Genomic DNA, 57,671 nt, shown 5'->3' with positions numbered 1-57,671 from the left:
TAAGTAGATCATCCCAGTAGATTCAACAAAAAAAACCGTTCAGATGAACGGTTTTTTTGTACTATAAAGTAATGATTAATCATTATTAAATTCACTGATAAAATGCAGTTTTACATTCGGAAATTTTTCCTGGGTCATATGAATTGTGAATGATGAGTCTGCAAGGAATACAAGCTGGTTGTATTTATCTCTTGCAAGGAATCGCTGCTTCAGCCTTGCAAATTCTTTAAATTCTTCAGATTTTTCATCAGCTTCTATCCAGCATGCCTTATGCATCGAAAGGGGTTCGTAGGTACACTTTGCACCATATTCATGCTCCAGACGGTATTGGATGACCTCATACTGAAGCGCCCCCACAGTTCCGATGATCTTTCTGTTATTCATTTCCATGGTAAAGAGCTGCGCAACCCCTTCATCCATCAGCTGATCAATACCTTTTGCCAATTGCTTGGCTTTAAGCGGATCACTGTTGTTGATATAACGGAAATGCTCAGGAGAGAAACTAGGAACTCCTTTGAAGCTTAATTTCTCACCACCGGTCAATGTATCTCCGATTCTGAAACTTCCCGTGTCATGAAGACCTACGATATCTCCGGGGAAACTTTCATCTACCACCTCTTTTTTATCAGCAAAGAATGCATTGGGAGAAGAGAATTTCATCTTTTTGTTTTCTCTTACCAACAGATAATTTTCATTTCTTTTGAATGTTCCTGAAACAATTTTCACGAACGCAAGCCGGTCTCTGTGTTTAGGATCCATATTCGCGTGGATCTTGAAAACGAATCCCGTAAAATTATTTTCTTCAGGTTTTACAAGACGGGTATCGCTTTCTTTAGGCTGAGGCATCGGTGCAATTTCGATGAACGCATCCAGTAACTCACGGACTCCAAAATTATTTAAAGCCGAACCAAAGAAAACGGGTTGTAGATCACCCGCCATATATTCTTCACGGCTGAATTCAGGATATACAGACTGTACAAGTTCAAGCTCGTCTCTAAGATTTTGAGCCGCTTTTTCCCCGATCACCTCATCTATTGAAGGATCATTGATGTCGTCAAACTTAACGGTTTCACCTACTTTCTGCTTCTTTTCTTCCAGGAAAAGCTGAATATTGTTTTCCCAGATATTATAGATTCCCTGGAAGTCACTTCCCATACCGATAGGAATAGACAAAGGAACTACTCTTAATCCCAATTTCTGTTCTACCTCATCCAAAAGGTCAAAAGCATCTTTACCTTCACGGTCAAGTTTATTGATGAAAACCAGCATAGGAATGTTTCTCATTCTGCAGACCTTCACCAGTTTTTCAGTCTGTTCCTCAACCCCTTTTGCAACGTCAATTACCACGATTACAGAGTCTACAGCAGTCAAAGTTCTATAGGTATCTTCAGCAAAATCTTTGTGACCCGGTGTATCAAGGATGTTAATTTTGTGATCTTTATATTCAAAAGCCAATACAGAAGTCGCTACAGAGATTCCTCTCTGTCTTTCGATTTCCATAAAGTCGGAGGTAGCTCCTTTTTTTATTTTATTGGACTTTACCGCACCGGCTTCCTGAATCGCACCCCCGAAAAGAAGTAATTTTTCTGTAAGGGTTGTTTTTCCGGCATCCGGGTGGGAAATAATCCCGAAAGTCTTTCTTTTTTGTATTTCTTTGATTAAGTCTGACATAGTGTATTTTGAAGTTGCAAAAATCGGGATTTTTTATGAGGTTTCAAATAATTTACAGGAATAAATGGTTGAGAGTTTTGAATAAAAGCTGCAAGATTATGGATAAGGGGATTCTTCGGTAAAAGGATTGGAGTTTTAAAAGAAGTACTTATCGTATGAATAAAGAAATTTTGGTAATTTAAGAATGTGGTTTAGAAACAATAAGTGTGAAGCTTATTAATACAAACGTTCATGGTCTAACCTCTAATTTCTAACCTCTAAATTCTATTTCAAAAAAAGCACCAACAGATATAATAACCCAAAAAGAACAGCCATGAAAAGAAGGGTGGCAAGCCATTCAAAGCCTTTCCGTTTTTTAACATAACTTGTTTCGTCTGTCAGATTATATTCTTCAAGGGTATATTGTTTAATGGTAATGTCCGGTCTGAATATTTGTATTCCCTGCAGAAAATGTCTGTAGAGTTCAGGCTTGTTTTTAAATTGGTAATAGCTGTAATTAAAATCAATAAAAGTTGTGTCAATTTGATTTGACTTATTCTTCCTGAAGATTCTTAATGATTTGGTAAAGGAGGGCTGTGTACTGGTGTTGTCACTGACATCAGGGAGAAAAGGATCATCAGATTTACATAAATCGGAATATAATGTGTTGTCAATGAGTTCTTTTTTATAATTGTAAGTGTGAGCTCCTTTTGCATCAACCACAATTCTTTTGAAATATTTATTCTTTGCATCAATGATATGGATGATCAGAAACAGACAACAGGAAATAAGGATAGCTTCGGCAATAAGAATAACAAAAAAATGACCGCGATCAGACGAAAAATCATTGAAGCCATGATCAAAAAGTTTATAAAAAAGCAAAACGATGACAGCGATTATGATGGTGATCGTCAGCCATACCAAACCAAGCGCAACATAAGTTAGAGGCCAGTTGATCTCCGATTCCATTATTTTAAATTTCTCCTTCATATCTGTTATTTAACCAAAAGAAAATACCAACCAAACAATAAGCCCGCAGAGAAGGAGCGCGGCTAAAAGGATGATTAAAAATAAATATTTTCCCCCTTTTTTATTCACTTGCCAGGTTTCAGGATCAATAAAATAATTATTAAAAACCTGTGGGGCGATTTTCAGGTCCGGTCGGAAAACACTGATTCCTCTCAAAAGATGGGCATATAATGTATAACGGTCTTTGACCACATGCAACGGAAGATTCATTTCGATACGCAAAGGTTTCGCGGCTTCTTTTTCAGATCCGGTAAAGACTTCAAGCAGAGGCATAATTCCGCTGCTTCCGGTACTTACTGATAAAACATCATACTCTTTGCCGGAAAAAACAAGATCACTGTAAAGAATTTGATGGACAACTTCACGTTTTGAATTACAATACAGGATTCCGGTTTCATCAACGATGATTGTGCTTGCGATAAGATTCCTTTTGAGTATATATTCTTTTACTGTAGGAATCAGAATACCCAATCCTACGGGAAAACAGATTAATGCAGGAAAAAGCATGACTTCAATACCTCTCTTGTAAATTCCATAAGCAGGAAGAGCAATAAGAAAGGCAAAGCCTAAAAGTAACATACCGTAAACCAATGTCTGAAGCATGAATGTAGGAAACAGACTGATTTTAGATTCTATCCTCGGAAAAGGCTTTTCGGGGTTCATTTTTTAATGTGATTGGGATGAGTAGGCGAAAATAAGTATTTCCTTTTTTAGTTGCTTAAGGCTTTCAAAAAAATTATCTTTGTTTTTACAAAATTTTACAGAAAAAGCATGGAAAATAGCAGATATCCGAAGTTTACTTTCACATGGATCGGAGGTCTTGTCTTGTTGGCGGGATTATTCATAGGAACAATGGCTGTATCTTTTTTCGGCAGTTTCTGGAAAATAGCTTTCAGAGAAAATCTCGAACTTAAAGACTGGTTTTTAATGTTGACCAATGCAGCCGGATTTTTGACTGCGATCGCCTTTTTTGATTTTTTTATCGTGAGGCCTTCAACAGGAAAAAAACTGAATTTTAATTTTTCTCCAACGAATTTTTATACCTATCTCCTTATATTTCCTATGATGATCGGGATGATGTTTATTTCAGAATTCATCACCTCTCTTATTCCCATCACAGGACCATTCTGGGGGAAATACTATGAATATTTCTCACAGCTGATGGAGCAGCTGACCTTTGAACCAGTCATTATGATCATCATGACCGTGATCATGGCGCCTATTTTCGAGGAAATTATTTTCAGAGGAATTATTCAGAAAGGACTGGTGAATAAAGGCGTAGATCCCCGAAGAGCGATTTTGTATGCATCCATCATCTTCGGACTGGTTCATGGAAATCCATGGCAGTTTGTAGGCGCGGTATTGCTGGGTTGCGTGCTGGGACTAGTGTATCAGAAAACAAAGTCTCTGTTGCTGCCGATGTTGCTTCACGGATTTAACAACCTGTGTTCTTCAATGCTCGTCACTTATACGAAAAGCGAAAGTTTCGCAGACGCTTTCAAAATTTCCGAATGGATTATTCTGGTAATAGGAATTGTACTTTTTTCTTTATTCTATTATTTGTTTATGAAAAAGTATAAAGTACATTATTCTGAAATTTAGGACAAAGAAGAAATAAAATTAACCGTAATATGAAATACGGACAAAAATGAATTGAGCAAAAATGAATATAGATATGGAATTATTAGTTGCCACTCACAACATACACAAGAAAGAAGAGATCCAGCAGATCCTTGGAAATGATTTTACAGTAAAAAGCCTCACAGATTATAATATTCATGAAGAAATTGTAGAGGATGGTGATTCTTTTAATGCCAATGCTCTGATCAAAGCGAAATATTGCTTTGAGAAAACGGGAATTCCAAGTTTGGGAGATGACAGCGGCCTTGCTGTAGAAGCTTTGGATGGCAGACCCGGAATTTTTTCGGCACGTTATGCAGGAGACCATGATTTTGCGAAAAACATGGAAAAGGTTTTAGGTGAATTGGAAGGGGAAGACAACAGAAAAGCTTATTTCATTACAGTTTTATGTTATTATGACGAAAATGGAGCCCGATATTTCGAAGGAAGAGTTCATGGAAATATATTAACAGAAAATAAGGGACATAAAGGTTTTGGCTATGATCCTATATTCGTTCCTCAAGGGTATGACAGAACTTTCGCAGAAATGAATCCGGATGATAAAAACAAAATAAGTCACCGCAAGCAGGCGTTGGATCTGTTTCTGGACTTCCTGAAAGTAAAAGATTAATCAATCGAACGCAAAACCGTAGATTTTTATCCAACTTAAGCTATTCTTTGCAGTTTTATACGCGCTTTAATGCTTGCAGTATTCAAACTCTTCTACAGCTTATGTATTTTTAGAAATCCTATGCTTTTTAGTATTTAAAATTAAATCTAAAATATATGTTTAGATTTTCTGTCGTACATTTGTTATAATAAACTATTGATTTGAGTACTTATTTAACGATATTAGGCTTTAATTCAGCTATTCCGACAATTAATTCTTCGCCCACGGCCCAGTTGCTGGAAATAGAAGAAAGACACTTTCTGATCGACTGTGGAGAAGGAACACAGGTACAGCTGAGAAAAGCAAAAGCAAGATTTTCAAAGATCAATCATATCTTTATTTCTCATCTTCACGGGGATCATTGTTTTGGTCTTCCGGGGCTTATTGCCTCTTTCCGTCTTCTTGGAAGAGATATCCCCCTGCACGTTTACGGTCCCAAGGGAATCAAAAAAATGCTGGAAACCATTTTTCAGATCACAGAAACACACCGCGGCTTTGAAGTGGTTTATCATGAGCTGGATAAGGATTATTCTGAAAAGATCTATGAAGACAGCAGGGTAGAGGTGTATACCATTCCATTGGATCACAGAATATACTGTAACGGTTATCTTTTTAAAGAAAAACCAAAAGACAGGCATCTGAATATGAAGGAAATTGCCAAATACAGTGAAATAGAATCCTGTGATTACCACAATATAAAAGCAGGAAAAGATTTCGTATTAAGCGATGGTTATGTTCTTAAAAATGACGTGCTGACTCTCGATCCGACACCTCCTGTTTCATATGCTTTCTGCAGTGATACCCGCTACCTCGAAAGTGTACTTCCGATCATTAAAAATGTAACGGTTCTTTATCATGAATCAACATTTCTGCATGACCTGAAAGAGATGGCAGATTATACCGGGCATTCAACGGCTTTGGAAGCTGCAACAATTGCCCAGAAAGCTGGAGTAGGAAAACTGATCCTCGGGCATTTTTCCAACAGGTACGCAGACCTTACCGTATTCACCGATGAAGCGCGAAATGTTTTTCCCAATAGCTACCTCCCAAAAGCTCTGGAAAGCGTAAAAATTTAAAACCTGTATGCTTAATTTTGAAGAATTAAAAAGCTTTTTGAACGAAAAGGCAGATCAATACAACAGTCCCGATTTCATTGAAGATGATCCCATACAGATTCCACACCGATTTACTTTAAAACAGGATATAGAAATTGCCGGTTTTCTGGCCGCTACGATTTCATGGGGAAACCGAAAATCAATTATTAAATCTGCGGATAAAATGCTTGAGGTCATGGGGAATTCACCTTATGATTTTGTGTTAAACCATTCAGAAAAAGATTTGGAAATCCTTCACAACCAAAGTATCCACAGAACCTTTAACGGCGAGGATTTTGCTTATTTCATCAGACAATTCAGTAAGATCTATAAAGACAATGAAAGTCTTGAAAATTTATTTATCGTCAATCACCCGGAGACCAATTTTCTTCATGCTATTGAAAGATTCAGAAAAAGCTTTCTCGAAACAGAAAAACACAGAAGTCATAAACACGTCAGCTCACCTTACAAAAACTCGTCTTCCAAAAGAATTATTATGTTTCTCCGCTGGATGGTCCGAAAAGATAAACATGGCGTAGATTTTGGTATTTGGGAAAACATAGATCAGAAACACCTGTCGATTCCTTTGGATGTACATACAGGAAATATTTCAAGGAAACTTGGTCTTGTTTCCAGAACCCAGAACGACTGGAAAACAGTGGAAGAACTGGATGCAGCCATCAGACAATTTGATGAGACCGATCCTGCCAAGTATGATTTTGCCCTATTTGGACTCGGAGTGACGAAAGAACTTTTATAACATAGGAAGGATGAAAAAAGAAACAGAAAAAAAAGAAGTGTTAGAAAAAATAGCGAATGGGATTACCTGGTGGGTAGGTTCTATACCCTCACTCATCGTTCATACTTTATTCTTTATCACTTCATTTCTCTTGCCGGTGCTCAATCTTGTTGAGTTCGACAAAATGCTTTTGATCCTTACCACCGTGGTCTCCCTGGAAGCAATATATCTCGCCATTTTTATTCAGATGTCTGTTAATAAAAGCCATGAGAAAATTGAAGATATCCAGGAAGATATTGAGGAAATTAGTGAAGATATTGAAGATATTCAGGAAGATATTGAAGAGATCAGTGAAGACATTGAGGAGATCAGCGAAGATATTGAAGAGATCAATGAAGATATTGAAGATATCCAGGAGGATATAGAGGAGATCAATGAGGATGAAGATGATGAAGATCACAACGAAAGAGCCAAAAATGTTATACTTAAAAGCAATGTGAATTCCAATAAGAATGAAATCAAAGCTTTAAAGGATGTCATCAGCCAGCTTCAAAATGAAATTGATCAGTTGAAGAAATAGCAAGCAATAAAATAAGATATTAGGATAGTGAAAATATAAAAAAGCAGACTGGTTCATGTACAGTCTGCTTTTTTTAGGGTATTTTTTAGTTAAAATTGAACTCTACCATTTTTGTGGATTATATAAGTATAAAATGTATTTATTGTGAATATGTGTGGTGAATTATTTGAAAATGCTTAATTAGAATGGTTTTTAATGATATTTTTGCTACATTTGAACAAACAATAATAAAATGTTCAATTATAGACTGAATAATTACTTTTTAATTACAATGTTTCTATTGGCTTCTGTTTCTGCTTTTTCACAGAGAATGGAAAGAAAATCAAAGCCTGAAAAGTTTAGTGCGCAGAGTAAAAAGGCAGGTGCATTTATAGATGTCAATGTGCCCACTTATGTACCATCAAGCTATACTATAGAACAGCTTGTAAAAAATGTACTGATCTCGGGTGGATCTGTCTGCGCGGCTCCTAATGTCAGCAATGTGACCATATCTCCGAATCAACTGCCAACAGATACAGATAGAGCCTGGGGGTATTTTCATAAAGGAACTACCAATTTTCCTTTTAATGACGGATTGCTTCTTGTGACCGGTAAGGCCAGAAGAGCGGGAAATGCTCTAGAGGGACCGGCTGCATTAGGAGATGTTGTCCCCGGAGCCGGAATGAATGATCCGGATCTGGTAGCAGCGATCAACCCTCCGGGTAATCTGAAAGACGTGGTCTCCTTAGAGTTCGATTTCGTCCCGAACAGCAACCAGGTGAAATTTAATTACTTATTTGCTTCAGAAGAATACACAAGTGGGTATCCATGTGGTGATTTTGCGGACGGTTTTGCGCTCCTTCTTAAAAAAGTTGGTGATCCAACTTATACCAATTTAGCAATTCTACCCAACGGAGATGGACCGGTAAGTGTTCTTAATATTGTACCTCCCGGCGTAGGATGTGATGGAGAAACGATTAATGAACAGTACTTCGGAGGACTGAATACTTTGAATGTCGAAACTAATTTTATAGGAAGAACCATTCCTCTTAAAGCCACTGCCACTGTAATTCCCGGCCAGACCTATCATTTTAAAATGGTTCTGGCAGATGCAATTGATAATGGCTATGATTCTGCGGTATTTCTGCAGGGAGGATCTTTTGATATCGGGATGACGATCGTCGACGGCAACGGAAATCCTCTCGGAGACACTTTGAATATGTGTGATAACACCCCACAGACTTTAAAAGCTCAGGTGTCTGCCGTTCCCGGAATGACCTATAAATGGTATAAAGATGGGGTACTTATTCCTTTTGCAACCAATGCAGTGTATGTAGCCAATTCACCGGGAGTATACGAAGTGAAAACTTTTGTAGGTGGGACAGAATGTCAGAAAGCCACCATTACCATTATAGGCGGAACTTCTCCTGCTGCTCAAAATGCAACGCTGAAGCTCTGTGCAACTCCAACGCTCAGTACTTTTAATTTAGACTCTGCAAAGCCACAGATCAGCACAACACCGGGAGCTGTATTCCGATTTTATGCTACTCAGGCTGATGCACAGGCACAGAATAACAGTTTCATTACCAATACCACAAATTATAATGGTACAGACGGACAAGTGATCTACGTATTGGTTTCAAATGGCGCTTTCTGTAGTAAGATCGTCACATTAACCTTAAGAAGAGAAGAGACTCCTGTCGCTACGCTTAACGCACCGAGATTGAGAATCTGTGAAGGAGAATCTCTCATTATAACGGCTTCCGGCGGAGTAACCTATCAGTGGGGAGATACATCCAGTACAGGAGGAGTAAGAACAGTAAGTCCAACTCAGACGACTACCTATACCGTATATGCTATTGGTGCACAGGGATGTAAATCTCTGCAACCGGCAACCATTACCATTGACGTAGTGCCGGCTATTGTATCTTCTCTGAAAGGAGGACAAATTTGTGAAGGAGATATGATCCTTTTAGATGCAGGATCAGGACCTGGATATATTTATGAATGGAATACAGGTGAAACGACTCAGGCTATTACTGTGGGAACTCCGGGAGAATATACCGTCAAAATCAGCAATGGTGTTTGTTCAAAAGAGTTTAAAACCCAGGTGATCCGTGCAGTAGTTCCCCAAATCATAAAAGTGGATTATAATGTTAATGGAACGATGGTTCTCACGGCAAGCAATCCCAGCAACGGTACACTGGAATATTCAGTAGACAATGGTTATACATGGCAGGCTTCCAATGTATTCTCCAATGTTCCTAAAAATACGGTGATATCCATCCGTGTTAAAGTGAAGAATACCAGTTGTGAAGGATTCTTAGAATACTTTACGTTCGTGATGAAGAATGTGATCACGCCAAACGGAGACAACGTTAATGATATCATTGATTTTAGTGGAGTAAGCAGCTATAAAGACTTTAAAGGTTTTGTTTTCGACCGTTACGGAAGAGAAGTGTTCAAGGCTGGTAAAACCAGACCATATTGGGATGGATTTTTCCAGGGGAAACGTTTACCTACTGCCTCTTACTGGTATCAGGTGACCTATCAGGATCCAGCAAGTAAAGAGACCGCCGTGAAAACCGGATGGATTCTTCTTAAAAATTTAGAATAATCACCTAAGTAATATACGGAAGGGCTGGCATAATCGCCAGCCTTTTTTATTATTTTTAAATAAAGTGAATTTATATTGTAGAATAAATAAACTTGTATAGATGACAATGTAAATTGTGTTAAATTAAGTTTCAATCAAAAAAAATAGTATTTTTGTTTAAAATACTATAAAATGTTAAATAGGAGGATTGGAAATTTATTTTTGATGTTATTTTTTGCATTCATCGGCAGTTTTGTTTTTGCTCAAAGCATAGACAGAGCCACGATTCCTGCGAAAAAAGCTAACGCAAATTCTATGAAAGCAGGTCTTTTCATAGATGTAAATACCCCCAATTATCCCGAATCTAACTACAGCGTTACGCAATTGGTCAAAGATGTGCTGATATCCGGAGGAGCCTGCTCTACATCGAATGTAACCAATGTCAACGTTTCCCCTAATTTAGCCGTCAATGATGCCGGAAGAAGCTGGGGTTTTTTTAATAAAGGAACTACTGGTTTTCCATTCGAAAAAGGAATCGTTCTTTCAACGGGCTATGCTGCAAAAGCAGGAAATAACTATCAGGGACTTTTAAATGATGGTTTGAATACCCCGGGAGATGTAGATCTGGCCACTGCTTTAGGCATTAATAATTTAGAATTGAGAGATGCGACCTATATTGAATTTGATTTTGTACCAGCTTCTACAGAAGTTTCATTCAGATACTTATTTGCCTCCAAAGAATATGCACCGGGATTCCAGTTTGCCTGTACCAAATCAGACGGATTTGCATTGCTGTTAAAAAAGGCAAGTGATCCTACTTACACCAATCTCGCAGTGCTTCCCGGAAATGCAGGACCTGTAAGTGTGACCAATATCCACCCGGCAATTCCCGGAGGTTGTGGCGCGGTAAACCCAACTTATTTCGCAGGAATAAATAATCCGTTGGTTGAAACTAATTTTGATGGCCGAACGGTACCTTTAACAGCAAAAGCTACTGTCATTCCAGGTCAGACCTATCACTTCAAAATGGTTTTAGCTGACTTCAGCGATAGAAATTACGACTCAGCCGTATTTCTGGAAGCAGGTTCATTTGATATCGGAGTGAAAATTTTAGATCCTGCCGGAGTGCAGCTTCCTGCTTCTGTCAATATGTGCGACAATGCTCCTCAAACCTTTACCGCTTCAGTACAGGTTCCTAATGTTACATATCAGTGGTTTTTAAATAACAATCCTATTCAGGGCCAGACCGGACCAAGCTACACAGCGACACAGCCCGGAGTATACAGTGTTCAGGTATTCATTCAGGGAAATACATGTCCGGGAACGGGAACCATTACCGTAGTGGGAGGAACTTCTCCTACCGTCCAGAATGCAACCCTTACAGCTTGCTATTCCGCGGGAAATGCTACTTTTAATCTCCCTTCAGCGCAGGCTTCTATAAGTACAACTCCAGGGGCAACATTTGCGTATTATCTTACCCAGGCAGATGCCCTTGCAGGAAATACCAACACCATTCCCAGCCCTGCGACCTACTCAAGTCCGGGAGGACAGACCATATATGTTCTTGTCAAAAATGGCTTCTGTTCCAAAGTTGCTCAGTTACAGCTGGTAAAAGCTCCTCAAATGACTGCTTCGATTTTGCCTCCGCCGGTATTAACCTGCGTAAGCTCACAGGCAACATTAAATGCGTCAGCTTCAGTTTATCCTGCAGGATCTGTTTTTAGCTGGACCACCACAGGAGGGAATATCGTTTCAGGCGCCAATACATTAAATCCGGTGATCAATGCTCCGGGAACTTATACCTTAACCATATCAAATACCTATCAGCCGGGAAGTGTAATCTGTACTGCTGTTGCTAACGTAACAGTTACAGGAGACAGTGCTCCCCCTGTTACAGGACTTACAGCCAGTAAAATACAGATTTGTAACGGTGAATCGGTTGTTTTAACGGCATCAGGAGGTGCTACCTACAACTGGACAGCCCTTCCTGGAACAGGAAATACACAGACAGTATCACCTACTACAACCACTACCTATACCGTAACTGCTGTAGGAGCTAACGGATGTGTATCACAGAATCCGGCAACGATAACTATTGAAGTTTCGCAGCCCATCACAGTACAGAATGCGATATTGCATAAATGCTATGCTCCGGGATTGACCTATGATCTTACAACTGCCCAAAGTCAGATCACTTCTGCCGGGCCTGGTGTTACCTTTACGTACTATATTCTTCAGGCTGATGCGCTTGCAGAAAATAATAATTTTATCATAACACCTACTTCATATGCTCCACCCGCCAATCAGACCATCTATGTTTTGGTGAAAAACGGAGGATGTCACTATGTGGTTTCACTTCAATTGCTGAGAACAGCTGAAACAACGCTTACCATAGCTGCACCGCAGCAAATTACCTGTACAGCACCTCAAACTACATTAAATGCATCCGCTTCCGTAGTACCTGCTGGATCCACCATTGCCTGGACAGCAGCAGGAGGGGGGAATATCGTATCAGGTGCCAATACACTGAATCCTGTCGTTAACGCAGGAGGAGTTTATACCCTTACGGTTTCCAATGTATCGCAGCCAGGAAATTTAACATGTACCTACACCGCTACCGTTACAGTAACTCAAAATACAGCACTGCCAACTGCGACCCTGGTATCATCACAACCTAGAATATGTTTAGGGGAATCAGTAACATTAACAGCTTCAGGAGGGGTAACCTATAACTGGACAGGACTTGCCGGAAATGGTGATACCCAGATCGTTTCTCCAACGACAAACACAGTATACACGGTATATGCAGTAGGTGCCAACGGATGTATTTCTGCAACACCTGCCACCGTTACTGTTTTGGTGGGACCACCTACCGCGGGAATAGCGGCATCAAAAACAAAAATATGTGCAGGAGAATCCGTTACTCTTACGGCTACCGGAGGATTTACCTATAATTGGGTAGGTCTTCCTGGAAATGGAAATACACAGGTAGTTTCGCCTACCGTTACAACAGAATACTCTGTATTTGCATTGGGAGGGAATGGCTGTAGCTCTCTGCAGGCTGCAAAAGTAACCATCGAGGTGGTACCAGCCATTGTATCTACACTACAGGATGTATATGTATGTGCAGGTGATAAAGGTATTCTAGATGCAGGTGCGGGCCCGAGTTATACCTACCTATGGAGTACGGGGGCAACGACACAGACGATATCGACGAGTGTTCTTGGAACCTATACCGTGACCATCAGCAATGGGGTTTGTTCTAAGGTTTTCACCGCAAAATTATTGAATCCTGATCTGCCTCAGTTTACGAATGTAGTATATGATAATCATGTGCTTACCCTCACGACGAGTAATCCTACAGGAGGTGTTTTGGAATACTCTATAGACGGTGGTGTCGTTTGGCAGAGTTCTAATATGTTTTATAATGTTTTAAATAATACGAACTACCATTTGATGGTAAGGGTAAAAGATGCAAACTGCAGTACATCATTAGATTACTTTACATTTGTTATCAGCAACGCCATCACACCTAATATGGATGGAGTCAATGATACAGTAGATTTCTCAGGACTTAGAGGATATAATAATTTTGCAGCATCAGTCTTTGACCGGTACGGAGCAGAGCTCTTCAGAGCAACCAAAACAGACGCTGTCTGGAGAGGATCTTTAAAGGGGATGAATCTGCCTACAGGCACCTACTGGTATAAAGTACAGTGGGAAAACCCGGCCAGTAAAAAACTGGAGCAACGTTCAGGCTGGATATTGCTAAAAAATAGGAACTAACAAACAAACCTTCCATATTTGGAAGGTTTGTTTTTTTTATCTTAAAAAAAAATTAAAAAATGAAGGATTTATTTGAAAATAAATTAAATTTGTTAAAACAAAAGTATTATGCGAAGAAATCTCTTATTTTTTTTATTTTTCTTAGTCATCTCGACTTTTTCATATTCTCAAACTGACGGGCCTAGAAAGCCCCCAAAAAATAAACCTTCAGGGTCCGCTGTTCAAAAAGCAGGTAATTTTATTGATGTCAATACACCGGGCTATACGCAATCTTCATATTCTATAACGCAGCTGGTGAAAGATGTACTCATCTCATCAGGAACAAATACTTGTGTGACTCCTACTGTATCCAATGTAAAGATAACACCCAATCACGCTGTTACAGATGCTGACAGGTCCTGGGGATACTTTAATCAGGGAACCACCAATTTTCCTTTCAAAGATGGTATTGTACTTTCTACCGGAAAAGCCAGAAGAGCGGGAAACAGCCAGGAAGGCAACCTGAGTGATAACAATGGAGGAGGAACAGATTCTGATCTTGCACAGGCAATAGGAGCAACCGGAACATTAACGGATGCCGTTCTTTTGGAATTTGATTTTGTCCCTACCACTTCCCAAATTAAATTTAACTATCTGTTGGCATCAGAAGAATATTATGGGTCATATCCTTGCTCATATGCGGATGCCTTCGCCATTCTCCTCAGACCCACTTCAGGAGGACCTTACCAGAATATGGCGGTATTGCCATCGGGAGCAGGACCTGTAAGTATCACGAATATTCACCCCGCTATTTCAGGATTTCCAGGATGTGCTGCTATTAACGAACAATATTTTGGCGGTTATAATACAAACCATGCCAGTCAGATCAATTTTGAAGGAAGAACAATTCCCCTTACTGCAACCGCAACCGTAGTGGCAGGTCAGGAATATCATTTTAAAATGGTGGTAGCTGATTATTCTCCGGGTAGCTTCGAAGACCACGCCTATGATTCTGCCGTGTTTTTGGAAGGAGGATCGTTTAATATAGGGGTGGAACTTTTAGGGCCTAATGGGATTAAATTACCCTCTGATATTAATGTATGTGATAACGTACCCCAGGTGATCACCGCATCAGTAAGTGATCCTAATTTATTATACCAATGGTTCCTCAATGGAACGCCAATTTCAGGGGCAACCACTAATAGCATTACAGCCGTACAGCCAGGAATATATACTATTGAAGTAAGTGTTCCCGGAAATCCTTGTCCGGGAAAAGCAACCATAGAAATTCATGGGGGAACTACTCCTCTGGCACAGGATGCAACATTGCTTCTTTGTACTACACCAGACATTACCACTTATGATCTGACCAATGCTATGCCGTCTATAAGCCCTACACCCGGAGCTGTATTCAGATTCTATGTCAATCAGGCCGATGCAGTGGCTCAAAACGGGAACTATATTCAGAATGTTTTAAATTATAACGGGACAGATGGCCAGATTCTATACACCGTGGTTTCCAATGGAGGCTTCTGTAGCAAAATGATAGAATTAAAACTTCTGAAAGAAGCAACTCCTGTAGCAGGTATAAAATCTTCAAGGATAAAAATTTGTCCGGGAGAAACCGTGACTCTTACTGCTGAAGGAGGGGTAACTTACCAGTGGGTAAACTTCCCGGGTACAGGCAATACGCAGACAGTGACCCTTCATCAGACCACCACATTCACGGTGTATGCGGTAGGAGCGAAAGGATGCCGTTCATTAAACCCTGCGACCATCAAAGTAGAGGTAACCCCGGAAATCACGTCCCCTTTAAAAGACGTGGAAATGTGTCTGGGGGACCGTATTACACTTGATGCAGGGGCAGGTCCCAATTATAAATATTTATGGAGTACGGGCGCTACAACACAGACTATAACTGCAGACAGCTGGGGCGTTTACACTGTGGAAATAGATAATGGGTTCTGTAAAAAGATCTTTACTGCGAAAGTTGGAGGAGCAGCAACCCCTTATGTGATCGGCATCAATTATGAAAGTGCAAAAAAAACAGTCACGATCATTGCCGAGAATCCTCCGATGAACAATACCCCAAGTACGTTAGAGTATTCAATAGATAATGGAATCACATGGCAACTGTCCAATGTCTTTACAAGTCTTTTAGATAATACCAATTATACGGTATTGATAAGAAGGGTAGGAACCCATTGCGTAGGAACATTTGACTTCTATACACTGCAGATCAATAATATCATTACCCCTAATGATGACGGTATTAATGATGTTCTGGATCTTAAAGCACTTGCAGAATTCAAAAACTTCACAGGATCTGTTTATGACAGATATGGAGTGGAAATGTTCAGATTCTCTAAAGAAAAACCGGTATGGGATGGAACAGTAGGAGGTAAAAGACTCTCTACCGCTACCTATTGGTATAAATTTAATTTTGAATATCCTAAATCAAAAGTTCAAATGAACTGGTCCGGATGGATCATGCTGAAGAACAGGGAATAAAAATAAAGCATACACAAAAAAGCCTTTCAAGAAAATTTGAAAGGCTTTTTTATTTTTAAGATTGTTTCTATTGGTTTTGTTTCCAGAGATTGGCAAAGCCGATAAAATCGAGAACACTAAGCTCTTCCGCTCTTTTGTCTAAAAATTCATGAGTCTTTAAAGCTTCAGGAATGTTGAGTACTTTCAGTGAGTTTGAAAGTTTCTTTCTCCTCTGATTGAACCCTGCTTTCACAATCTGTTTAAAAAGCACTTCATTTCCGGCTAAACCTTCCTTTGGGTTTCTGGTCAGTCTGATCACTCCGGATTTTACTTTTGGAGGCGGATTGAAAACGTTTTCATGAACAGTGAACAGATAGGTCACATCATAATACGCCTGAATCAAAACTGATAGAATACCGTAATCTTTAGTTCTCGGTACAGCAGCTGTTCTCTCGGCAACTTCCTTTTGAAACATTCCGACCATTTCAGGGACCTGCTGATAATAATCAACAATCTTAAACAGAATCTGGGAAGAAATATTGTACGGGAAATTACCAATAATGGCGATCTCCTCTCCATTGATAAAGTTAAAGTCCTGTTTCAGAAAATCTCCCACAAAGGCATTTTCGATGATCTTTGAATAATTCTTTTTCAGGTATTCAATAGATTCGGTATCGATCTCTGCAAGGTAGATAGTCTGATCCTTGTCGAGAAGATATTTGGTAAGGACCCCCATTCCGGGACCTACTTCCATGACATTTTTATAGTCTTCATAGCTAAGACCTTCCACGATTTTTCTCGCGATATTTTCATCTGTCAGGAAGTGCTGTCCAAGATGCTTTTTTGCTTTTACACTCAACGTTTTTTATGATTTTATTAACAATGATTTTCTTTATTTCGTCCCAAATTTCGGAAGTTTTTTTCTAATTTAGCCAAAAATTTTAATATTAATGGCTAAATCTGTAGATGAGTTTAATAAGAAAAGGCTTCGGTCCAGCAATATTACTGTAGTAATAAGTATCGCATTAGTGTTATTTTTGTTAGGATTAATGGGGCTTATTTTAATCAATGCCCAAAAGTATTCTGACTATATCAAAGAGCAATTGGTAGTCAATGCGTATTTTGATGAAAACTATGATGCAAAAGATTCTGTAAAAATTGCAAAACTAGAGGAAGAAACTTTTAAAAAGGTACAGACGTTAGCTCCTGTAAAAAAAGCGACCTATATCACGAGAGACATGGCTGCGAAAGAAGCCAAGAAAACGATGGGGATAGACAGTGATGCGCTTTTTGAAGAAAACATTTTCCCTTCATCGATCGAAGTGGCATTAAAACCTGAGTACGTAGACCCTGCAAAGATTGACGGAGCCATTAAGATTATAAAATCGGTTCCTGGTATTGTAGATGTCAAAAATGACAGTACTTTGATGGTGGATGTTTACAACAACCTGAGCAGAATTTTGAAATGGATCCTCGGATTCTCTATTCTCTTTCTGATCCTGGCGGTGGTACTGATCAACAACTCCATCAGACTGAAAATCTTCTCCAAAAGATTTATCATCAAAACGATGCAGCTGGTAGGAGCAAAAAGAAGGTTTATCCTTAAACCATTCATCGTAGAGGCGATCATCCTGGGTGCTATCGGATCTGCGATTGGCCTGATGGCGCTGGGTGGAGTATGGTATTATTTTACAAGCCAGATTGGTTCAGCTTTCGTACAGGACAATAACCAGTATTTCTGGCTGATTGTTTTAGTACTTGGAGTCGGAGTCTTTATTTCTGTCTTAAGTACTATTTTCGCTACATGGAGATTCTTAAAATCAAACGTTGACGATCTATATTATTCTTAATAATGAGCAAAAAAACAAATAAATTGGCCGCTTCAGAATTTGGCAAAGAAACCGAAGTAGTACAGGAAAATACCTTTTATTTCGGACAGCAGAACTTCAAGTGGATGCTGATAGGTCTGGCGTTTATCGTTGTAGGATTTCTACTGATGATGGGCCCGGATGCGAATACAGTAGACGGTAAATTTGATCCCAATGTATGGAATGACGATATTTTTTCCATTCGCAGGATCAGAATTGCACCACTGTTTATAGTGATAGGCTTTGTGATAGAAGTGTATGCTATTTTAAAAAGAAAATAAATTTAAACCTTATTTAAAGATTAAGAGATTGAGAGATTTAGGATATTCTAAATGTCAAAGTCTCTTAATCTTTTAATTTTAACAATATTATGGATCTAATTAAAGCGATCATTATTGCTATTATTGAAGGACTTACAGAGTATCTTCCTATTTCTTCTACCGCTCACATGGGATTTGCCGCCAACCTTATGGGACTTCAGGAGGATGAATTTCTAAAAATGTTTCAGGTATCTATCCAGTTCGGTGCTATTTTATCCGTTGTGGTGGCTTATTGGAAAAAGTTCTTTGACCTCAAAAATATCCGGTTTTATTATAAACTTGCTTTTGCGGTAATTCCTGCATTGGTTTTAGGGTATCTTTTTGATGATAAAATTGAAGCTATTCTTGGAAACCAGATCGCGATCTCTTCTGTATTGGTACTGGGAGGTGTGGTATTGCTTTTCGCAGACAAATGGTTTAAAAATCCCAGAATCGATGATGAAAAAGGAGTTTCCATAAAAAGCGCTGTTACCATAGGCTTCTGGCAATGTCTGGCGATGATGCCGGGAACCAGCCGTAGTGCAGCCTCTATTATTGGAGGAATGTCACAGGGTCTTACCAGAAAAGCTGCTGCAGAGTTTTCATTCTTTCTTGCAGTTCCTACCATGCTGGCTGTTACCGTATACTCTGTTTTCCTTAAAACATGGGGAAAAGAAACCGCACATCCTCAGAAAGGCTATGAAATGATTATGGCATCGAATGATCATATTATGATCTTTATCATCGGAAATATTGTTGCCTTTATTGTCGCATTGATTGCCATCAAGGCATTCATCGGAGTGTTGAATAAGTATGGCTTCAAACCTTGGGGCTGGTACCGTATCTTTGTGGGGATTGCATTACTCATCTATTTCTATTTTTTTAAATAAGCGTATGAAAACTAATATTTTAAAGATACTGGCGTTTTCAGTGGTCATCGTTTCTTGCTCACCGGCACATACGCTGTTGGTAAAAAATAATAGTGGAGAAAGGATCGAGTTTTTTGTTGAGCTCAAAGAGAAATACCCAACCGAAGATTTATTGATCTGTAAAGAACTGGTACCGGACGAAAAACTGGAACACAAATCTTTTATTGAATACAGAAAGGAAGGAAAATGTTACAGCCAGAAAGTGACAGCAGTAAGTAAAACCAGCTATAAATTTAATTTGCCTGAAGAATATACTGTAAATATTGTTCCGAATAACTCTGTATACCCATTTAAAAACATCTATTATTTCATCGGAGATAAAAAATGTTTTGTCAATGTTGAAAACGGCCCGGAATGCAGGCAGAAGGTTAATAAGCTGCTAAGCTTAGTAAGTATCACCGAAATTTTAAAATAATGACAGCTGAAGAACTGCAATCAGGATATGTGTTTTTATTGGATAAACCATTGGACTGGACTTCTTTTCAGGCTGTCAATAAAATGAAATATAAACTCAAAAGAGAGTTTAATCTTCCTAAAAAATTTAAAATTGGACATGCCGGAACTTTAGACCCCAGAGCAACAGGGCTTCTTATTGTTTGCTGTGGAAAATTTACCAAGAAAATCCCCGAAATTCAGGATGCTCCCAAAGAATACTGGACCGAGATTAAAATAGGAGTCCAGACAGAATCCTATGATACGGAAAAACCTGAAATCCTTCAGACGGATATTACCCATATTTCAGAAGACAAGATTCATGAAGTTTTGGAGAAGTTTGTTGGAGAAATAGAGCAGAAACCTCCAGTATATTCAGCGATTAAAATAGACGGACAGAGGGCGTATAATCTGGCGAGAGCAGGAGAAGAAGTAGAAATGAAATCCAGAAAAACTACTATTTTCTATATTAAAGATATTACAATTGATCTTCCACTGGTAAGCTTTACCGTGGGGTGTTCGAAAGGGACTTACATCAGAAGCTTAGCTCATGATATTGGTCAGGAACTTGGAGTTGGCGCTTATCTGACACAGCTGAGACGTACAAAAATTGGGGAGTATACAATTGAAAATGCTACGACTGACTTTCTGGAGAATGAATACAGATTTGAAAGTTTACAATAAAGAAAAGTATTTTTACTCACAACAGGCAACAAAAAATTATACAGGTTACGGAGAAGACTAATGGAAAAAACGCGTATTAATAAATATTTATCAGAAGTAGGGTACTGTTCGAGAAGAGCAGCAGATAAACTTCTGGAAGAAGGAAGAATAACAATTAACGGGAAGATCCCAGAAATGGGGACAAAAGTTTCAGATGAAGATGTTGTAGAGGTAGATGGGAAACCTATCCGTGAGCCGCAGGATAAGCCTGTTTATATCGCTTTTAATAAGCCTGTGGGGATTGTCTGTACTACAGATACCAAACGCGAAAAAAACAATATCGTTGACTATATCAACTACCCGAAAAGAATTTTTCCAATAGGCAGACTCGATAAACCCAGTGAAGGATTGATTCTGTTGACCAGCGATGGTGATATTGTCAACAAAATTCTCCGGGCAAGAAACAACCACGAAAAAGAATATATCGTCCGCGTAGACAAGCCACTTTCACCCAGATTTCTTGAAAAGATGAGAAATGGGGTCCCGATTCTGGATACAGTCACCAAAAAGTGCGAAGTAGAAAGAATCGATGATATGACCTTCCGTATTGTCCTTACTCAGGGACTGAACAGGCAGATCCGTAGAATGTGTGAATATCTTGGCTACGAAGTAAAAAAACTGAAACGTATCCGTATCATGAACATTAAACTGGATCTTCCGGTGGGGAAATGGCGTGACCTTACAGAGGCGGAATTTACTACGCTTAACAGCTTGCTTTCTGATTCTATCAAAACAATCGATTAAGATTATATCATTAATAATAAAAAATTAAGCAGGAAATATTTTCCTGCTTAATTTTTTATATCTATTATATTGTTAAATAAGTGAGAACTTCTATTTCCGAGTAATCTATCTGAAGAAAAATAAAAAATACTTAAAATGTTACCATTTAGTAATATTCACACATTGGTGTAATATTATTGGTTTGTTAGTTAAAATATATTATATTTATATAGTAACTACTAAAACTAAAAACCATGAAATTAAAATTTAACTTACTTTCTGTTATTATTTTAATGACATTTTCTAATTGTCAAAATGATAACCATAATCCGGATCTTCCGCACGATTCTTCATTTTACATTGATTATAGAAGCTTGAAAGGATTATCAGATGGAATAGCTGTAATTGAACTTGATCCTGAAGCCCCAAATTTTGGGCATATTAGTAACAAACTTGAATTAGGTATTGGTGTCCTGCCTCATCATCTTTATTATAATCAGAATGCGGACAAATTATTTACCACTGCTTTAGGGGGGAATTATCTCTACCAGATAAAAACGGAAAAAGACAAAAACGGACAGCCAAAATTAGTTAGTGCAACACCTATTGATACAGGGGAGAATACAGTAGGGGAAAATTTGTTTTTTACCAACGATGGAAGATATTTTATGACTTTTATGGGAGGGGCAGGAGGACCAAAAGATGGTAGCATAGGTGTTTTTAATGCAAATAACAACCAGCTTATTAAAACTATTAAAGCGCCGGTTCAAACCAATCCAAATCAATTTATTATGTATCCGCATGGTATTTCTGTTAATGAGGAGAAAGGAATAATGATGGTGACCTCAACCATTCACCCGGATCTTACTACTGGAATGGGAAATACTTGTACTTTATTAGATCTAAATACCTATGAATTAAAAGAAACTTACCTGGTCGCAGACTCACAAACGGATATGTCCAGCCCTGTTGAGGTTCTATTGCTGCGTGGAAAATTTCCACAGTATGCCCTTGCAACGACAATGCTAGGTGGCGATATCTGGATTGCTCCATACAATGCTATAACCAAGAAGTATGATACTTTTAGTAAAATATTTGATGGAAGTACACAAGGATTAGGCTGGGCACTCGAAATGTACATCGATGATAACAGCAAGCTTTACGTAAGTTTTGCTGATCCCGGAAAAGTTTTGGTCTTTGATATAAGTAATCTTCCCCAGCTAAAGCTCTTAAAAACCCTTACGGCAGATAAAGGAGCACATCATATGGTTTTCTTTAAAACTAAAAAAGGAAAAGAAGTTGTAGCAGTACAAAATAACCTTTTAGATATTCCAAACTTAAATTCCGGGACTATTAGTGTTATTGAAATCCAGACCGGGAAAACATTAGGTACCATTGATTTACGAACCAAATATGGAATACTACCTGAATCTATTGAAGGAACCAATGGTCCCAGCAACTATATGCATCACTAAAACTTAAAATAGTACGCAGAGTAGAAACGATCCAAAATAGCACCTATTATTTGGGGGAGTTTTTATATGGTTCCAGTTATTTTAAATATAATTTCATTCTTTCTTCATACTCAGGCTTTAATTTTAAAAGCTTCAGAATTTTTCTATCATCCGTGTAGGTAGTCCGGTAGAATATGATCTTATCCGCAGAATATTTGAAGTAGGGATGGTCTTTCAGCCATTCTTCAGGAGCTTCTGTTAAAGTATATTTAGGAACATTTGAAATATCTAGTGGAGCAATAGAAATTAATTTTTGAACCAAATTTTTATCAATATTGTAGGTATCTAAAATTTGTTGTTTATTGACAAAACCTCTCAGTTTTTTTCTGAATCCGATCATCGATCCGGCACTTTTTTCATCTAAACCAAATTCCAGCAACTGCTTGAATGTGATGATATTTAAATCAACTTTTGAAAAATCGGTTTCCTGTTTTTGGATAGGGTTTGTATTCGTATTGAGTTTAATATAAGGACTTAGTTCATCGAATTTTTCCTGAGAAATAACAAAACATTTCTTTATATCTTCAAGTGATTTAAAACTTCCTCTGAGATTTCTGTCACGGTAATTAACAATCGTATTCGCCTGCTTTTCTGAAAATCCTAAAGCTTGCCAATCTTCTGAATTCAAAGAATTAGGATCAAAATTACGGTAGTGAATTTTTGACTGTACAGTATAATTTTTACCATAACTTTTAAAACCCTCAGGAGTTTTTGACGGAAGGATTAAATAAGATTCAAGCTTAGTATAGCTTGCTGGAGAAATAATAAAACATTCTTTGAATTTTTCTTTACTGATGAAACTTCCACCCAAATAGTTTTTATACTTTAAAATAGCTTCAGCCTGTTTTTCACTGAAACCCATTCTGATCCATTCAGCAGCAGAAAGTCTATCCGGATTGAATCTTCCGGAAATACGGATCTCTTTCTTTTCATATTTATCAATTTTTTCAAAATGGTGGTCTTTACCGGCTTCGGGAAGCATAATATAGGATTCCAGTTCACTGAATTTTTCAGCAGAAATAGCATAGCATTTTTTTAGCTGATCTTTTGATCTAAACTGACCTCCTACCATTTTTTTATAATTGAGAATGGTAGAAACCTGTTTTTCGGAAAATCCTAAATGCTCCCATTGCATGGCATCGAGATCATTCGGATTAAAGTCCGTTAGATTCCATGACGCGGAGCGGGTGGTAATAAATTTTACTTCAGGAAAACTTTCTTTTTCCCTACCTGTGTAGTTTTGAAAGGCCAAAAGCACGATCAGAAGCATCCCCATAAATGCCAGTTTCTGGTAATATTTTTTTCTCATCATACAGTAAACTTATAAATAAAAATAAACCGAAGCAATGGTGAAAAGCAGAAGGAATTGTTTTGTACAACAAATTCTTTCAAATGATTTTTAAATTACATTTGAATACTTTTTTTTAAGAATTATTTGAAGGAATACAGGCCAAGGATTTGAACCAAAACAAAAGCATCACTTAAAGATGCTTTTTATGATTGGGTACTATTTATTCTGAATCTTTGTCTGCTAGAGAAGCTTTCAGTTTCTGAAGTTCAGCTTTTATAAATTCAAGACGGTCAATAATGGTAACGGTTTCTGAAATTTTACTGTTGGTGGTCAAAGCAATTCTTGCTCCATCAAGGGTATATCCTTTTTCTTTTACCAAATGGTAAATCATTTGCAGGTTCTTGATGTCTTCAGGAGTAAAGTAGCGGTTACCCTTTTTGTTCTTTTTAGGCTTGATGATAGGGAACTCTTGCTCCCAGTAACGTATTAATGAGGTGTTTACATCAAAAGCTTTGGCAACTTCTCCTATTGAATAATACAGTTTATCAGCTAAGTTTATCTTCATTCTATGAATCCTAAAAGCCAAAGATAAAAATTTTTTAAATTCTAACACAAATATGCGCTGGTAATTAGTCCTGAATAAAATTCTTTTTTAAAATTAAAATAGATGAAGTTGAATAATTGAAGTATTAAATACTTTAATTATATACATATGATGTATTTTTTTTTATGAAATTTAAATATGTAGTGAATGCCCGCAATTTATTTCGATAGGTGGTGGGTAATTGCCATAAAATGAGTGTTTTGTGTGGTTGTTTTTTATTAATTTAGCAAAGATCAAAATACTTTTTTATGAAAAATTATTTCTTTCTTTCCATGCTGCTGATTCCTTTTTTAGGATATTCGCAATGGACCAAAACAACAGTGAGGTCGCAAAAAGTAAAGCCGTCTCAGGAAAAGCTGGAGTATGCAGCTCTTTATTCATTGGATGCAGCTCAACTTAAACTTACACTGAAAAATGCACCTGAGCGTTTTTCAGGATCAAAAGGAGTGATCATGTCTCTTCCAACAGCCGGAGGTAAAATTGAGAAGTTTCAGGTTTGGGAATCTTCCAATATGGATCCGGCCCTTCAGGAAAAATACCCGGACATCAAATCATATGTAGGCACCGGAGTCAATGATCCTTCTGTTTATTTAAGATTCAGTATGTCACCAATAGGATTTTCATCCATGATCACCAGATCCGGTATTTCCGAATTCATTGAGCCTTACACCGAAGACAGAGCAGTCTATGCTGTTTTCGATTCCAATGCGAGGAGAGGTCACGACAAAGAATCTTTTGAATGTGCTACACCAGAAAAGGTAGGAGCGAAAGATTCTGAAAAAAAAAATAGTGCTGTAAATAAAAAATTAGCAGGTTTTAATGTGTTCAGACTTGCTATAACATGTACTGGCGAATATGCACAATACCACCTCACGGCCACCGGAACTCCGGCCACGGCCACAGAAGCTCAAAAAAAAGCAGTAGTCCTTGCAGCTATGAATGCCTCCGTAACCCGTATGAACAGTGTTTTTGAAAAAGATCTTTCACTACATTTCAATCTGGTAGCCAATAATGACGCGATTATCTATGTAAATCCCGCAACAGATCCCTATGCTGCTTCAGGTGAGCAAAATCCACAGGCTCAAACAACAATAACCAGTATTATCGGTTCTGAGAATTATGATATGGGCCATATTTTTGATAAAGAAGACGGAAATGGATATGCACCCGGGGATATTTGTGATAACGGTACAAAAGCTCAGGGATGGACAGCCAGCAATTTTCCTGAAGGAGATACTTTCGATATTGATTATGTAGCTCATGAAATGGGACATCAATTGGGCGCAAACCATACATTTAGTTACAATACAGCGTCAGGTAATATCGCATCACTAGTGGAACCCGGCAGTGGATCCACAATTATGGCTTATACAGGAATAACGGTTAATTATGATGTTCAATTCAATTCTGACGATTATTTTCACGGCTTCAGCGTTGACGAAATTAGAACCAGAATAAACAGCGTCACATGCGGGACCAATACTCCTTTTGCCGATCCAGCACCCAATGTAAATGCTGGCACAGACTACATTATTCCTAAATCTACAGCATTTGTATTAAAAGGGACTTCTACAGATTCTAATACTGCTTCTTACACCTATACGTGGGAGGAAATGGATTCAGGTTCTGCTCAGACAGGCGCTAATTCAATCCCTTATATGAACAAGCCTACCGGTCCTATATTCAGATCTTTGAATCCGGTAAATACTCCTGTGAGATATTTTCCTGATTTTAATAAAGTGTTAGCTGGTGTACTTACTACACGTTGGGAGACTGTTTCAGGTGTTGGAAGAAATCTAAATTTTATGCTGACCGCTAGAAACAATAATATTGCAGCACCACAGACCGGTAAAGATGCAATGGCTATAACGGTAAATTCAGCATCAGGTCCGTTTAAAGTTACTGCACCAACTTTTGGACAGGCAGCAGTTTCAGGAGCAGCACTAAATGTAACATGGGATGTTGCCAATACAAATCAGGCGCCTGTGAGTACTGCCAATGTAAATATTAAATTATCTACAGACGGAGGACAGACCTTTACAACGGTGGCAGCTAATACTCCCAATGACGGTAGCGAGCAGATTACCATTCCTTCCGGATCTACTGCTGCCAATGCCTATATTCTTGTGGAGGCCGTTGGGAATATCTATTATACAGTGAGTCCAAGCTTTGTCATTGATTATACCGTAGCAGGAGAAACCTGTACAACTTACAATTATCAAGGTCCGGCAGTCGCTATTAAAGACGGTCCGGGCGGAAATGCTGGTATTGCATCCCAAAAAGTTTTGGCTCCTTTAATGGTGACCAATTCCGGAATTATTACTAAAATTAAAGTCATTCCTTCCATTACTCATACGTATGTTAAAGATTTATCAGTAGGAATAGAGGGACCTATGGGTACATCAGCTCTTGTTTGGAACAGACAATGCACCAATCAGGATAATATCACCGCGACATTCAGTGATGCGGGATCTGCTGCTGTATGTGTTACTCCAATTCAGGGAGAAGTAAAGTCTAATGAATCACTAGGAATTTTTGTGGGACATCAGGCTCAGGGACAATGGAAATTATTTGCCTCAGATAATTACACCGGCGATGTTGGAAGTATTAATGGATGGTCCCTTCAGGTATGTACCCGCCAGACACAGGCTTTAGGCGTACAGGATGCCGTTTCTCCGCTGGCAGATGATATCAAAATTTATCCTAATCCAAGTGACGGTAACTTCTTCATTAAGTCCAGAAACTTAAAAGGAGAAGTAAAAGTAGGCATGTTTGATGCCAGTGGAAGATTGGTGTTTTCATCGGCTTATCAAAGTGAAGGAAACAATACAAAAGAGTTCAATGTTAACGTTCCAAAAGGAGTGTATGTCATCAGCATTAACTCTTCAAAAGGAGCTTATAACACGAAGCTTGTAATTAAATAAAAGCTTGTAATTTCTGAATACAGGACCTGTGAAAGCAGGTCCTTTTTTTATGCAGATTTGCGTTATGATTCTTTTTACAGTACTTTTATACATTAACTAAGATCTGTTTTATTATCAGTAATGAATTCTATCTCTGTCCTTCATATTGAGCTTTTCCAGTCCGGCAGGAATACCTCAGATTTTTATTTCAATAATATGAAAGAACATCTTGTTGTAGGACACCGGCATATTGAAAAGCCACACCGGCATGATTTCTATGCAGCTGTTCTTTTTACAAAAGGAAAAGGAACTCATGAAATAGATTTTCAGAAATATGATGTTTCTAAGGGAAGTCTTTTCTTTCTGTCTCCGGGGCAGATTCATAGCTGGGAACTTTCTGACGATATTGACGGGTATATTTTTTTCTGCTCACAGGAGTTTTATGAGATGCATTATGTGAGCCAGAAACTGCGGAATTTTCCTTTTTTCGGTTCAGTCTCTTTTCCCAGAAAATTGCAGCTTGATGCTGATGAGCTGGAAAAAAACAACACGATATTTCAGGAATTGGGAAAAGAACATCAGTCTCAGAATGCGATGAAAGAAGGACTGATCCTTTCTTTTATGTCTCAGATTTTCATTAATGCTACCAGACTGTTTTCAAAAGATATTGATCTACGTTCTTCCTCTGCGAGTCTCTCTTATTTTAAACATTATCAGGAGTTTGAAAACCTTATAGAACAATATTTTAATGAGCAAAAATCCATTTCTTATTATGCGTCTTTACTCGGTATTACTCCAAAGCATCTGAACAGAATCGCTCAGACAGTTGTTCAAAAAACAGCGACCGATGTCATTACCGAAAGAGTAGTGCTGGAAGCTAAAAGAATGCTGATGTATCTGGATGAAAGTCTCGTGGAGATTGCTTTCAGACTTGGATACGAAGAATATTCCTACTTTGTAAGAGTATTCCGGAAAAGTTCCGGAATGACTCCTACTCAGTTTATGAGAAAATACAAGGTTTAAAATTATTTAAAAAAGATGGGAGAGGAAAGGCTGAAGATGGAAGTTACCGGAGTCTCTTATCTCATGTCTCAAATCTGACATCTCCAAATCTTGTCTCTTGCCTACAGCGTCAGTTTAAACGGTCCTTCAAATGTGGTGTCAAACGAGTCCAGCATTTCACCCTTCTCATCAAAAACGCCAATCACCATATTTTGCTTCGAAAACTTAATATCTTCTTCAGGGAAGCTGATATTGATATTTCCTTTCAGAATTTCATCACCTTTTAATATGATTTTCTCTGAACCAAAATACGTGATTTCTGCATTGGTTGGTGTCATTACTTTAATGGTCAATATCTTTTTCTCGTTGGATTTGTTTAAAAGGGTATAAATAAAAGTATTCGTTATCTTACCGTCTTTGACAAAAAAGGTAGAGCCTGCTGGTTTGATAAATTTTGCTTCCATAGATCCGCGGTCATACATTAAGAATCCTAAAAATCCGATCAGTAAAGCAAGAAATACAGTGGTAGCTTTCATTCTGGAGGTAAATTTGAAAGTTTCCTGATTTTCAATTTCGGCTTCCGTAGCATAGCGCACCAATCCTTTTGGAAGTCCCACTTTTTCCATTACCTCATCACAGGCATCAATACAGGCTGTACAGTTGACACATTCCAGCTGCTGTCCGTTTCTGATATCAATACCGGTAGGGCAGACTACAACACACTGATGACAGTCGATGCAGTCTCCTTTTCCTGCTGCTTTACGGTCTTCATTATTTCTCCATTTTGAGCGGCCTTCTCCTCTTTTGAAATCATAATATACATTAATGGTCTGTTTATCAATCAGTACTCCCTGAAGTCTTCCATATGGACACACCAATGTGCAGACCTGTTCGCGGAGCCATGCAAAAACAAAGTAGAAGGTCATCGTGAAAAATATCATGACTAGAAATTTCATGGAATGATGTTCAGGACCTTCAGCCATGATCCGGAATACTTCCTTGTAACCAACAATGTACATGAACATGAAATGGGCAATCGTTAATGAAATGAATGCAAAGGCAGACCATTTTAATAACCTTTTTCTGATTTTTTCGGCATCCCATTCCTGTCTGTCCAGTTTCATTTGTTTATTCCGGTCACCTTCAATCCAGTATTCAATTTTTCGGAATACCATTTCCATAAAAAGCGTTTGCGGACAAAGCCATCCGCAGAATATTCTTCCGAAAACTACCGTGAACAGCATCACAAAGATTACAGAGGTTACTGCTCCCAGCGCCAGGATAAAGAAATCCTGAAGATAAAAAGGTTGTCCGAGAATAAAGAATCTCCTGTCGATCACATTAATTAGCAGAAACGGATTACCGTTGATCTTTACAAATGGCAGTCCGAAAAATATAGCCAGCATAAGATAACTCGCGTAATTCCTGTAGTTGGTATATTTTCCTTTAGGTTTTCGGGGAAAGACCCATTTTCTTTTCCCCGTTTCATCCATTGTTCCCACTGAATTCCTAAACGTGTCGTTTTCTATTTCTACAAATTTGCTGCTGCCGGATTCTGCACTCATTGCGGTACTTTTGTTAAGTTAAAAAAAGTATTAAGGTGATATTTGAGGGCGGATCAAACTGTTTTTTCAGTCAGTTTTAAAAAGGAAAAAGGAGTATTGATCTTACCATGGCAAAGGTCAGGATAAAACCGTTTTTTAACTAATACCATCTGCTTCAAAAATAGGACAATTGAGACATTGGTTGTTTTTGCTTTTAATACATCAAAGTGAGAAAATATATTTGATTCTTAGAGGTGATGTTGTAACTTGCCATCATTAAAAGGTGAAGAATGAAAAATATATGCAGAATAAGCATGGTTGGTTTGGTTTTCGCATTGCTAAACTGTCAATCAGTAAATTACAACAAAATGTTTTATGAAGATGCACAGCCGAAGAAGATTTCGGACCGATTCACTTTTACAGAAGGACCGTCTTCGGATAAACAAGGGAATGTTTATTTTACTGACCAGCCTAACGACAAGATCTACTACTGGGACTGGAAAACCAATAAGGTGATAGAGTTTTTAGGAAAAACAGGCAGGGCAAACGGTACCCACTTCGATAAAGATGGAAATCTGATTACCTGCTCCGATGATCAGGGCGAGATCTGGAAAATTTCAAAAGATAAAAAAATAGAAGTTATTCTGAAAGGTTTTGAAGGAAAAAGACTCAACGGGCCCAATGATGTATGGAATGATTCATCCGGTGGAATGTATTTTACAGATCCTTTGTATGAAAGAGATTATTGGGTAGATTTTAAACAGGAAATTGCCCATAAAGGCCTTTATTACAGAACCAAAGAAGGAAAGACTGTTAGACTGGAAACCTTTACACAGCCGAACGGCATAGTAGGAAGTGAAATATTTAAGAAACTCTATATTTCAGATATTGATGCAGGAAAAACCTACGTATACGATATCCTTGGCGAAGGAAAACTTTCTGAAAGAAGACTGTTCTGTGAAATGGGTTCAGACGGTATGACTCTGGATAAACACGGAAACCTTTATTTAACAGGCAAGGGTGTGCATATTTTCAATCGTAAAGGAAAAAAGATGTATCATATTCCGATAGAGGAAGAATGGACCTCCAATGTGACTTTTGGAGGTGAAAATAATGATGTATTATTCATTACAGCCTCAAAATCTGTTTATATGTTACGAACCAAAGTAAGAGGAGTGAAATAGGGTTGCTGAAATCATGATTGAATTGAATCACTATTTGATCATGGCTTTATTTCAGAATTTTAATAGATGACGTATATGTTTGATATAAAAAAATAAGCCCGCTTTGGGCTTATTTGTATTTTTAACGGTTTGCTTATTATTAATAGGCAACTTCCATTTTTACTTTTTTACCTTTCAGTTTTTCAGTGCTTAATTTCTTCAAAACAAAACTCACTTTATTTCTGGAAACCGCAACGTATGAAGTAGTATCTTTCACTTCAATAATTCCGATATCTTCTTTTTGTAATTCTCCTTTTTTGATAAGGTAGCCTACAATATCCACTTTATTGACTTTATCCTTTTTTCCCGCACTGATATAGATGGTCTGGAAAGGTGTTTTCTCAGGAACTGTATTAAAATCAGCAACACTTTCTTCCGGTGTATTGCTTTTAATGAATGGAAAATTTTCGTCTTCAGTCATGATCAGGTAGGCGAAACCTTTTGCATTCATTCTTGCTGTACGGCCATTTCTGTGAATAAAGGCATCTTCTTTTGAGGGAAGTTGATAATGGACGATAGATTCCACTTCAGGAACGTCAAGTCCACGTGAAGCCAGATCGGTAGTAATCAAAATTCTTGCAGAGTCATTTCTGAATTTCAGTAAGGCACGCTCTCTTTCGTCCTGTTCCATTCCCCCATGGAAAGTTTCTCTGTCGATTCCTTTGTCAGCCAGAAGGTCAGAAATACGGTCTACCGCTTCACGGTGGTTACAGAAAATCAGTGTTCTTTTATTTCCTATTTTACAGATCAAATGAAACAAAGTATCTAATTTTTCTTCAGAAATCGTCATTACTTTTCGCAATTGAATATCCGGTTTTGCGTCTCCTAACTTTAAGAAATCAATGATCTTCTCATTTTTCAATCCTGTGAACGTAGGAATTTCGTCCATAGCAGTTGCAGAAGTCAGAATCCTTTGGGACAGACCTCTTAAAGAACCGGTAATGAATTCCATATCTTCATGAAAACCTAATTCCAAAGCTTTATCAAATTCATCTAAAACTAAAGTCTTGATCGTTTTAGGATCAAAATTGTCATTTCTTAAATGATAGGCAACTCTTCCGGGAGTTCCGATCAAAACCGCTGGAGCCTCAATTAAATTATTGACTTCAATTTTTTTATCATGTCCGCCATAACAAACAGAAACTTTAAAATCTGTCCCCATAGATTTGAAAACCTGCTCAATCTGTAATGCCAACTCTCTTGCAGGAACTAAAATAAGTGCCTGAATTCCTGAACTCTCTTTTTTCAGATTTCTAAGAACCGGAAATAAAAAAGCAAGGGTCTTCCCTGAACCCGTAGGAGACAGCAAAACAACATCGGTATTGTTCTCCGTAGTTTTATATGTAGATTTCTGCATCTGATTCATATCCTGAATCTGCAGTTTTTGATAAATTGATTCTAATTCCATTTTGCAAAGGTAGTAAATTTAGGTGGCAGGTTGTAGATGACAGGTGGCAGAAAATAAGGGATGAGGATTGGGAACTTAGATTTTATTTGCTCTTTATTAATATGATAGTTGTGTTCAAAATGATTTTATGAGAAGAACGATGAACGGAGTATTAGAAAGGTCATGCTGAGCATAAACTGAAGGTTTACGAACGAAGTTCACGAGACCGATTTTGTTTTGATAATTTTACCATTTGATCTTTTTAATAATTGACACTGAAAATCAGTTGTTTACTGAAGTGTATTTGACAAGTAAAGCTGTTGTTTGTTTTAAATAAATTTCATATCTTTGCACCCACTTTTGTGTGAAAGGTTTGATAAGGTAAATTATTAAAAATTAATTACTTCCGTATTTTTTAGATCCACATTCATTCAGACCATTAAAAAAGAAGGAATACAAATTTTATTAGAAAATGTCAAAAGAGACAAATTCAGCAGAGGTTTTATTAAACCAAAACGTAGCACCAGAACAATTTGATTGGGATTCTTTCGAATCAGGTCTTGATGCAGACGCAAGAAAAGAAAAAAGCGATTTAGAAGAAATTTACAACGGATCTCTTAGCAGTTTAAATGATAACGACGTTATCACTGGTAAAGTTGTAAGATTAACTGATAAAGAAGCTATCGTTGACATCGACTTCAAATCAGAAGGTGTTATTTCTCTTAACGAATTCCGTTACAACCCAGGCCTGAAAGTAGGTGATGATGTGGAAGTAATGGTAGACAGAAGAGAAGACAAAACCGGACAATTACAGTTATCTCACAGAAAAGCTAGAACGCTTAAAGCTTGGGATAGAGTAAACGAACTTCACGAAACTGGAGAAATCGTTAACGGTTTTGTTAAGTCTAGAACTAAAGGTGGTATGATCGTTGACGTTCACGGAATCGAAGCATTCTTACCAGGTTCTCAAATTGACGTTAAGCCAATTAAAGATTACGATCAGTTCGTAGGTAAAACTATGGAGTTCAAAGTTGTGAAAATCAACCCTGAGTTCAAAAACGTAGTAGTATCTCACAAAGCATTGATCGAAGCAGATATCGAAGGTCAGAAAAAAGAAATCATCGCTCAGCTTGAAAAAGGTCAGGTTCTTGAAGGTACTGTTAAGAATATTACTTCTTACGGGGTATTCATTGATTTAGGAGGTGTTGATGGATTGATCCACATTACAGACCTTTCTTGGTCTAGAGTGAACCACCCATCTGAAATCCTTGAGGACGGACAGACTGTAAAAGTTGTTATCCTTGATTTTGATGACGAGAAAACAAGAATCCAGTTAGGTATGAAGCAATTAGAAGCTCATCCTTGGGATGCTCTTTCTGCTGACATGAAAGTTGGAGATAAAGTAAAAGGAAAAGTAGTAGTTCTTGCTGACTATGGTGCATTCGTAGAAATCGCTCCAGGGGTAGAAGGATTAATCCACGTTTCTGAAATGTCTTGGTCTACTCACTTAAGATCTGCAGGTGATTTCGTGAAAGTAGGGGATGAAGTTGAAGCTGAAGTACTTACTTTAGACAGAGAAGACAGAAAAATCTCTTTAGGTATGAAACAATTATCTAAAGATCCATGGGAAAATATTGAAGCTAAGTATCCTGTAGGATCTCAGCATGTAGGAACGGTAAGAAACTTCACTAACTTTGGTGTATTCGTAGAGTTAGAAGAAGGTATCGACGGTTTGATCTACATCTCTGATCTTTCTTGGACTAAGAAAATCAAGCACCCATCTGAATTCTGTGCAGTAGGTGATAAATTAGATGTTATTGTTCTTGAATTAGATATTCAGGCTAGAAGATTATCTTTAGGTCACAAGCAATTAACTGAAAACCCTTGGGATAAATTCGAAACTAAATATGCTGAAGGTACAATCCACGCTGGTAAAGCTGTAGAAGTTCACGATAAAGGAGCTTCTGTACAGTTTGAAGACGTTGAAGTAGAAGCTTTCTGCCCATCAAGATTATTAGAGAAAGAAGATGGATCTAAAATCAAGAAAGGGGAAGATGCTCAGTTCAAAGTAATCGAATTCAACAAGGAATTCAAGAGAGTAGTAGTTTCTCATACTGGAATCTTCAGAGACGAAGAAAAGAAAAATATGAAAGACTCTTCTTCTAGAAACGTATCTTCTTCTTCAAACAACGAAGAAAGATCAACTCTTGGAGATATCGATGCATTAGCAGAATTGAAAAGAAAAATGGAAGAAGGTAAATAATCTTTAACCCATTTGAATATAGGAAGCCGCTCGGAAGAGCGGCTTTTTTTGTTTCTGGGAAAAAGGGGATTTTGAGCGTAATCCTCTGATGGTATGTGGGTTGAGTTTACTTCGTTTGTTAATGTTTTTATTTCTCATATAGTTTTATTGTGAATTGTTTTAATTTACTTGATTATTCTTAAATTATTTCATCAAATAGAGAAAAAATATTATTTTTAGCCAACTAAATTTAAATAATAACCATGAAAAAAACATTCTTATTTTTCGTCGTGGCATTTATCATGTCATGGAATAATTTTAATGCCCAGCAATCCTCAGATTATATTATTATGCTCGATAATGGAGGATCTACGACTAATGATAGCTACGCTCACATGAAACGCGGCGCAGTTAAACTGATAGAGCAACTTTTAGCCTGTAATCCCAGAAACAGAGTGGCTGTTGTACAATACGGGGCAGGAATATACGGAGATCCCGCCGGAGCAAATAAAGCCTTGATTTACATTGAAAGTGATTTTACCAATGATGGTTTCACCGCACAAAACTTTAAAAGACGTCTGGATTTTGGGGATTATTTTAATGAATCCTTGGATCTGATTGGAACTGCTTTCAACGGAGCTTTTACGCCTGATATTGTAAGCAGTCAGAATACCTTAAATCTTAGTCAGCCTCTAAAGATTGTCGTATTTACTGATGCAGAAAGGAATTCAGGAACCCCTCACGATTCATATCTTGTCAATTATAATAATACTGGCTTAAATAGCCCTTTGGCATTTGAGGATGTGGTGAAGTTTAAAGTTGACTATCAGACACAGTTTACAATGATTCATGCCAATACAGATACTCAGGCATTACAGGCGGCTGCATCTATTTCCAGTGCAGGAGGCTTATATAGTGGACCATTGGAAACCAATATTGCAGATCCTGATAACGGAGCTTTGTCAAGACTCTATTATAACAGACCCAATGGCTTTTCTGTAGGGCATACTGAAGTAGATTACTGGAAGGAGTTGGCAACCAATATCTGTGACCCAGGTAGCTTAGCGACTGTGAATTTCAGATATGAACCGGGAGAATGTATAGAGAGTACATCTGGTATTGGTGGGTATTACAACCTTCCTGCCGGAGCTACTTTGGTGAATTTTAAACTGGAGATAGTAAGTGTAGAGGATGGAAACGTGTTTCCAGTAACATTTAATCCTTCCTTTGGAGCCGGTAATTTTTTCAATTATTATTTTCAGCCGTCTGATTTTAATTATCCGGTAAATAATGGAGCAACAGGCGAGCAGAAGTTCAGATTGAGTATGGTGTATCTTCAAAACGGGTCATATAAGATTGCGTACAGCTGGAATAACTATCCTTATTTTGATTACGATATCACGATGAAATGTCCTCCTGTGCCGAGAGCTGCGAAGCCATTGGCAGGAGAAAAGATCTTCAAACTGACACCCAATCCTACTACCGGACTGTTTAAAGTTATTTTGAAAAATAAACTTGAATCAGCAAGATTGGAAATCAGAGACTTGAGTGGAAATGCAGTGTACAATAAAATACTGCGTAATGAAAAAGAAATAGACATCGATATCAGTTCCCGAAAAGAAGGTGTTTATATTGTTAATGTTATAAATAATAAAAACGAAATCTATTCAGAAAAGATCATCAAAAAATAGAAAGGTTAAGCTGTCTTTTAAGGCAGCTTTTTTTATGAGACGATGTGGTAAGGCCTGTTTGCATAAATGATAAAAATCCCAGTAATGAGATTTCTTTTGTGTAATTATTTTATTTTTCTAAATAATTTACCGAAAAAACGAATTAATTGTGAATTATTTGTACATTAGCGCCTTTATTAGTAAAAATGAAAAAGATAACTCTACCTCTTTTATTTGCTGCATTCGCAGTGTTTCCTTCTAGTTTATTTGCACAAGATAACGAGAAGCTAGTTAAAGATTATATTACTCAAAACAAGACAAGAGAATATAAGAAGAATGATCTTACCAATTTCGTCATTGATAATATTGATGCTTCAAAATCAATGAACGGAAATGTTGTAAAGTTTCAGCAGACTTATAATGGACTGCCTGTTTATGGTTCTGCAGGAACGGCCTTGATTCAGGATAGTAAAATTACGTATTATTCAGATAACTTTCTCAAGGACTATAAAGGGTCAACTTCCAATACTGTAGGAATAACAAAAGAGTCAGCGTTGCAGAAAATAGCTGCTGATTTAGGAACTGATGCTATTTCTGATCTTCCGATTCTTGCTTTTTTTGAAAAAGGATCTAATAAATTAACTGTTGCTAAACAGAGACTGGTATATACTACGGATGAAAGTCAAAACCTGAGATTGGCATATGAATTCTTATTACACGAGCCTAAAACAACAAATCACTGGAATATCCTGGTCGATGCGAATACAGGGAAGATTCTAAGTAAGCTTAATTTAAACCTTTCATGTAATTTCCACGATGAAGCGTATGCTCATGACGAAAATACAATGGCTTCATTACCTCAGGCTGAAAGTGCTTATCGTATGAATACTGGCAATTTGGTTACTTTAGCACCAGACAATGCATCTTACAACGTTTTTCCTTTACCGGTAGAAGCACCTACCTTTGGATCCAGAGCTATTGTAAATAATCCTTGGATTCTTTCCTCCTCTCCGGAAGGTTGGCACTCCAATGTCACAACACATTATACTATCACACGAGGAAACAACGTATATGCTTATGAGGATAAAGATGCCAATGAGCTAACTTTTGGGATCTCTCCGGATGGAGGAGCAGCCAGAAATTTCAATTTTCCTTATGACCCGAATGCTTTAACCTACAATAACTTATCTGCAGCTACGACGAATTTATTTTATATAAATAATATGATGCATGATGTTTTCTATAAATTCGGATTTACAGAATCAGCCAGAAACTTCCAGAGCAATAATTTTGGAAACGGTGGTCTGGATGATGATGAGGTTTTTGCACAGTCACAAGATGGAGGAGGTTTTAATAATGCCAATTTTGCATCTTATCAGGACAATTATAACCCGGTTATGCAAATGTATCTGTGGTTAGGTTCAAATCGTAAATTATTTTATAAAGCTCCATCTGATGCAGTTGGCCGTGTTGTAAATGCAGGGGTTGCTCAGTTTGGACCTGCCTTAAATGATGTTGGAATAACAGGAGATGTAAAGCTGGCAAGTATTATTGACGGATGTACAGCCTTACCGGCAGGTGAAATGGCAGGCAAAATAGGACTGATCGAAAGAGGGGGCGGAACCAATTGTGGTTTTACGGTGAAAGTGAAAAATGCACAGAATGCAGGAGCTATTGGTGCAATCATTTATAATAATACAGCCAATGGCGCTACCATTGGAAATATGGGAGGTACTGATGCTACAATAACAATACCTTCAATATTGATTACCAATGCTGAAGGAGAATTTATTAAAACAAAACTGGCTGCAGCTACCACGGTAAATGTAGACCTGAGAGCTGATACAAAATATGACGGAAGTTTCGATAACGGAATTGTTGCACACGAATATGGTCACGGAATCTCCAACAGAATGACAGGAACTGGTTATAACTGCTTAAATTCAAATGCAGATAAAGAACAGATGGGCGAAGGATGGTCTGATTTCTTTGCATTAATGCTGACCAACAGGCCTGGAGATAATGCGACGGTAGCCAGAGGAATTGGGACATATGCTAGCGGACAGACAACTACAGCCCTTGGAATCAGACCTGCCAAATATTCACCTGATTTTGCTGTGAACAACTATACCTATGGAAGAACCAATGGAATGGAGTACACCAATCAGAATGGAGTTTTGGTCCCGGATGTTCACTCTATCGGATTTGTATGGGCAACAATGCTTTGGGATCTGAACTGGAAATATGTTGAAAAATATGGCTATGCATCTGATGTAACTGCTAATGCGAATAGTGGAAGCGCAAGAGTGCTTCAGCTGGTAACAGACGCATTAAAACTGCAGACTTGTAATCCAACTTTCATTGATGGAAGAAATGCAATACTTCAGGCAGAATTGGCAACAACGGGAGGAGTAGATAAATGTATGATCTGGAGAGTTTTTGCTAAAAGAGGTTTGGGATCAGGTGCTACTGCAGGATCGATGACGAACATCAATGACCAGACAGAAAGCTTTACCCTTCCTGAAGGATGCTCTGCATTATCAACAGAAGAAGTAAAAACGGCTAAAAATAGTATTTCTATCTATCCGAATCCTGCTAGAGATGAGTTCTATATCAACTTCCCAAGCAGTACCATAGGAAAGGTAAGCCTTGAAATCTATGATATGTCAGGAAAGCTCGTTTCTTCAGAAGATAAAATTTCTCCTGCAGAGAAGAAAGCTGTTTCTACAAATAACTTAGTGAACGGAACCTATATGGTAAAAATAAAAGGCCTTGGTTTCGAAGCTTCATCTAAAGTAATCGTTAAGAAATAATTATTGACATCAACAATTTTTGAGAATCGCCGCAAGCAAGCTTGCGGCGATTTTATTTATCTATCATATTGACGTCTCCGGGTATTTCCATTATTATGTCGTAACTTTGCGGGCTGTAAAAAAAATTATGAAGAAGAAAAATATACTCAAGGGAGTGTTATTCGTAGGGATCGGGGCCAGTATATACGGAATGCTGGCTACATTTGTAAAAATGGCTTATCATGATGGTTATACCACCTCAGAAGTTACTACTTCTCAGTTTTTACTGGGCATTGTGGGACTTCTGATCCTGAATTTTATTCAGACGATCACATCAAAACAGAAACTTTCATCACCGAGTTCCAAAGAAGTGAAGATGCTGATGATCGCAGGAACCTCTTTAGGCTGTACCAGTCTCTTTTATTATATTGCAGTTCAGTATATCAATGTTTCTATTGCCATTGTTCTGCTGATGCAGTCTGTCTGGTTTAGTGTAGTGGTCGAAAGTTTTATAGCAAAGAAATTACCAAATGCCAGAAAAGTGGTTTCTGTGATTATTGTATTGGTAGGTACTGTATTGGCTACCAATCTCATCAATATGGATATAGAATTAGACTGGCACGGAATTTTTTGGGGCCTGATGGCTGCCGCTTCATATACCATGACCATGTTTACCTCCAATACGTTGGCTACTCATCTTCCGGTATTCAGGAAAAGTATTGTCATGCTTTGTGGTGGATCAGTCGTGGTCTTTGCATTTTTGTTTTTTGCTCAGATCGGGCCTATGTATTTTGACAGTTTAAAATCATTATACCTTAATTTTACAGAAAATACAGAGCACATTCATTCCTTTAACTATTCCATATTCTGGACCTATGGATTTGTATTAGCTTTGTTTGGAACCATTGTTCCTCCGATCCTATTCAATATCGGTTTCCCGAATGCGGGACTGGGTTTGGGAAGTATTGTTTCATCATTGGAACTTCCGGTTTCAGTAACGATGGCTTTCGTTTTATTAGGGGAAAAAGTACTGCTCATCCAGTGGGGAGGAATTATTCTTATCCTTTTTGCTATTGTTCTGATGAATCTGCCTTCAAAAAAAGAATTGAAAGTAGTAGAAGCTGCTTAAAAAATAATCCATAAAATAATAGTAAAAACCGTTCCTTTTGGATCGGTTTTTTTAATTTTAGTCTTTAAATAAAGTTTCACATGAAATATTTCAGAAAGGCAATTGTCGTGAGCATGCTGTCAGCTGCCCCGGGGTTCGTATTTTCACAGATAAAGCCATTGGATGCCATGCTGTCCAACTATCAGTATCCTTACGAAGTGCATTTTATTGATCTTAAGTCTCAAAATAACAATCTGAAGATGGCTTATATGGATGTGCAACCCCAAAAGCCCAATGGAAAAACAATTATGCTTCTCCACGGGAAGAATTTTAACGGGGCTTATTGGGAAAAAACGGCAAAAGACCTTTCGGCAAAAGGATTCAGAGTCATTATTCCTGATCAGATAGGATTTGGAAAATCTTCAAAACCTCAAAGCTATCAGTTTTCTTTTTCCCAGCTGGCTGAAAATACAAAAGCTATATTGGATCAGTTGCAAATAGAAAAAACAATAGTTCTCGGGCATTCTATGGGCGGAATGGTGGCAACAAGATTTACCCTCCTGTTTCCCGAAAAAGTACAGAAACTTATTCTTGAAAATCCTATAGGTCTGGAAGATTATAAAGCTTTTGCGGGCTATCAAACTATAGATCAGGCCTATCAGTCGGAACTCAAAAATACGGCTGAAACCTATAAAAATTATCAGATGAAATTCTATTATGACAACAAATGGAAAGCTGAATATCAGCCCTGGCTTGACCTTATTGCCGGATGGACTTTACATAAAGAATATCCTCAGGTAGCATGGGATGCCGCCCTCACTTCAGATATGATCTATAACCAGCCTGTCTGTTATGAATTTAAAAATATAAAAACACCCACATTGCTTATCATCGGAACAAGAGACAGAACAGCAATAGGAAAAGACAGAGCGCCCAGAGCGCTTCAGCCTAAGATGGGGCAGTATCAGGAATTGGGTAAAAAAACGCAACGTGAAATTGCAGGTTCAAAATTAGTGGAACTTGAAAATGTAGGGCATCTTCCCCATATAGAGGTGTATCCAAAGTTTTTTAGTACGCTGTATGATTTTATTAAGTAATACCGTCATTTTATCAAAATAAAAAGAGACTACCTGAATTAGATAGTCTCTTTTTGTATGTATTGTTGTCTGAATTACTTTTTCTTGTAAGCAGCATCCTTGATTCTAGCTTTTTTACCTCTAAGGTCTCTGAAGTAATAAATTCTAGATCTTCTAACTCTACCTCTTCTGTCAACTTCAATTTTCTGAAGTGCAGGCATGTTGATAGGGAATACTCTTTCTACACCTACATCACCACTCATTTTTCTGATAGTAAATGTTTTGGTAGCTCCAGTACCTCTCAATTGGATAACGGTACCTTTGAAGAACTGAGTTCTTGTCTTTTGTCCTTCTTTAATTTCGTAATACACAGTAATTGTGTCTCCTGCTTTGAATTCAGGGAAATCTTTTTTAGTAATGTACTGATCTTGTACGTACTTTAATAAATCCATTTTTAATAAAATAAAATGTTAAAGCTAAGCAACTTACACGTTCTTCGTCAGAGGTTGAATAACAGGTCGCAAAGATACAAAATACTTTTTAATTCCACCAAATAATTACTGTACTAAAAACTATAATTTTTTTACCCCGAATCCGGCTTAAAGTTAACAGTTCCTTTAAATTCCCGACAGGCACAGTTTATATACGAAGTCTACTTTTGCCCGAAATTAAAAAATCAGCCTATTTCTTTTTTAATAGCCTGATTTACAAATCAAAATAAATCTATACAAAAGTAAACTATTATGAAACATTATTTCTTCTTTTTCTGTTTTGCCGTCCAGATGGCATTCGGGCAGGCCTTGTTTCCCTACCTGCAGAATCCGACGCCGAACTCGATGATTGTCAACTGGAAAACAGCTTCAGACAATGAAACAACCGTTATCTACGGAACATCTCCAACCAGTCTGAATGTAACGGTGACCGGAACAACCAATATTTTTTCCGATACCGGTTATAATAACAACTATTACTATCATACAGCAAAAGTGGCAGGACTGCAGCCAAACACCAAATACTATTATAAGATAAAGACCGGGACCACAGAGTCATCAATTTATAACTTCAGAACACTTCCTCTGCCGGGACAACCTGCTACTGCAGATGGAAAAATACGTTTCCTGATCATGGGAGACAACCAGATCAAGGCAGAACCCAGGTATGATTCCCTTACTTTGAATGCTTTTAAAAAATTAAAGCAAAAGTTTGGAGCCGGCTCAGATCCTTCAGATAATATTGCCCTTACTTTTATGGTTGGAGATCAGGTGGATGTCGGTACGCTCGATCATTATGAGAACGTCCATTTTAAAAAGAACATCAAATTATCCCCTTATCTTCCTATTCAGACAACGGTAGGAAACCATGAGACCTACGGAACTCTTGGAATGAATTCCTACTATGCCCATTTCTATATTGATGAAATTAAATACAAAAACATAGCATCAGGAAATGAAAACTATTATGCACAGCAAGCAGGAAACGTTTTGTTTGTAAGCTTAAGTTCTGAACATACCGGTACTGCACAACAGACCTGGCTTTCTCAGATCCTGAACGAAGCCAACGGAGATCCTACTGTAGACTGGATCATTTCTTTAAGCCACAGACCGTATCAGGCAGAGCAGTATGTAGGCGATATTTCGACTTGGGTAAGAAACAATGCAGTGCCGTTGCTGACGACTTCCAATAAATATTTAATGCACGTTGGAGCTCACCATCACCTGTATCACAGAGGCCAGTTGAAAGAAACCCCGAATTACCAGATTATTTCCGGAGGAACGGCATGGGACCAGTATTGGGGAATGTCTAACGAAAAGGATTTTGATGATGTACAGAAAACCCTTACAGACTGGACTTACCAGATCGTGGAAGTCGATGTACAGACCGGAAAGGTAGATATAGAATGCTATTCGATAGGAGGAGTCTATAATAGAAAATACAATGAGCTGGTAGATACATTCCATAGGTATAAAAATCAGCCAAAACCCTCAAAACCTAGTATTGCCAATACTTTTTCAGCTCCGGTAACATTACCTTTAACCCTGAACGGAAGTGCTTTTGCATCATCCAACGGAGAGCTCCTGAACACCACCCAGTTTCAGATCAGTAAAGCAGCTAATTTTTCAGTCATTGAAAAAGAATTCTACCGTGATTATGAAAACTGGTTCGGAAAAGACGGAAACGGAACTCCGGATCATACGAAAAACTTAAATGCAGGAATTGATATTACCAAGGCTACCATTGCGGCAAACTCTATTTCAAACGGAAATTATTATGTAAAAGTCCGCTACAGAGACAGAAACCTGGAATGGAGTGACTGGAGCGAGGTAAAACAGTTTGAGGTGACCGGAAGTGTAGTTTCAAACCCCACATTTACATTAGATAAAACAGAATACACACAAGCTGAACCCATCACGGCCACTTATACCGGAGGTCCCGGAAATCAGCAGGATTGGGTAGGAATCTATAAAAAAGGACAGACCCCTGCTACAACGACTTCCCAGGGATTTATTTATACGAATGGACAATCTGCAGGAACAGCCGTTTTCACCAATGGCCTGGCCAGTAAAGGCCAGTATTTTGCAGGTTTCTTCGCGAATAATGGGTATACTGAAATTACGGGTAGAAAAAACTTCTATGTAGGCCCGAAAGTACAGCTGCAGGCTACCGCAGACACTTATCCGGTAGGAGGAACAGTAGTCATCAATTACAGCAACGGACCGAATCTGGTGAAAGACTGGATCGGGGTTTATAAAATGGGACAGACTCCAGGAACCAATACGGCTATTCAATGGAGCTATGTAACAACGCCTTCAGGAACACTGAATTTTACAGGCCTTCCGAAAGGATATTATTATGCCCAGTATCTGCTTGAAGACGGGTATACAGGAATTGGAGATAAAGTATTCTTTAAAGTAGGGGATATTGTAACAGACCTATGGATCAACAAACCGGTCTATACATTAGGTGAAAATATTACCGCTTCATGGACGGATTCTCCTGGAATTATCAAAGACTGGCTGGGAATTTACCCTCAGAATATTCAGACTCCTGATGATAATTTTGTTTCTTATACGTATTTCGATGGAGTTACGCAGGGAACAAAAACAATCCAGGGAACAGCGCTTCCCGCCACTCCGGGGAACTACTATATGGTGATGTTTACCAATGACTCTTACACTGAAGTTTCAAACAGAAAACAATTCCAGGTGACCTCAGGATCACTGGGAACGGATGAAGTGAAGAGTACAGAAAAAAATGTGGTTTTATATCCGAATCCTACAAAACCGGGGGAACCTACCTTCATTAAGAGTGATTACCCGATTGAGAAAATAGAACTCGTTTCAGCATCAGGGCAGTTGTTGTATGAATCAAAAAATATCAACAACCAACGCTTTTCTCTGGTCAATGAAAACCTTCCGAAAGGCATATACTTCGTGAAAGTTCACACAAGAAAATTATTTACTTTAAAACTGGTAATACAGTAATATTGTAAAAACATATTTGGAAAAGCGGGAAAATTACTTCCCGCTTTTTCTATTGAAAGGACAGAAAAAGTAAAATCGCAATGATCATCTTTTTACTTTTTAATGTTGGATGATTAAGTCCATTATAGCTCCTAGAATTGCTATCGAAATTCCAAATGTGATCATTCCCAATATATAGGAAACAAGAGCTTTAAAATAACTGGCGATCCTTGACTTATCGAAGAATTGTCCTACCGCCCAGGAAAAATAAACAAATACAATCACTGCAGCAATCTGCATTAAAGGATATTTCGTTACCCCTTCAAAAATGGCAAAAACAGAAAACATCAGCATTTCCATTCCCAGGATAAAACACAGGAGGATTAATATTTCAAAAAAATTGTAATCATATTTTTTGAAAAATATTTTTAACCAAAAAGCAATAAATCCGCCCATAATTATATTGGAATACCCATAATGACTTTGAACCCAATGATTGATGGTGTTGAGCTGCATCCCTTTTGCAGCATCTATTTTTATATAACCTTCTTCAATATGAAAAAAATGACTGATAATCGTATAAATAAGGGATGTGACAATAATAAATAGTACAGGCTTGACAAGCCTGCTCCTGTTCTCACTGATAAAATTTCTGATGTTTTCTCCAGGTCTGATCAGCAATTCTCTTATGGTATATAAAATACCTCTGTCGAAATGTAAAACATGTTCAATTTCATGGAGGATATAATGTCCGTCGATCCGCTTAGGTTTGATATTTTGTTTACAGTTTGAGCAAAATTCTTCATTCATAGTAGTATAAGTTTTAAATGCAAAAAACGATAAATGATTTGAAATATGCTTTACACTTTTGTTTAGTTTTTGGTACTGAAAATGTCACAAAGCAAAAATCGGCCATGACAAACAACCGATTTTCTGCTAATATTTAGGTGATATATTTTTTAAAACTCGTAAAGAAGATCATCTTCCTGTAAAGTCGTACTCGAAGCATTATAAGGATCCTGTGGTTCGGTATCTGCAAGAATTTTTGAATCCTGAATAAGCTTTCCTTCTGCAGTATACACTTTTAAAAGAATCCATTTTCCGCTACGTTCCATTTCCTTTAAACCTGATTCTGTTTTATACTTTATTTTTCCACTCTGAAGGATTCCTTCTTTTACAACGGATTTATTCCCGGGCTTTCCTTTCACATACTGTACAATCTGCGCAGTGAAACCTTCTCCTTCTTCCAAAGGTTGGGTGTAGGTATAAGCAATTCCTCCTTTTTCATCATAAACAGTAGAATCATATCCCGTCTGCTTGGCATTAAGTTTTTTCTCGGATTTTATTTTTTCGTCTTCTCTGAAAGATTTTGAAAGGACTAAAATACCCTCTTTATACTGCTGTTCATTAAGTTCTTCAAACAAAGTTCCGGTGTAAGGCATATCATCTTTGTACGTTAGGGCTCCTTTAAGTCTTCCGTCTGGATGATAATATTTGACCTCTTGGATCATATCATCTTTTAATACTTTTTCAGAAGATAGTTTTCCGTCTTCATCAAAATATTTATTCAGTACAACCGAACCGTTTTTGTACACGTCAATCACACTGTAGCCGGAAAGATCATAGTTAAACTGATAATCTTCACCATCCTGAGGCTTGTAATAGTTGGATTCCTTCTCATAAACATAGGTTAAATTTCCTATTTTCTTACCTGTTTCATCATAGGTTGTCTTGTAGCCGTCTTTTTTGTTTTTCTTTTCTTCCTGGAGTATTTTACCGTTTTTTGAATAGATGATGCTCTCCTTTATTGTTCCGTCACTTTTCTGTTTCTCGATTTTGGATACCCTCATCGGATGATAATAATACTCAACGAGCAGATTGTCATCCGAACTGTTCGCATTGCTGGTACCAATATGTTTTCCCTTATCGCCGTAATATTTAGTTTCATACTTTCCTTTACTGTCTGTCGTGATCTCGTACCGTATTCCTTTAATATCCTCATCATAAGCTATTGTTTTGAAAGTATCAGAATTCTCATAAATCGTAACGCTGTTATAAAAAGAGGATAACTCCGGATCTTTATAGACGTACATTTTTCCCTTAAAGGTACCATCCGCTTTATACACAAGATCCTCCACAGGTCTTCCTTTCTCATCAAACGTCTGAGCCGGTCCTATTTGCTTTCCTCCGGAAAAGGTTGCGGTGCTTAAGATTTTACCTTCAGGACTGTACCAGATCACTTTACCTTCATAGACTTCGCTGCCAGGAATTGTATTGGATGCGAGACCCTCCATCTGAAGTTTGCCGTTTTTATAAAAATCTCTGATTAAAGTGAGTTTGCCTTTATTCTCTGTTTCACGGTAGAATTCCATTTTATCCTGAGTGGTTTTTTCCCAGTTTTCGTCAAAATAGACTTTTTCCTGTGCACCGACACTGATGCTGAGAATCAGGACCAAAATGGCTGACGTAAATAATTTTTTCATGTTTTATTAAAGTTTAAATGATTCGGTAATTAAAAATATAAAATAGGATTGGAAATACAGAAACGGTCGTAGAATACAGTCAGATTTTACAGGATCAAATATAAATCAATTTACTGAGAAATAGAAAGCGTTGACAGTATTTTGGATCCGTAAAAACCCGGAATTTTTCATGATTTGTCTTGTTGATTGTTCTTATGAAAACAGGACGAATTCCGTTCTTAGGATATTTGATAAAATTTATTAAATTTAACGGACAGAAAAATCTAATATTTCATGATAGATAAAAGAGTAAAAAATGCGAAGGAAGCCATCGAAGGAATTCAGGATGGAATGACTTTAATGCTGGGCGGATTTGGTCTGTGCGGTATTCCTGAAAACTCAATCAATGCTTTGGTAGAGAGCGATGTGAAAGATGTAACGTGTATTTCAAACAATGCAGGGGTTGATGATTTCGGATTAGGATTACTGCTTCAGAAAAGACAGATCAAAAAAATGATCTCTTCGTATGTAGGAGAAAATGCAGAATTCGAAAGACAGATGTTGTCAGGAGAACTTGAAGTGGAACTTACCCCACAGGGAACTTTAGCGGAAAAATGCAGAGCGGCACAAGCTGGAATTCCTGCGTTTTATACACCTGCAGGCTACGGAACTGAAATTGCAGAAGGGAAAGAAGTGAAAGATTTTGACGGAAAGCCTCATATTCTGGAACATGCTTATAAAGCAGATTATTCTATTGTAAAAGCCTGGAAAGGAGATCATGTAGGAAACCTTATTTTTAAAGGTTCAGCAAGAAATTTCAACCATCCAATGGCCGGTGCTGCAAAAATTACCATCGCTGAAGTAGAAGAGCTCGTAGAACCGGGAGAATTAGACCCTAACGAAATCCATATTCCGGGAATCATGATCCAGAGAATTTTCCAGGGGGAGAATTTTGAAAAGAGAATTGAGCAGAGAACAGTGAGAACAAAAGAATAAAATTCCTGTTTTTAACCACAAAATTCACAAGAAATTGATCAGGTTTACTCCAATGAAAATCTTAAATTTTCTAACAAGGGTAAGTGTGCTTGATCCTTACTCTTAATTGAATGTTTTAGGGTTAAAATTTGAATAAAAACAAAAGCGCTGAACGAAAGTTCAGCGCTTTATTTGTATTATGCTTCCGGTGAAATGAGCATTTTTCTTTCCCCGATCTGCTGTCGCCACATGGCGTAGTACAAGCCTTTTTCAGCAATCAGATTATCGTGAGATCCCATTTCTATTACTTGTCCGCGTTCAAGCACATAAATCCGGTCTGCATGCATGATTGTACTGAGACGATGCGCAATAAGAACCGTGATCTGTTCCTTTTCTTTTGAAATATTTTTAATCGTAGACGTGATTTCTTCCTCGGTAATACTGTCCAAAGCTGAGGTAGCTTCGTCAAAAATCAATAAATGAGGTTTTCTTAAAAGGGCTCTTGCGATGGCGATTCTTTGTTTTTCTCCGCCACTCAATTTCAGTCCGCCCTCACCAATCACCGTGTCTATGCCTTTTTCAGCTCTTTGTAACAATGCAGTACAGCTCGATTTTTGTAATGCAATTTCCAAATCCGATTCTGTAGCCTCCGGATTCACAAAAAGAAGATTTTCCTTAATAGTTCCTGCAAAAAGTTGGGTATCCTGAGTGACAAAACCAATTTGATTTCTCAGTTCATCAAAATCAAACTCTTTTCCATTAATGGTATTGAAGAAAACATTGCCTTCCTGAGGTCTGTACAGCCCAACCAGCAATTTAACCATTGTACTTTTCCCCGATCCGCTTGGTCCCACAAAAGCAATGGTTTCTCCGTTTTTAACATCAAAGGAGATATTATTCAGGGCTTTATATTGAGCAGACTGGTGTTTAAAAGAAACATGTCTAAACTCCAATTCTTCAATAGCCCCAATTTGTTTGGGATGAAGAGGCTTTTCTTCCACCTCTTTTTTCATTAACTGATCGAAATTCTGAAGAGAAGCTTCAGCCTCGCGATAAGAAATAATAATGTTTCCTATTTCCTGCATTGGTCCGAAAATAAAGAAACCATAAAACATCAGAGACAGATACTGACCCGGAGTGACAATATTTTTAAAAATCAGGAATAACAAGGTCATGGTAATGGTCTGTTGAAGAAAATTGACCATCGTTCCCTGAATAAAGCTTAATGAACGGATACTTTTGACTTTTCTCAGTTCAAGCCCCAGAATCTTATACGTATTATTATTTAGACGGATCACCTCTTGATTCGTTAACCCCAAACTTTTGACAATTTCTATATTTCTTAAACTTTCTGTAGTACTTCCCGCTAAAGCCGTCGTTTCTGAAACAATATTTTTCTGAATGCCTTTTATCCTTTTACTTAATAAATTAGTGATGAAGGCAACAAGAAAAATTCCGCAGATATAGACAGGCATGATTGACCAATGCAACCGAATGGCATATACAGACACGAAAATAATACTGACCAGGATTCCGAAGAAAATATTAATGAAACTGGTGATGAATTTTACAGTATCTTCTCTCACTTTTGTTAAAATTGATAAAGTTTCTCCACTTCTCTGATCCTCAAATTCCTGATAAGGCAGTGCCATTGAATGCTTTAACCCGTCTGTGAAAATTTTTGCACCAAACTTTTGTGTGATAACGCTTACCGCATAATCCTGAAAAGCCTTGGCAATTCTGCTTACCATTGCTGTTCCGATAAGTAATCCCAGAAAGTAAAAAACACCGTGATAAATTCCGCTTCCGTATAAATATTCATTCAGATTTCGGGGTAAAAGTTTTTCCTTATCAAAAAAATTAGGATGCGTAACCAGCTGATCCAGAATATTCCCTGTAATAGCCGGAGCAAATAAAGAAAAAACCTGATTAACGGTTGCCAGTAGTAAAGAAAGAGCAATGAGCCATTGGTAGGGCTTAAGGTATCTTAAAAGTATTTTCATTCTAATAAATAATGATGCAAAATTAGAGATATTATTTTGACTTACAGTATTAACCTGAGCTCTGGTTAAAAAAAATAATATAATGACGATAAAAGCTGATAGAAACGAGCGAAAGACGATATCCCTGGCAAGATCTTAAACCTTGTCAGAGATACTTCCTGTATGCTTTGCTTCGGTACATCATTACATTGTCCCGAAATCAGGGAAATCTTAATAATTTTCAGTAACAAAGGCCTTTTGTATTCAAGTGAAAAGATTTAAATTGCAGTTTAAGTTTTTATTATGCTTACAAAAGAACAAATTGCTAAAAGGATTTCAAAAGAACTGAAAGACCGTTATTATGTAAACCTGGGAATCGGAATCCCAACTTTGGTCGCTAACTACGTTCCAGAAGGTATTTCCGTAGAATTCCAGAGTGAAAACGGAGTTCTCGGGATGGGACCTTTCCCTTTCGAAGGTGAGGAAGATGCCGATATCATCAATGCCGGAAAACAGACCATTACTATTCTGCCTGGGGGGTCATTTTTCGACTCAGCCTTCAGTTTTGGGATGATCCGCGGTCAGAAAGTAGATCTTACCATTCTGGGAGCGATGGAAGTTTCAGAAAACGGAGATATTGCCAACTGGAAAATTCCCGGTAAAATGGTCAAAGGAATGGGCGGGGCGATGGACCTTGTAGCTTCTGCTGAAAATATCATCGTAGCCATGATGCACGTAAATAAAGCCGGAGAAAGCAAAATACTGAAAAAATGCAGCCTTCCGCTTACAGGGGTTAACTGCGTGAAAAGAGTAGTGACCGAACTGGCAGTGTTAGATGTAACTCCTGAAGGATTTAAACTAATAGAAAGAGCACCGGGGGTTTCAGTAGAACATATTGTAAAATCAACCGAAGCAGATCTCATCATCGATGGTGAAATTCCTGAAATGCAATTTTAATATAATTGAAGACGCTTCGTGAATTTCATTCATAAACCTTCAATCTATAAATCAGAATAACACTGCTGAAAACTGACTGTTAACGATGACAGATCGTACCGGAAATATCATGCTGAGCATAGTCGAAGCATATAAAATAATTTTCGTTTCAGAGCAAAAGAAAAGGCTGTTTCAGAAATTGAAACAGCCTTTTTTATATTTTAATGTCTGATAAATTTTAAACCTCCAATGAGAAGTCTCATATCCGACATCTATTTCGCATCCTGAGCGCCAAAAACCTTCTGTAAAATAGAAGTTGTTCTCATAGCCGGAGTATTTCTGATTCCGCTTTCTTTGTCCGCTACCATTTTGAAAACACCGTTGATGGTTTCTGTCGTCACATACTCATTAAGATCCGTTGTGACAGACTGTCCTGTAAACGTGTTGTATTTGGTGATCAGGTTTTTCCAGACGGTATCAGCACCTACTTTTCCCAACGAAGCTTTCACTTTAGGCTGGAAAGCTGTAAACAACTGGCTTTGCGTTTTGGTCTGTAGATAATTCGTAGCCGCATTGTCATTGCTTAATAATATATTTTTAGCATCAGTGATGGTCATGGAGGTGATCGCTTTTGTGAAAATAGGAGCAGCTTCGGTTACAGCATCCTCAGCAGCTCTGTTCAATAACTTTACCCCTTCATCCGCCAGGCTTCCCATTCCCAGAGAACGCAATGTCGTATCAATCTTTCTTAATTTTTCAGGCATTAAAATTTTAACCGCTTCATTTTTAAAGAACCCATCTGTTAGTGCCAGTTTTTTTACCCCATCAGTAACTCCAAGACTTAAAGCTTCCTTTAATCCTGAAGAGATCTGTGTGGAAGTAAGATTTCCAAGGTTCACCGGAGATGTTTTGGCTGGAGTTGTGGTCGTACTGGTTGTCGTTGCAGAACTATTAGTTTTTGACGGATTGTCAAGATCAACCCCTGTTTTAGTTTTAACAGTAGATTTAATGATATCTAAGAGCTGTGCCTGCGAAGAAACTGAAAATAATAATCCTGCGGCCAGTAAAATGCTTTTTCTCATTGTATTTTTTTGCAAATTTAGATGTTTTATTATTTAATAGGTTAAATACGTAAAAGAGTTTTGGAAAATAATTATATTAGCTAACACCTTAATTATACTCAAATGCGACGTTTTCTTTTTGTATTTTCTGTTCTTTTTTTCAGTGTTTTTTCCGCTCAGACAAAACCAAATTTAATTCCTTATCCCCAAAGTGTTGAGTTTTCAAAAGGAGAATTTATTTTAAGTAATACAACAGCTGTAAAAGGCAATGAGAAGTCTTTTGAGTATCAGTTTTTTCTTAAATCTTTAAATAAAAACTATCAGTTGGATCTGTCAAAAAATGAAAGAACTCATGGAACAGATGTCATTTTTGTATCTGTAGATAAGGACAAAAAAGAAGATTATGAAATTAATGTAGCAGAAAACTTTATGTCTGTGATTGGAAAGGATGATGCAGGGCTTTTTCACGGTATTCAAACGATGCTTCAACTTATTCAGAATTCTAAAGACGGTAAAATTCCTGCTGTAAAGATCAAGGATTATCCAAAATTTGCCTGGCGCGGAATGCATTTGGATGTCTGCCGCCATTTCTTTAACGTTGACGAAGTGAAGCAATACATCGATTATCTGGCCATGTACAAGCTGAATACTTTTCACTGGCACCTTACAGATGATCAGGGCTGGAGAATTGAAATTAAAAAATATCCAAAACTTACAGAGATCGGTTCAAAACGTAAAGAATCAATGGTGGGTGCGTATGTTGACAATACTTTTGACGGAAAACCTTACGGACCCTATTTCTACACTCAGGAGCAGATCAGGGATGTCGTTAAATATGCCCAGCAAAGACATATCACCGTCGTTCCGGAAATTGAAATGCCGGGACATGCTTTAGCCGCTTTATCAGCATATCCGGAACTGGCCTGTACAAAAGGGCCATTTGAATCCGCTACAAAATGGGGTGTTTTTGACGATGTTTTTTGCCCGAAAGAAGAAACATTCACCTTTCTCGAAAATGTTCTCGATGAAGTCATGAAACTTTTCCCTTCCCAGTACATCCACATCGGCGGCGATGAATGTCCGAAAACAAGATGGAAAGAATGCGCCCACTGTCAGAAATTGATTAAGAAGAATAATCTGAAAGACGAACATGGCCTGCAAAGCTATTTCATTCACAGAATTGAAAAATATGTAAACAGTAAAGGCAGAAAGATCATCGGCTGGGACGAAATCCTTGAGGGAGGTCTTGCTCCAAACGCCGCTGTCATGAGCTGGACGGGTATAAATGGAGGAATAGAAGCCGCAAAATCAGGACATTTCGCAGTGATGACGCCTGGTGCGTATTGCTATTTCGATCATTATCAGGGAGATCCACAGTCGGAACCTAATGCTTTCGGAGGTTTTACACCTTTGGATAAAGTCTATTCGTATAATCCCGTTCCCTCAGAATTGAATCCGGAACAGGCAAAATACATTCTGGGGGTTCAGGCCAATTTATGGACGGAATATATTACAGATTTTAAGCAGGTACAGTACATGATATTCCCAAGACTCATGGCACTTTCCGAAGTAGGATGGGGAACAGCAGATCCTGAAAATTATAAAGAATTTGAAAGCAGGGTCATTGGCCAGTTCAAAATTTTGGATGGAATGAAGGTTAATTATGCAAAAAGCATTTACAATATCTCCGTAAAAGTAGTTCCTGCCAATGAAGGTATTGCTTATGAGCTCACCGTATCACAGGATCCGGCAGGGATAAGATATACCACTGACGGAACAGAACCTTCGCTGGATTCACAGGTCTATCAGAATCCTGTCAGAGTTAAAAAGTCGATAACGGTGAAATCCGCCTATTTTGAAGATGGAAAACTGAAAAGCGCAGTTTCTTCACAGGAATTTACAGTTTCCAAAACCACAGGAAAAAAAATTACATTAGAACAGCCACCAAGTGAAAACTACTCTTTCGGAGGTGCTTTTACTTTAGTAGACGGAATAATCGGGAATACAAGGCAGTTGGGTAAAACATGGCTGGGCTTTCAGGGTAAAGATGTTGTGGCAACTATTGATCTTGGTCAGAAAACAAGCTTCTCGGAAGTGTATTTTAATACCCTGGAAAATAAAGGAAGCTGGATTCATCTGGCGAAATCTGCAAAGATTTTTGTTTCCGATGATGGCAGGAATTTTAAAATGATTAAGGAGATCGGAACACAAGAAATTCAGGATTCAAAAGGAAAAATAACACTGAACGTAGGAAACCAGACCTCAAAATACATCAAGCTGATCATTGAAAATGCAGGCATTATTCCTGCCGGAAATCCCGGAGCCGACTCAAAAGCCTGGCTTTTTGTAGATGAAATTGGTGTAAATTAAACTTTATGTAGACCAGGCATCATGCAGAACGATATCCTTTCCTCAGAATTTGCCAATTCACCCGAACTTGTTGAAAAGCTCTACCAATATGGCATAGCCAAAACCTACCGTGAAGGAGACCATATTCTAAATGAAAACGCTTCAATACGCTCTATCCCGATCATTATGAAAGGAATGATCAAAGTCATCAGAACCGATGAAGCCGGACGGGAGATCTTGCTGTATTACATTAAAGCCGGAGAAAGCTGTATCATGTCATTTTTAGGCGGAATGCACAATGAAAAAAGCATCGTAAAAGCAGAAGTGGAAGAAGATACAGAAATCCTTTTCCTTCCGGTAGATAAAGCCTCATTATTGATCACACAATATCCGGAATGGCTGGATTACATCTTTAAACTCTATCATAAACGTTTCGAAGAATTACTTGACATTATTAATGCCATTGCTTTTAAAAAAGTAGACGAAAGACTTTTGGATCTTCTGAATAAAAAGTCTGAACTTACCCATTCTTCAATTATTGTAATCACCCACGAACAGCTAGCCAACGAACTCGGTACTGTAAGAGTCGTAGTATCCAGACTACTCAAACAATTAGAGGAATCCGGAAAACTAAAACTCAGCAGAAACAAAATCGCTCTTCTATAAGACACCATCACAATTCTCATTCCGACTGCAATCATTCCCCTCCAATGGAGGGGTGGCGAAAATTCAAAGAATTTTTGACGGGGTGGTTCAAAAGAAAATAATCTTTAAAACTCAAGCACAATCATCAGAAAATCTCTGATTTTCAAAAACCTTAGCCACCCTTCTTTACAGTACTCCTTTTACTTTTAAAACTTTTGTAAAAAAAATCACCAAAAACACCTTATGTAACAAAAGTAGCTGTAAGTCTCCCCAGTTATTTCCATTTTTACTCAGAATTAAATTAAGACAAAATAAATGATTGACATTATAAAAGAACCATGGCCGTGGTATATAGCCGGACCATTAATAGGACTTACCGTTCCTGCTTTGTTGATTCTGGGGAACAAATCCTTTGGAATCAGTTCTTCTTTAAGACATATTTGTGCTGCATGCATTCCAGCTGGGATCAGCTTTTTCAAATATGACTGGAAAAAGGAAGCTTGGAACCTGTTTTTTGTACTGGGAATTTTCTTAGGAGGAATGATTGCCTCCCATTTTCTGCTCAATACCGCTGAAATTACCGTTAATCCCCAACTTAAAACCGAATTGGCAGGCTATGGAATTACTGATTACACCAATCTGGTGCCTGTACAGCTGATGAATTTTGAAAGTCTGCTGACCTTACGAGGATTTATAATGTTGATCGTGGGAGGATTTATGGTAGGCTTTGCAACAAGATACGCAGGCGGATGTACCAGTGGCCATGCCATTATGGGACTTTCCAATCTGCAATGGCCGTCACTGGTGGCAACAGTATGTTTTATGATTGGTGGTTTTATAATGGCGAATTTTATTTTGCCTATCATTCTTTCCCTTTAGTTCAATTTTTAACAGAATAATAATGACAGACCTTAAAGAAACCGATATTCATCAGAATACAGCCTGTACCAATGAAAGCAGTCTGAATCGTCCATGGTATTATTATATCAGATACCTTATGACCGGAATTATCTTCGGAATTGTTTTTGTGAAAGCTGAGGTCATCAGCTGGTTCAGAATACAGGAAATGTTTAGACTCCAGTCTTTCCATATGTACGGAATTATTGGGAGTGCCGTTTTCGTTGGAATGATTTCAGTATGGATAATTAAAAAATTCAGGATTAAAACATTAGATGGTGAATCTATCAATGTACCCTTTAAAAAATTTAGTAAAGGCCAGATTTACGGTGGCTTGATCTTTGGTTTTGGTTGGGCAATGACAGGAGCGTGCCCCGGACCACTTTTTGCACAGATCGGAACTGGTGCATTGGCAGTGAGCATGACCCTTCTCAGTGCCATTGCAGGAACGTGGGTATATGGTTATGTAAGAGATAAGCTCCCTCATTGATGATAAGAAAATAATATAAATACCATAGACCGCTTACCGTGGTCTTTTTTCTTTTCTGCTAGCGGGAAATTTGCTAATTTGGGAGGCAAATACATCTTACATGCAAAGTAGACGAAACTTCATCAAAAAAACGGCCGCTGCTTCTCTGGCACTTGCCGTAAACCCACTGGATCTCATCGCGAAAGATCTGCCTGATAATCATAATAGAGTAGGTAAGCCCATCGTTCTTTCCACCTGGAATTTTGGACTGAAAGCCAATGAAGAAGCATGGACTATTCTTGGAAAAGGCGGAAAAGCTCTTGATGCAGTAGAAAAAGGAGTTCGTCTTGTAGAGCTGGACCCAACTGAAAGAAGTGTAGGATACGGAGGGCGTCCGGACAGAGACGGAAGGGTGACTCTGGATGCCTGTATTATGGATGACAACTATAATATTGGTTCAGTGGCATGCTTGGAGCATATTAAAAACCCTATTTCCGTAGCAAGATCTGTTATGGAAAAAACGCCGCATGTGATGTTGGTAGGAGATGGGGCGCTTCAGTTTGCTTTATCACAGGGATTCAAAAAAGAAAACCTTCTTACTCCGGAATCAGAAAAAGAATGGAAAGAGTGGCTGAAAACCAGCGAATATAAACCTATTGCCAATATTGAAAATCATGATACTATAGGAATGATTGCTCTGGACGCCCAGGGAAATCTTTCCGGAGCCTGTACCACCAGTGGAATGGCGTTTAAAATGCATGGTAGAGTGGGGGATTCCCCGATCATTGGTGCAGGTTTATTTGTTGATAATGAAGTAGGAGCAGCCACAGCGACCGGACATGGTGAAGAAGTCATCCGTACCGTGGGGACCCATCTTGTGGTTGAATTGATG

45 protein-coding genes (2 of these 45 cut by a window edge) are annotated in these 57,671 nt (G+C 38.0%); 32 read left to right on the top strand and 13 right to left on the bottom strand.

Going from position 1 to position 57,671, the window contains the following annotated elements; translation table 11 throughout:
* A protein-coding gene (locus BUC06_RS16315; protein WP_083564104.1) for a reprolysin-like metallopeptidase crosses the window boundary here: on the top strand, window positions 1–7 show its 3' end. The gene continues 2,318 nt to the left of window position 1, outside the view; only the last 7 of its 2,325 coding nucleotides appear in the window; its start codon lies off the left edge, out of view; it ends in the stop codon at window positions 5–7.
* A 68-nt stretch (window positions 8–75) separates the two neighbouring features.
* Here the strand turns inward: BUC06_RS16315 and BUC06_RS16310 are convergent, their stop codons facing one another.
* The 3 genes from BUC06_RS16310 to BUC06_RS16300 all read right to left on the bottom strand — a co-directional run bounded on the left by BUC06_RS16310 (window position 76) and on the right by BUC06_RS16300 (window position 3,342).
* Window positions 76–1,671: a peptide chain release factor 3 gene (locus BUC06_RS16310; protein ID WP_073335076.1), complete on the bottom strand. Its 1,596-nt coding sequence runs from the start codon at window positions 1,669–1,671 to the stop codon at window positions 76–78.
* 264 nt (window positions 1,672–1,935) lie between these two features.
* Window positions 1,936–2,640 (bottom strand): hypothetical protein, encoded by a 705-nt coding sequence (locus tag BUC06_RS16305; protein ID WP_073335075.1) that lies wholly within the window; start codon window positions 2,638–2,640, stop codon window positions 1,936–1,938.
* A gap of 9 nt (window positions 2,641–2,649) precedes the next feature.
* Window positions 2,650–3,342, bottom strand: a complete 693-nt coding sequence (locus BUC06_RS16300) for a hypothetical protein (RefSeq protein ID WP_073335074.1) — start codon at window positions 3,340–3,342, stop codon at window positions 2,650–2,652.
* A gap of 108 nt (window positions 3,343–3,450) precedes the next feature.
* Between BUC06_RS16300 and BUC06_RS16295 the strand changes: the two genes are divergently transcribed.
* From BUC06_RS16295 to BUC06_RS16260, 8 genes are all read left to right on the top strand, one after another.
* Window positions 3,451–4,281 (top strand): CPBP family intramembrane glutamic endopeptidase, encoded by an 831-nt coding sequence (locus BUC06_RS16295; protein WP_073335092.1) that lies wholly within the window; start codon window positions 3,451–3,453, stop codon window positions 4,279–4,281.
* Between the two features lie 73 nt (window positions 4,282–4,354).
* The gene (rdgB, locus tag BUC06_RS16290; RefSeq protein ID WP_073335091.1) at window positions 4,355–4,930 is read left to right on the top strand and encodes an RdgB/HAM1 family non-canonical purine NTP pyrophosphatase; all 576 of its coding nucleotides are present in this window, start codon (window positions 4,355–4,357) and stop codon (window positions 4,928–4,930) included.
* A 200-nt stretch (window positions 4,931–5,130) separates the two neighbouring features.
* Window positions 5,131–6,045 carry a ribonuclease Z gene (locus tag BUC06_RS16285; protein ID WP_073335073.1) on the top strand — a complete coding sequence of 305 codons (915 nt, stop codon included), beginning with the start codon at window positions 5,131–5,133 and terminating at the stop codon, window positions 6,043–6,045.
* Window positions 6,046–6,052: 7 nt separating this feature from the next.
* Window positions 6,053–6,823: a TIGR02757 family protein gene (locus BUC06_RS16280; RefSeq protein ID WP_073335072.1), complete on the top strand. Its 771-nt coding sequence runs from the start codon at window positions 6,053–6,055 to the stop codon at window positions 6,821–6,823.
* Between the two features lie 10 nt (window positions 6,824–6,833).
* Window positions 6,834–7,382: a DUF1003 domain-containing protein gene (locus tag BUC06_RS16275; RefSeq protein WP_073335071.1), complete on the top strand. Its 549-nt coding sequence runs from the start codon at window positions 6,834–6,836 to the stop codon at window positions 7,380–7,382.
* 232 nt (window positions 7,383–7,614) lie between these two features.
* A complete protein-coding gene (locus BUC06_RS16270) occupies window positions 7,615–9,978 on the top strand; it encodes a choice-of-anchor L domain-containing protein (RefSeq protein WP_073335070.1) in 2,364 nt (787 codons plus the stop codon).
* A gap of 204 nt (window positions 9,979–10,182) precedes the next feature.
* Window positions 10,183–13,743 (top strand): choice-of-anchor L domain-containing protein, encoded by a 3,561-nt coding sequence (locus BUC06_RS16265; protein WP_228423782.1) that lies wholly within the window; start codon window positions 10,183–10,185, stop codon window positions 13,741–13,743.
* Window positions 13,744–13,851: 108 nt separating this feature from the next.
* Entirely contained in the window at window positions 13,852–16,233 is a 2,382-nt protein-coding gene (locus BUC06_RS16260; protein WP_073335068.1) for a choice-of-anchor L domain-containing protein, read from the top strand.
* Window positions 16,234–16,300: 67 nt separating this feature from the next.
* Here the strand turns inward: BUC06_RS16260 and rsmA are convergent, their stop codons facing one another.
* Entirely contained in the window at window positions 16,301–17,071 is a 771-nt protein-coding gene (gene rsmA / locus BUC06_RS16255; protein ID WP_073335067.1) for a 16S rRNA (adenine(1518)-N(6)/adenine(1519)-N(6))-dimethyltransferase RsmA, read from the bottom strand.
* A 91-nt stretch (window positions 17,072–17,162) separates the two neighbouring features.
* Between rsmA and BUC06_RS16250 the strand changes: the two genes are divergently transcribed.
* From BUC06_RS16250 to BUC06_RS16220, 7 genes are all read left to right on the top strand, one after another.
* Window positions 17,163–18,062 carry a cell division protein FtsX gene (locus BUC06_RS16250; RefSeq protein ID WP_073335066.1) on the top strand — a complete coding sequence of 300 codons (900 nt, stop codon included), beginning with the start codon at window positions 17,163–17,165 and terminating at the stop codon, window positions 18,060–18,062.
* 2 nt (window positions 18,063–18,064) lie between these two features.
* On the top strand, window positions 18,065–18,361 hold the full coding sequence (locus BUC06_RS16245) for a DUF3098 domain-containing protein (protein ID WP_073335065.1): 297 nt from the start codon (window positions 18,065–18,067) through the stop codon (window positions 18,359–18,361).
* A gap of 89 nt (window positions 18,362–18,450) precedes the next feature.
* Window positions 18,451–19,269: an undecaprenyl-diphosphate phosphatase gene (locus BUC06_RS16240; RefSeq protein WP_073335064.1), complete on the top strand. Its 819-nt coding sequence runs from the start codon at window positions 18,451–18,453 to the stop codon at window positions 19,267–19,269.
* Between the two features lie 4 nt (window positions 19,270–19,273).
* Window positions 19,274–19,723, top strand: a complete 450-nt coding sequence (locus BUC06_RS16235) for a hypothetical protein (RefSeq protein ID WP_073335063.1) — start codon at window positions 19,274–19,276, stop codon at window positions 19,721–19,723.
* The gene (gene truB, locus BUC06_RS16230; RefSeq protein ID WP_073335062.1) at window positions 19,723–20,424 is read left to right on the top strand and encodes a tRNA pseudouridine(55) synthase TruB; all 702 of its coding nucleotides are present in this window, start codon (window positions 19,723–19,725) and stop codon (window positions 20,422–20,424) included. Before BUC06_RS16235 ends, truB begins: the two co-directional genes overlap by 1 nt.
* Before the next feature lie 60 nt (window positions 20,425–20,484).
* The gene (rluF, locus tag BUC06_RS16225; protein WP_073335061.1) at window positions 20,485–21,207 is read left to right on the top strand and encodes a 23S rRNA pseudouridine(2604) synthase RluF; all 723 of its coding nucleotides are present in this window, start codon (window positions 20,485–20,487) and stop codon (window positions 21,205–21,207) included.
* A 233-nt stretch (window positions 21,208–21,440) separates the two neighbouring features.
* Entirely contained in the window at window positions 21,441–22,661 is a 1,221-nt protein-coding gene (locus tag BUC06_RS16220) for a YncE family protein (protein ID WP_073335060.1), read from the top strand.
* A gap of 76 nt (window positions 22,662–22,737) precedes the next feature.
* Here BUC06_RS16220 and BUC06_RS16215 read toward each other — a convergent pair whose 3' ends face one another.
* Together BUC06_RS16215 and BUC06_RS16210 are read right to left on the bottom strand one after the other, a co-directional pair.
* A complete protein-coding gene (locus BUC06_RS16215; protein WP_073335059.1) occupies window positions 22,738–24,009 on the bottom strand; it encodes a helix-hairpin-helix domain-containing protein in 1,272 nt (423 codons plus the stop codon).
* A 202-nt stretch (window positions 24,010–24,211) separates the two neighbouring features.
* The gene (locus BUC06_RS16210) at window positions 24,212–24,556 is read right to left on the bottom strand and encodes a MerR family transcriptional regulator (RefSeq protein ID WP_073335058.1); all 345 of its coding nucleotides are present in this window, start codon (window positions 24,554–24,556) and stop codon (window positions 24,212–24,214) included.
* A 287-nt stretch (window positions 24,557–24,843) separates the two neighbouring features.
* On the opposite strand from BUC06_RS16210, the gene BUC06_RS16205 reads away from it, so the two are divergent.
* Together BUC06_RS16205 and BUC06_RS16200 are read left to right on the top strand one after the other, a co-directional pair.
* Window positions 24,844–27,519 carry a reprolysin-like metallopeptidase gene (locus BUC06_RS16205; protein ID WP_073335057.1) on the top strand — a complete coding sequence of 892 codons (2,676 nt, stop codon included), beginning with the start codon at window positions 24,844–24,846 and terminating at the stop codon, window positions 27,517–27,519.
* 120 nt (window positions 27,520–27,639) lie between these two features.
* Window positions 27,640–28,521: an AraC family transcriptional regulator gene (locus BUC06_RS16200; protein WP_073335056.1), complete on the top strand. Its 882-nt coding sequence runs from the start codon at window positions 27,640–27,642 to the stop codon at window positions 28,519–28,521.
* A gap of 101 nt (window positions 28,522–28,622) precedes the next feature.
* On the opposite strand, the gene ccoG is transcribed toward BUC06_RS16200, so the two are convergent.
* Window positions 28,623–30,065 (bottom strand): cytochrome c oxidase accessory protein CcoG, encoded by a 1,443-nt coding sequence (gene ccoG / locus BUC06_RS16195; protein WP_073335055.1) that lies wholly within the window; start codon window positions 30,063–30,065, stop codon window positions 28,623–28,625.
* A 269-nt stretch (window positions 30,066–30,334) separates the two neighbouring features.
* Here ccoG and BUC06_RS16190 point away from each other — a divergent pair, with 269 nt between their 5' ends.
* Window positions 30,335–31,228 carry an SMP-30/gluconolactonase/LRE family protein gene (locus tag BUC06_RS16190; RefSeq protein ID WP_073335054.1) on the top strand — a complete coding sequence of 298 codons (894 nt, stop codon included), beginning with the start codon at window positions 30,335–30,337 and terminating at the stop codon, window positions 31,226–31,228.
* A 139-nt stretch (window positions 31,229–31,367) separates the two neighbouring features.
* Here BUC06_RS16190 and BUC06_RS16185 read toward each other — a convergent pair whose 3' ends face one another.
* Window positions 31,368–32,675 carry a DEAD/DEAH box helicase gene (locus tag BUC06_RS16185; protein ID WP_073335053.1) on the bottom strand — a complete coding sequence of 436 codons (1,308 nt, stop codon included), beginning with the start codon at window positions 32,673–32,675 and terminating at the stop codon, window positions 31,368–31,370.
* Between the two features lie 451 nt (window positions 32,676–33,126).
* Here BUC06_RS16185 and rpsA point away from each other — a divergent pair, with 451 nt between their 5' ends.
* The 5 genes from rpsA (at window position 33,127) to BUC06_RS16160 (ending at window position 41,563) form a co-directional block, all read left to right on the top strand.
* Entirely contained in the window at window positions 33,127–34,917 is a 1,791-nt protein-coding gene (rpsA, locus tag BUC06_RS16180; protein WP_073335052.1) for a 30S ribosomal protein S1, read from the top strand.
* 242 nt (window positions 34,918–35,159) lie between these two features.
* Window positions 35,160–36,587: a T9SS type A sorting domain-containing protein gene (locus tag BUC06_RS16175; RefSeq protein WP_073335051.1), complete on the top strand. Its 1,428-nt coding sequence runs from the start codon at window positions 35,160–35,162 to the stop codon at window positions 36,585–36,587.
* A 185-nt stretch (window positions 36,588–36,772) separates the two neighbouring features.
* A complete protein-coding gene (locus BUC06_RS16170) occupies window positions 36,773–39,379 on the top strand; it encodes a T9SS-dependent M36 family metallopeptidase (protein WP_073335050.1) in 2,607 nt (868 codons plus the stop codon).
* Window positions 39,380–39,506: 127 nt separating this feature from the next.
* Entirely contained in the window at window positions 39,507–40,487 is a 981-nt protein-coding gene (locus tag BUC06_RS16165) for an EamA family transporter (RefSeq protein ID WP_073335049.1), read from the top strand.
* 80 nt (window positions 40,488–40,567) lie between these two features.
* Window positions 40,568–41,563: an alpha/beta fold hydrolase gene (locus BUC06_RS16160; protein WP_073335048.1), complete on the top strand. Its 996-nt coding sequence runs from the start codon at window positions 40,568–40,570 to the stop codon at window positions 41,561–41,563.
* A 74-nt stretch (window positions 41,564–41,637) separates the two neighbouring features.
* Here BUC06_RS16160 and rplS read toward each other — a convergent pair whose 3' ends face one another.
* Window positions 41,638–41,994 carry a 50S ribosomal protein L19 gene (gene rplS, locus BUC06_RS16155; protein ID WP_034704964.1) on the bottom strand — a complete coding sequence of 119 codons (357 nt, stop codon included), beginning with the start codon at window positions 41,992–41,994 and terminating at the stop codon, window positions 41,638–41,640.
* A 291-nt stretch (window positions 41,995–42,285) separates the two neighbouring features.
* Between rplS and BUC06_RS16150 the strand changes: the two genes are divergently transcribed.
* A complete protein-coding gene (locus BUC06_RS16150; RefSeq protein ID WP_073335047.1) occupies window positions 42,286–45,024 on the top strand; it encodes a fibronectin type III domain-containing protein in 2,739 nt (912 codons plus the stop codon).
* Between the two features lie 99 nt (window positions 45,025–45,123).
* Here the strand turns inward: BUC06_RS16150 and BUC06_RS16145 are convergent, their stop codons facing one another.
* Both BUC06_RS16145 and BUC06_RS16140 read right to left on the bottom strand, forming a co-directional pair.
* Window positions 45,124–45,813 (bottom strand): DUF3667 domain-containing protein, encoded by a 690-nt coding sequence (locus BUC06_RS16145; RefSeq protein WP_073335046.1) that lies wholly within the window; start codon window positions 45,811–45,813, stop codon window positions 45,124–45,126.
* Between the two features lie 149 nt (window positions 45,814–45,962).
* A complete protein-coding gene (locus BUC06_RS16140; RefSeq protein WP_073335045.1) occupies window positions 45,963–47,486 on the bottom strand; it encodes a hypothetical protein in 1,524 nt (507 codons plus the stop codon).
* A 273-nt stretch (window positions 47,487–47,759) separates the two neighbouring features.
* On the opposite strand from BUC06_RS16140, the gene BUC06_RS16135 reads away from it, so the two are divergent.
* Window positions 47,760–48,461, top strand: coding sequence for a CoA transferase subunit A (locus BUC06_RS16135; RefSeq protein WP_073335044.1), 702 nt, complete (start codon window positions 47,760–47,762; stop codon window positions 48,459–48,461).
* A 176-nt stretch (window positions 48,462–48,637) separates the two neighbouring features.
* On the opposite strand, the gene BUC06_RS16130 is transcribed toward BUC06_RS16135, so the two are convergent.
* Complete coding sequence (locus BUC06_RS16130) at window positions 48,638–50,443, bottom strand: ABC transporter ATP-binding protein (protein ID WP_073335043.1); 1,806 nt, start codon at window positions 50,441–50,443, stop codon at window positions 48,638–48,640.
* A 282-nt stretch (window positions 50,444–50,725) separates the two neighbouring features.
* On the opposite strand from BUC06_RS16130, the gene BUC06_RS16125 reads away from it, so the two are divergent.
* A complete protein-coding gene (locus BUC06_RS16125) occupies window positions 50,726–51,379 on the top strand; it encodes a CoA transferase subunit B (RefSeq protein ID WP_073335042.1) in 654 nt (217 codons plus the stop codon).
* 251 nt (window positions 51,380–51,630) lie between these two features.
* On the opposite strand, the gene BUC06_RS16120 is transcribed toward BUC06_RS16125, so the two are convergent.
* Window positions 51,631–52,440, bottom strand: a complete 810-nt coding sequence (locus BUC06_RS16120) for a DUF4197 domain-containing protein (protein WP_073335041.1) — start codon at window positions 52,438–52,440, stop codon at window positions 51,631–51,633.
* Between the two features lie 102 nt (window positions 52,441–52,542).
* Here BUC06_RS16120 and BUC06_RS16115 point away from each other — a divergent pair, with 102 nt between their 5' ends.
* From BUC06_RS16115 to BUC06_RS16095, 5 genes are all read left to right on the top strand, one after another.
* Window positions 52,543–54,789 (top strand): glycoside hydrolase family 20 protein, encoded by a 2,247-nt coding sequence (locus BUC06_RS16115; protein WP_073335040.1) that lies wholly within the window; start codon window positions 52,543–52,545, stop codon window positions 54,787–54,789.
* Window positions 54,790–54,810: 21 nt separating this feature from the next.
* Complete coding sequence (locus BUC06_RS16110) at window positions 54,811–55,434, top strand: Crp/Fnr family transcriptional regulator (RefSeq protein ID WP_073335039.1); 624 nt, start codon at window positions 54,811–54,813, stop codon at window positions 55,432–55,434.
* Between the two features lie 294 nt (window positions 55,435–55,728).
* Entirely contained in the window at window positions 55,729–56,292 is a 564-nt protein-coding gene (locus BUC06_RS16105; RefSeq protein WP_073335038.1) for a YeeE/YedE family protein, read from the top strand.
* Window positions 56,293–56,314: 22 nt separating this feature from the next.
* Window positions 56,315–56,800 carry a DUF6691 family protein gene (locus BUC06_RS16100; RefSeq protein WP_073335037.1) on the top strand — a complete coding sequence of 162 codons (486 nt, stop codon included), beginning with the start codon at window positions 56,315–56,317 and terminating at the stop codon, window positions 56,798–56,800.
* A 100-nt stretch (window positions 56,801–56,900) separates the two neighbouring features.
* A protein-coding gene (locus BUC06_RS16095) for an isoaspartyl peptidase/L-asparaginase family protein (protein ID WP_073335036.1) crosses the window boundary here: on the top strand, window positions 56,901–57,671 show its 5' portion. 222 nt of this gene lie beyond the right edge of the window; 771 of the gene's 993 nt are visible here — the first part of the coding sequence; it begins with the start codon at window positions 56,901–56,903; its stop codon lies off the right edge, out of view.

Source organism: Chryseobacterium carnipullorum (assembly GCF_900142785.1).
GTDB classification, from domain to species: Bacteria; Bacteroidota; Bacteroidia; order Flavobacteriales; family Weeksellaceae; genus Chryseobacterium; species Chryseobacterium carnipullorum.
Note: the sequence above shows the minus strand (reverse complement) of the source record. Positions and strands in the feature narration are given on the sequence as shown.

Excerpts from the sequence above, each read along its gene's own strand:
- BUC06_RS16310 (WP_073335076.1), bottom strand. The coding sequence starts at position 1,671 with ATGTCAGACTTAATCAAAGAAATACAAAAAAGAAAGACTTTCGGGATT.
- BUC06_RS16305 (WP_073335075.1), bottom strand. The coding sequence starts at position 2,640 with ATGAAGGAGAAATTTAAAATAATGGAATCGGAGATCAACTGGCCTCTA.
- BUC06_RS16300 (WP_073335074.1), bottom strand. The coding sequence starts at position 3,342 with ATGAACCCCGAAAAGCCTTTTCCGAGGATAGAATCTAAAATCAGTCTG.
- BUC06_RS16295 (WP_073335092.1), top strand. The coding sequence starts at position 3,451 with ATGGAAAATAGCAGATATCCGAAGTTTACTTTCACATGGATCGGAGGT.
- rdgB (WP_073335091.1), top strand. The coding sequence starts at position 4,355 with ATGGAATTATTAGTTGCCACTCACAACATACACAAGAAAGAAGAGATC.
- BUC06_RS16280 (WP_073335072.1), top strand. The coding sequence starts at position 6,053 with ATGCTTAATTTTGAAGAATTAAAAAGCTTTTTGAACGAAAAGGCAGAT.
- BUC06_RS16275 (WP_073335071.1), top strand. The coding sequence starts at position 6,834 with ATGAAAAAAGAAACAGAAAAAAAAGAAGTGTTAGAAAAAATAGCGAAT.
- BUC06_RS16270 (WP_073335070.1), top strand. The coding sequence starts at position 7,615 with ATGTTCAATTATAGACTGAATAATTACTTTTTAATTACAATGTTTCTA.
- BUC06_RS16265 (WP_228423782.1), top strand. The coding sequence starts at position 10,183 with ATGTTATTTTTTGCATTCATCGGCAGTTTTGTTTTTGCTCAAAGCATA.
- BUC06_RS16260 (WP_073335068.1), top strand. The coding sequence starts at position 13,852 with ATGCGAAGAAATCTCTTATTTTTTTTATTTTTCTTAGTCATCTCGACT.
- BUC06_RS16250 (WP_073335066.1), top strand. The coding sequence starts at position 17,163 with ATGGCTAAATCTGTAGATGAGTTTAATAAGAAAAGGCTTCGGTCCAGC.
- BUC06_RS16245 (WP_073335065.1), top strand. The coding sequence starts at position 18,065 with ATGAGCAAAAAAACAAATAAATTGGCCGCTTCAGAATTTGGCAAAGAA.
- BUC06_RS16240 (WP_073335064.1), top strand. The coding sequence starts at position 18,451 with ATGGATCTAATTAAAGCGATCATTATTGCTATTATTGAAGGACTTACA.
- BUC06_RS16235 (WP_073335063.1), top strand. The coding sequence starts at position 19,274 with ATGAAAACTAATATTTTAAAGATACTGGCGTTTTCAGTGGTCATCGTT.
- truB (WP_073335062.1), top strand. The coding sequence starts at position 19,723 with ATGACAGCTGAAGAACTGCAATCAGGATATGTGTTTTTATTGGATAAA.
- rluF (WP_073335061.1), top strand. The coding sequence starts at position 20,485 with ATGGAAAAAACGCGTATTAATAAATATTTATCAGAAGTAGGGTACTGT.
- BUC06_RS16220 (WP_073335060.1), top strand. The coding sequence starts at position 21,441 with ATGAAATTAAAATTTAACTTACTTTCTGTTATTATTTTAATGACATTT.
- BUC06_RS16215 (WP_073335059.1), bottom strand. The coding sequence starts at position 24,009 with ATGAGAAAAAAATATTACCAGAAACTGGCATTTATGGGGATGCTTCTG.
- BUC06_RS16210 (WP_073335058.1), bottom strand. The coding sequence starts at position 24,556 with ATGAAGATAAACTTAGCTGATAAACTGTATTATTCAATAGGAGAAGTT.
- BUC06_RS16205 (WP_073335057.1), top strand. The coding sequence starts at position 24,844 with ATGAAAAATTATTTCTTTCTTTCCATGCTGCTGATTCCTTTTTTAGGA.
- BUC06_RS16200 (WP_073335056.1), top strand. The coding sequence starts at position 27,640 with ATGAATTCTATCTCTGTCCTTCATATTGAGCTTTTCCAGTCCGGCAGG.
- ccoG (WP_073335055.1), bottom strand. The coding sequence starts at position 30,065 with ATGAGTGCAGAATCCGGCAGCAGCAAATTTGTAGAAATAGAAAACGAC.
- BUC06_RS16190 (WP_073335054.1), top strand. The coding sequence starts at position 30,335 with ATGAAAAATATATGCAGAATAAGCATGGTTGGTTTGGTTTTCGCATTG.
- BUC06_RS16185 (WP_073335053.1), bottom strand. The coding sequence starts at position 32,675 with ATGGAATTAGAATCAATTTATCAAAAACTGCAGATTCAGGATATGAAT.
- rpsA (WP_073335052.1), top strand. The coding sequence starts at position 33,127 with ATGTCAAAAGAGACAAATTCAGCAGAGGTTTTATTAAACCAAAACGTA.
- BUC06_RS16175 (WP_073335051.1), top strand. The coding sequence starts at position 35,160 with ATGAAAAAAACATTCTTATTTTTCGTCGTGGCATTTATCATGTCATGG.
- BUC06_RS16170 (WP_073335050.1), top strand. The coding sequence starts at position 36,773 with ATGAAAAAGATAACTCTACCTCTTTTATTTGCTGCATTCGCAGTGTTT.
- BUC06_RS16165 (WP_073335049.1), top strand. The coding sequence starts at position 39,507 with ATGAAGAAGAAAAATATACTCAAGGGAGTGTTATTCGTAGGGATCGGG.
- BUC06_RS16160 (WP_073335048.1), top strand. The coding sequence starts at position 40,568 with ATGAAATATTTCAGAAAGGCAATTGTCGTGAGCATGCTGTCAGCTGCC.
- rplS (WP_034704964.1), bottom strand. The coding sequence starts at position 41,994 with ATGGATTTATTAAAGTACGTACAAGATCAGTACATTACTAAAAAAGAT.
- BUC06_RS16150 (WP_073335047.1), top strand. The coding sequence starts at position 42,286 with ATGAAACATTATTTCTTCTTTTTCTGTTTTGCCGTCCAGATGGCATTC.
- BUC06_RS16145 (WP_073335046.1), bottom strand. The coding sequence starts at position 45,813 with ATGAATGAAGAATTTTGCTCAAACTGTAAACAAAATATCAAACCTAAG.
- BUC06_RS16140 (WP_073335045.1), bottom strand. The coding sequence starts at position 47,486 with ATGAAAAAATTATTTACGTCAGCCATTTTGGTCCTGATTCTCAGCATC.
- BUC06_RS16135 (WP_073335044.1), top strand. The coding sequence starts at position 47,760 with ATGATAGATAAAAGAGTAAAAAATGCGAAGGAAGCCATCGAAGGAATT.
- BUC06_RS16130 (WP_073335043.1), bottom strand. The coding sequence starts at position 50,443 with ATGAAAATACTTTTAAGATACCTTAAGCCCTACCAATGGCTCATTGCT.
- BUC06_RS16125 (WP_073335042.1), top strand. The coding sequence starts at position 50,726 with ATGCTTACAAAAGAACAAATTGCTAAAAGGATTTCAAAAGAACTGAAA.
- BUC06_RS16120 (WP_073335041.1), bottom strand. The coding sequence starts at position 52,440 with ATGAGAAAAAGCATTTTACTGGCCGCAGGATTATTATTTTCAGTTTCT.
- BUC06_RS16115 (WP_073335040.1), top strand. The coding sequence starts at position 52,543 with ATGCGACGTTTTCTTTTTGTATTTTCTGTTCTTTTTTTCAGTGTTTTT.
- BUC06_RS16110 (WP_073335039.1), top strand. The coding sequence starts at position 54,811 with ATGCAGAACGATATCCTTTCCTCAGAATTTGCCAATTCACCCGAACTT.
- BUC06_RS16105 (WP_073335038.1), top strand. The coding sequence starts at position 55,729 with ATGATTGACATTATAAAAGAACCATGGCCGTGGTATATAGCCGGACCA.
- BUC06_RS16100 (WP_073335037.1), top strand. The coding sequence starts at position 56,315 with ATGACAGACCTTAAAGAAACCGATATTCATCAGAATACAGCCTGTACC.